Source organism: Sphingomonas sp. SRI_018 (genome assembly GCF_057586275.1).
In genome coordinates this window covers 109,683-165,369 of record NZ_JBYCZO010000003.1, presented here as the reverse complement: position 1 = coordinate 165,369, position 55,687 = coordinate 109,683, and the positions used below count along the sequence as shown (strand labels likewise).

Below are 55,687 nucleotides of genomic sequence, written 5' to 3'. Positions count from 1 at the left end.
CCGCGCCGCCGTCGCCTCGGGGAACCTCCTTGCCGCGCGCGAGGACATCGACAAGGCGCTGACGAGCGCCGCCGACGATCCGCTCGCCTGGCTGCTCTCGGCGACGCTGGCGCGGCGCATGGGCGACCTCGACCGGGCGCGGAAGGACATCGGCGAGGCGCTCAAGCGATCCTCGGACGACGCCCAGGTCCAGCTCGAGGCCGGCAACATTGCCGCCGCCGCGGGCGACGAGACCGGCGCGAGGGCGGGCTGGCAGAAGGCGGCCGAGCTGGCGCCGGACAGCCCCGCCGCTGCGGCGGCGCGCAAGGCGCTTGAGCAGTTCGGCGCCAAGTAATTCTGTCATCCCGGCGGAAGCCGGGATCCAGGGTTCCGAGCGACGACTTATCTGGCTCTGGATCCCGGCTTTCGCCGGGATGACGGCGACATTATCTGACCTCTCGAGGTCACAGGAGGCACGCAGCGATGAAGTATCTCCACACCATGATCCGCGTCGCCGATCCCGACGCGACGATCCGCTTCTTCGAGCTGCTGGGACTCAAGGAGGTCCGGCGCATGGAGAACGACAAGGGCCGTTTCACCCTCATCTTCCTCGCCGCGCCCGAGGACCTGAACGGCCCCGGCGAGCGCGCCCGCGCCGAGGTGGAGCTCACCTACAACTGGCCGCCTGAGAACGGCGAGCCCGAGCGCTATGCCGGCGGCCGCAACTTCGGCCATCTCGCCTATCGCGTCGATAATATCTACGAGACCTGCCAGCGGCTGATGGACGCCGGCGTCACCATCAACCGCCCACCGCGCGATGGCCATATGGCGTTCGTGCGCACCCCCGACGGCATCTCGATCGAGCTGCTCCAGGACGGTGTGCTGGAGCCGGCCGAGCCCTGGGTGTCGATGCCGAACACGGGCGAGTGGTGATGGCGCGCTGGCCCGACCGGCGCTTCCTCGACCTGACCGGCGCCGAGGTGCCGATCGTGCAGGCGCCGATGGCGAACTCCGGCGGCGTGGCTCTGGCGGCGGCGGCGCTGCGGGGCGGTGCGCTCGGGTCGCTGCCCTGTGCGATGCTGACGCCGCAGCAGCTGGTGGTGCAGGCGGCGGAGCTGCGCGACCAGGCCGAGGGGCCGATCAACCTCAACTTCTTCTGCCATGACCTGGTGGACGCCGACGACGGCGCCTGGCGCGAGGTGCTGGCGCCCTTCTATGCGGAGGAAGGCGTGGAGCCGGGCCCGCCGCCGCCGCTCCGCCGGCCGTTCGACGCGGCGATGGCCGAAGCGGTCGAAGCGGTGCGGCCGGAGGTGGTGAGCTTTCACTTCGGCCTGCCTGCGCCAGGTCTCCTCGAGCGGGTGCGGCGGGCCGATGCGGTCGTGCTCGGCAGCGCGACGACGGTGGACGAGGCCCGCTGGCTCGCCGATCGCGGCGTCGACGCGGTGATCGCGCAAGGGGCCGAGGCCGGCGGGCATGCGGGCTGGTTCCTCGACGGCCACCGCCCGACGCCGCTTGCCGAACTCCTGCGCGGCATTCTCCAAACGGTTTCCCTGCCGGTGATCGCCGCCGGCGGGATCGTCGACGCGCAGAGCGCGGCCGAGGCGCTGACCGCCGGAGCGAGCGCGGTGCAGATCGGCACCGCTTATCTCGCCACGCCCGAAAGCAGCGTCAGCGCGCCGCACCGGGCGCTGCTCGGCACGCCGGTCGAGACGGTCTTCACAACGCTCTTCTCCGGCCGCCAGGCACGGGGCATCCGCAACCGGCTGATCGAGGTGCTCGGACCGACGCACCCGGCTGTGCCCCCGTTCCCGCACGCCTCCGCGGCGCTGGCACCCCTTCGTGCCGCCGCCGAAGCCGGCGGGCGGGGCGACTATTCGCCGATGTGGGCTGGCGCCGGCGTCGCCCGGGTCCGTGCCGAACCGGCCCAGGCCCTCACCGAACGGCTCGCCGCCGAAATCCTCGCGCTTCTGGAGACCGCATCATGACCGACCTCGAGATCGTCCGCGTCCCCGCCTTCGACGACAACTATATCTGGCTGGTTCATGACCCCGTGTCGAACGAGACGCTGGTGATCGACCCGGGCGACGCCGCCCCCGCGCTGGCCGCGGCGAAGGAGCGGGGCTGGACGATCACCCAGATTTGGAACACCCACTGGCACCCCGATCACGTCGGCGGCAACCAGGCGGTCAAGGATGCGACCGGCGCGCTGGTTACCGGCCCGGCAGCGGAGGCGGCGAAGATCCCGACGCTCGACCGCACCGTCGCCGAGGGCGATACGGTGAAGCTCGGTGCCCATATCGCGAGGGTGCTCGACACGCCCGCCCACACCGCCGGGCACATCAGCTACGTGTTCGACCAGGACGGCCTGCTCTTTCCCGGCGACACCATCTTCGCGATGGGCTGCGGCCGGCTGTTCGAGGGAACGGCGGCGGACATGTACGCCGCCATGCGCAAATATGCCGCGCTGCCGCCCGAGACCCAGGTGTTCGCGGCACACGAATATACCCAGTCGAACGGCCGCTACGCCCTCGTCGCCGAGCCCGACAACGACGCGATCAAGGCGCGCATGGTCGAGGTCGATCGCCTGCGCGCTGCGGGCAAGGCGACGTTGCCTACCACTATCGGCGAGGAGCTTGCCACCAACCCCTTCCTGCGCGCATCATCGCCGGAGGAACTGGGCGAGCGCCGCGGAGCGAAAGATGTTTTCCGCGGTTGACTCCGTCATGGTTCACATGGGGACCATGGAGGTTGTGATGAAACCGATTGCCCTGTGTTGCTTACTTCTGGTTGCCGGCTGCACCGCCACGGCCGAGGACGTCGCCCGTGCCGATGCGGCCCAGGCGCGCGAGCAGGCGCGGCTCGACAAGGCGCTGACGGGCTATCAGCCCGGCAAGCCGCAGAGCTGCATCAACCCGTTCGGCAATTCCAACGTCTCGATCTACGGCGAGACTTTGCTGTACCGCGACGGGAGTCGTTACTGGCTCAACAAGCCGACCGGCGGCTGCTTCGGCCTGAAGCGCGACGACATCATCGTGACGAAGAGCTACGGCGGCCAACTCTGCCGCGGCGACATCGTCCGCACCGTCGATCGCAGCAGCGGCTTCCCGAGCGGCGCTTGCTCGTTCGGGGATTTCGTACCCTACACCAAGCCGCGGAGCTAGGACGATGCGCGCCGGGTTGCTGATCGCACTCGCCCTCGCCGGCTGCGCGGGCGACCAGGAGCGCGTGGCGAAGGCCGAACGGCGCGAGGCGAGCGAGCTTGCCTCGCGCCTGGAGGGCCGCGTGGCGGGCAAGCCGGAGCGCTGCGTCGACGTGCAGCGGCTCCAGGGGCCGCAGCCCTACGGCGGCAGGACGCTGATCTACAACGACGGCTCGCGGCTGTGGCGCAACGACGTCATCGGCCAGTGTCCGGGCCTGTGGGGTGATCCGGTGATCATCGCCGACGTCTACGGCAGCCAGCTGTGCCGCAACGACCGTTTCCGCACCGTCCAGCGCGGTGGCGGCAATATCCCGTCGGCATACTGCCGCCTTGGCGACTTCACGCCCTACACCAAGCCTTAGAGGACATAGCGGCTGAGGTCTGTGTTGCGGGCGATACCGGCGAGCTGGCGGTCGACATAGGCCGCGTCGATCGTCAGCGTGGCGCCGGCGCGGTCCTCGGCGTCGAAGCTCACTTCCTCGAGCAGCTTCTCCATCACCGTCTGCAGGCGGCGGGCGCCGATGTTCTCGACCTCGGCGTTGACCTCCGCGGCGATGCGGGCGACGGCGCGGATGCCGTCCGGGGTGAAATCGATCGTCACGCCTTCCGTCCCGATCAGCGCCTTGTACTGCTCGGGCAGCGAGGCTTTGGTGTCGGAGAGGATCGCGATGAAATCCTCCTCCGTCAGCCCCTTCAGCTCGACGCGGATCGGGAGGCGGCCCTGGAGCTCGGGGAGCAGGTCGCTCGGCTTGGCGACGTGGAAGGCGCCCGAGGCGATGAAGAGGATGTGGTCGGTCTTCATCGGCCCGTATTTGGTGGCGACGGTCGTGCCCTCGATCAGCGGCAGCAGGTCGCGCTGCACGCCCTCGCGGCTGACCGAGCCGCCGCGGACGTCCGACACCGCGATCTTGTCGATCTCATCGAGGAAGACGATGCCGTTCGCTTCGGCGTCGGCAAGCGCGGTACGGCTGACCTCGTCCTGGTCGAGGCGCTTGTCGGCCTCCTCCTCGACCAGCTTGGCCCAGGCGGCGGGGACGGGGAGCTTGCGGCGCTTGAGGTTGCCCTGGCCGAACGCCTTGCCCATCATCTCGCCCAGGTTGATCATACCGACCTGGCCACCGCCCGGGATCTCGAACGGCATCTGCGGTGCGGCCTCCAGCTCGACCTCGATCTCGGTGGCGTCGAGATGGCCCTCCTCGAAGCGCTGGCGGAAGGCGGTGCGGGTCGCCTCGCTCGCGCCCTTGCCGGTGAGCGCGTCGAGCAGGCGCGCCATCGCCGCCTCCTCGGCCTTGTCCTTGACCGCGGCGCGGCGGCGCTCCTTCTCGAGCCGCACCGCCTCCTCGACGAGGTCGCGGGCGATCTGCTCGACGTCGCGGCCGACATAACCGACCTCGGTGAACTTGGTCGCCTCGACCTTCACGAACGGCGCGTCGGCGAGCTTCGCCAGGCGGCGGCTGATCTCGGTCTTGCCGCAGCCGGTCGGGCCGATCATCAGGATGTTCTTGGGGCTGACCTCGTCGCGCAGGTCCGGCGACAGCTGCTGCCGCCGCCAGCGGTTGCGCAGCGCCACCGCGACGGCGCGCTTCGCCTCGGCCTGGCCGATGATATGCTCGTCCAATGCGCGGACGATGGCTTTGGGGGTGAGGTTGTCGTTCATTCTCTTTCCGTCGCCCCGGCGGAGGCCGGAGCCGCTATGCGATTGGGTATTCCGCGAGCAACGTGGTGCTCAGGTCTCGCTGTCGAGCGTCTCCATGGTCAACCGGTCATTGGTATAGACGCAGACGTCGGCGGCGATCGCCATCGCCTTGCGGCAGATCGTCTCCGCGTCCTGCTCGTAATCGACCAGCGCCCGCGCGGCGGCGAGGGCGAAGTTGCCGCCCGATCCGATCGCCGCGACCCCGCCCTCCGGCTCCAGCACGTCGCCGTTGCCGGTGATCACCAGCGTGACAGCCTTGTCGGCGACGATCATCATCGCCTCCAGGTTGCGTAGGTACTTGTCGGTCCGCCAGTCCTTGGCGAGCTCGACTGCGGCGCGCAGCAGCTGGCCCTGGTGCCGCTCGAGCTTGGCCTCGAGCCGCTCGAACAGGGTGAAGGCGTCGGCGGTCGCGCCGGCGAAGCCGCCGATGACGCTGCCGTCACCGAGACGCCGTACCTTCTTGGCGTTGGGCTTCATGACCGTCTGGCCCTGGGAGACCTGGCCATCGCCGATCACGACGACGCGGCCGTTCTTGCGCACGGAGAGGATGGTGGTGCCGTGCCACACCGGTGTAGTCCCGCTCATGGCGCCGGATATGGAGCGGCCCCGATTGCAATCAAGGCTTCCCACGAACGGCGTAGCGGCGCATCGTTGCTCCAGCGACTCGAACAGCAAGGGGACTTCGAGATGGCTACGACACCTCCACCTGCTCCGACACCTGCGACCGGCGGCATCATCGACCGGATCAAGAACATCCTGCTCTCGCCCAAGCCCGAATGGGACCGGATCGATGCCGAGCCTATGACCGAGAAGGGCATCTTCACCGGCTGGGTGCTGCCGCTCGCGGCGATCGGGCCTGTCGCCGGGCTCATCGGCAGCCAGCTGTTCGGCTACGGCTACGGCGTCGTGTTCAAGCCGTCGCTGCTGGGCAGCCTGAGCTTCGCGATCGTCTGCTACGTGCTGGCGGTGATCGGCGTCTGGGTGCTGGCGAAGATCGTCGATTGGCTGGCGCCCAATTTCGGCGGGACCCGTAATCCGGTCTCGGCGCTGAAGGTGGTCGCCTTCTCCTATACCGCCAGCTTCGTCGGGGGCATCTTCGGCCTGGTGCCGATGCTCGGCATCCTCGGCGTCCTGTTCGGCCTCTACAGCCTCTATCTCCTCTATCTCGGCCTGCCGCGGCTGATGAAGGCGCCGCAGGACAAGGCGCTCGGCTACACCGTGGTGACGATCCTGTGCGCGATCGTGCTCTATATCGTGATCGGCGCGATCGCGACGACGGCCACCGCCAGCTTCATGGGCCCGGCGATGCTCGGAGGCGCCACCACCGCCGGATCGGTCGAGCTGCCCGGCGGCGGATCGGTCGACTTCGGCAAGCTGGAAACCGCCGCCAAGCAGATGGAAGCGAATGCCAATGCCGCGCAGGCAGCGGCGGCCGCCGGTGCGGCGGGCGCGGCCACGGTCAAGCCGATCGATCCCAACGCGCTTCAGGCGCTGCTGCCCACCGCGGCGGCGGGCTGGAACCGCACGGCGATCGAAAGCGCCAGCGCAGGCGCGGCCGGCGTCGCCGGATCGAACGCCAAGGGTGATTACAGCCGCGGCGACGACACTGCCCAGCTGTCGGTCACCGACATGGGAGCGATGGGCGGGCTCGCCGCACTCGGCAGCGCGTTCAACGTCCAGGCCAACCGTACCACCGAGACCGGCTTCGAGAAGACCGGACAGGTCGACGGTCGCATGACCACCGAGAAATGGGACAGCGGGTCGCGACATGGCGAATATTCGACGGTGGTGGCGAACCGGTTCGTCGTGTCGGTGGAAGGGGAAGCGGATAGCCTCGATACGCTGAAGGCGTTGGCGGCGACGGTGAATTTGAGCACGTTGGAGGGAATGGCGAAGTAGGTTCAGAAGCTCCTCCCCGGCATGGGGAGGGGGACCGCCGGCCGCAGGCCGGTGGTGGAGGGGGCCAGCCGCGAACGACAACCGATGTGGCTGGCCCCCTCCACCATTCGTCTGCGACGAATGGTCCCCCTCCCCGTGCCGGGGAGGAGCTTTTTTTACTTCTCCACTCCCTTCATCTTCCCCCATTGCCGGGCCACGGTGTAGCCGAGGTAGCCCGTCGCGAAGAGCGTGTAGAGCGGCTCGGGAATGCCGCTGAGGTAGCCGTTCATGCCCTTGGCGATCGCCTCCGCCGTCGCCGGTCGTATCGCGGCGATCAGCCCCATCGGGATGCTCCACAAGAGCAGCGCGTACATGACGTAGAGGAAGCTCGGCCGCGCCCGGCTGGTCCAGGGGTCGGCCGACTGCGCCTCGGCGAGCACCGCCGCCATCTGCGCCTTGACCAGCTCCATCTCCTGGCTGCCTTGGAGCTTCAGCAGCTCCAGCTTGGCGGCGTCGCGCGCCTTGGGGTCGGGGATGATCTTGTCGATGAGGCCGGCGACCGGCCCGATGAGTCCTTCGAGAATGCCCATTGTCCGCTCCGAATGCTGACCGCGGTTGATCCGAAAATGTTGACTAAATTGACTCGAGTGACGGTTGTCGGCGGCACCGCGGAAAGCCGCCGAAAGTCACGAAAGTCGCGCCTGCTTCGCGTACGCGCGCGCGAGTCACGATGAACCGATCCGGTTCGCGAGCCAGCCGTAGAGGAACGCCTCATTGGCTGGCCGGCGTTCGGCGAGGCTGATGTAATATTCGCCTTGCAGCGCCTCGATCGCCTTGAGCAGCACCGCTTCCCCCGCCGCGCCGCGCGTATCGATGAAGCCGGCGAGCGCGGTCAGCGTGCGCGGGCCGATCTGTCCGTCGACGGTGATGTCGGGATAATCGCTCTCGTTGCGGTTGAGCGCGTTGAGCGCGCGCTGGAGAAAGCGGGTTGCAATCGCCGGCCCCATGTTGACGCCGGTGTCGAACAGCTCCGCCGCCACGCGCTCGGCATGATCCGCGACGCGATCGTAGCCCGGCTGGGTCCAGTAGGTGCGGCGGTAGATCGCCGCGGCCTGCTCGCGCGGGAAGCTCCGCATGTCGCCGGTGTAGCCGTGCTGCCGTGCGGTCGCCTGGGTAATGCCCCAGCGAGTCGGGCCGCCGCGGTCGGCGGGGTGGTCGGAATAACCGCCCTCCCGGGCGATGACGTCGTCGATCAGTTGGTCGATATCCATATGCGCCTCCTTCGAGTCGCGGATAATAACCAAATAGGTTCAATGTAGGAAAGCTGTTTTGACATGCGGGCTCGCGGGCTGAGCGGTGCTAGCCCGTATACGCATGGAGAGGGGGAAGGTTCGGAAGGAGGAGCTTGTTCACGCAAAGGCGCGAAGGGAAGAAGAAGTGAATTGGTTCACGCGGAGACGCGGAGGACGCGGAGATACGTCGCTGGCCGCACGCTCAGCCGCGCCAGCGGCCTTCAGGCTTGGTGCTTGCCGCAGGCTGAAAGGTCTCGCTGACGCGAGACGGGGACTACAGGCGAGACATCTCTGCGTCCTCCGCGTCTCCGCGTGAACAAACTTCTTCTCTTCGCGCCTTTGCGTGAACCAATTCCTACGCCTTGACCGGCGGCGCATCCTCCCAGCCGCCGCCGAGCGCCTTGAACAGCGTGATCTGCGCGTCGGCGATCTGGGCATCGATCAGGGCGAGCTCGGCCTCGGCCTCGGCGAAGGTGCGCTCGGAGTCGAGCAGGGCAAGGCTGTCGATCTGACCCTCGCGCTGCTGGGCGCGGGTGATGCGGACCGCGATCTCGGCCTCGTTGCGCGCCGCCTGGAGGGCGGTGCGGCGGTCGAGCATGTGCGCATAGCCGGTGAGCGCGGTCTCGGTCTCCTCGAGCGAGCGCAGCACGGTGCCGTCGAAGGTCGCGAGCGCGGCCTGGGTGTCGGCCTCCGCTCCGGCGATGCGGGCGCGGGCGCGGGCCTGGTCGGTGAACGACCAGCTGATCAGCGGGCCGAGAAGCCAGCGAAGGGGGCCGGCGCCGAAGATGTCGCCGATATCGGTGCCGGTCGAGCCGATCGAGGCGCCGAGGCTGATGCGGGGATAGAGGTCGGCGGTGGCGACCCCGATGCGTGCGGTGGCGGCGGCGAGGCGGCGCTCGGCGGCGCGCACGTCCGGGCGCCGGGCGAGGAGGGCGGCGCCGTCGCCGACCGGGATCGGCTTGTCGAGGCGGAGCGTCGCGGTCCGCGCCTTGGCCACGTCGGGGAGGTCCGCCGGCGCGCGGCCGGTGAGCGTCGCCAGGCGGAACAGCGCGGCGTCGCGCTCGGCGGCGATCGAGGGCACCTCGGCCTGGCGCTGGTTGCGCAGCGCCGCGATGCGCGCGGTGTCGAGCCGGGTGGTGAGGCCGACCTGGGCGCGGCGGTCGGTGAGCTTCAGCGAACGGTCGAGCAGGCTGACGATGCGCTCGGCGACCGCGAGCCGCTCGGCGGCGCTGGCGGCGTCGGCATAGGCGCGCGCGGTCTCGGCGACGACCGAGACGCGCACCGCATCGGCATCGGCCTGGGCGGCGGCGACGTCGCCCCGCGCCGCCTCGACGTCGCGGGTGATGCGGCCGAACAGGTCGACTTCGTAGGAGACGTCGAGCCCGCCGTCGAGCAGCCAGTCCTCGCGCTTCACTCCCGGCCCGGTCTGGATCTCGGGCAGGCGGCGGTAGGTGGGATTGGCGCTGACGCCGACCTCGGGCAGCCGATCGGTGCGCACCTCGCGCAGCGACGCGCGGGCGCGGGCGAGGCGGGCGACCGCGACGCGCAGGTCGGTGTTGGCGGCGAGCGCGTCGGCGACCAGGCCGTCGAGGACGGGATCGTCGTAGAGGCGCCACCACTTGCCCTCGACGGGCGCGGTGGTGACCGCGGGCGTGTTCGTCGAGACGAACTTGCCCGAGGCGGTCTGCGGCGGGGTGGGGGCCTTGTAGTTCGGGCCGACGGCGCAGGCGGCGAGCGCGAGTGCCGAGGCTGTTGCGAGGAAGATACGCATGGTTTGCATCCTGCTTTCTCGATCACCCTCACCCTTCCCACCGCCTACGGCGGCGGGCCCCTTCCCTCTCCCAGCGGGAGAGGGAGGGAGGCGCCGAAGGCGCCGGAAGGGTGAGGGCGACTGCTGGTTCATTCCGCCGGCTGGAGTTCCGCACCGGCCGTGTCGCCGCCGCGCTTGCGAGCACGCGCGATACGGTCGCCGATCGTGCGGCAGACGACGTAGAAGGTGGGGGTGTAGATCAGGCCGAACACGGTGACGCCGACCATGCCGTAGAACACCGCGGTGCCGAGCGCCTGGCGCAGCTCGTAGCCGGGGCCCGAGGCCCAGACCAGCGGCACGACGCCCAGGATGAACGCGAAGCTGGTCATCAGGATCGGGCGCAGGCGCGTGCGGGCCGCCTCCACCGCCGCTTCGACCACGGTCGCGCCGCGCTCCTCGGCCTGCTTGGCGAACTCGACGATCAGGATCGCGTTCTTGGCGGCGAGCGCGATCAGCACGATCAGGCCGATCTGGGTCAGGATGTTGTTGTCCATGCCCCTCAGGTTCACGCCCGCCATCGCGGCGAGCAGCGTCATCGGCACGATCAGGATGATCGCGAGCGGCAGCATCAGGCTCTCGAACTGCGCAGCGAGCACCAGGAAGACGAACACCACCGACAGCGCGAAGATCAGCGCGGCGATGTTGCCGGCCGCCTTCTGCTGGAAGGCGATGTCGGTCCACTCGGTGGTGAAGCCGCTCGGGAGCCCGGTCGCGAGCCGCTCCATCACCGCGATCGCCTGGCCGGTCGAATAGCCGGGGGCGGTCTCGCCGTCGACCTCGACCGCCGGGAAGAGGTTGTAGCGGGTGACGCGATAGGGGCCGGTCTTGTCGACGAAGGTCGCGACCGCGCCGACCGGCACCATCTCGCCGGTGTTGGAGCGGGTCTTGAGCTGGGCGATGTCCGACGGGTCGTCGCGCGCGGCGGCCTCCGCCTGCGCGGTCACGCGGAAGGTGCGGCCGAGCAGGTTGAAGTCGTTGATGTACGCGGAGCCCAGGTAGACCTGGAGCGCCTCGAACACGCGGCTCGGCGGCACGCCCAGCATGTCGGCCTTGGCACGGTCGATGTCGGCATAGACGCGCGGCGTGGCGGTGTTGAACAGCGTGAACACGTTGGCGAGCTCGCGCTGCTGGTGCGCCTGGCCGATGAGCTGGCCGGCGGCCTGCTCCAGCGCCTGGTAGCCGGCGTCGCTGCGGTCCTGCACGATCATGCGATAGCCGCCGCCGTTGCCGATGCCCTGGATGACGGGCGGCGGGATCACGAACACGAACGCGTCGTTCACGTCGGCGAGCGCCGCGCGCATGTCGTTCTCGATGTTGCGCTCGGTCCGGTCGGTGCCGGCGCGTTCCGAGAACGGCTTGAAGGTGATATAGGCCGCGCCCGCGTTCGACGCCTGCGTCTGCGAGGCGCCGTCGAAGCCGGCGAACATCACCGCCGCCTCGGTGCCGGGCACCTTGAGCAGCTTGCTCACCACCTTCTTCAGCACCGCGTCGGTCTGCTGGATCGAGCTGCCGGGCGGCAGCTGGATCGCGGCGAGGGCATAGCCCTGGTCCTGCGCGGGGACGAAGCCGGCAGGGGTCGCCCAGAAGATCGCGCCGGTGGCGAGGATCAGCGCGGCATAGGTGGCGAGCGCCGACTTGGGCGCGCTGGTGATGCGGTGGGTGAGGCGCGAGTACCAGTTGCTCAGGCGATCGAAGCCCTGGTTGAAGCGGTCGCCCGCCAGCCAGGCATAGCGCCGCCAGCCGGACGCCGGCGCCTCGGTCGCGCGCGGGCGCAGCAGCAGGGCGGCGAGCGCGGGCGACAGAGTGAGCGACAGGATCAGCGAGATCACGGTGGCGGTGGCGATCGTCACCGCGAACTGGCGGTAGAACTCGCCGGTGATGCCGGTGAGGAAGGTGGTCGGCACGAACACGGCGCAGAGCACCAGCACGATCGCGACCAGCGCCGCCGACACCTCGTCCATCGACTTGTGTGCGGCTTCGCGCGGGGAGAGGCCGTGTTCCAGATTACGCTCGACGTTCTCGACGACGACGATGGCGTCGTCGACGACGATGCCGATCGCCAGCACCAGGCCGAACATCGACAGCGTGTTGAGCGAATAGCCGAGCCCGGCCAGCATCGCGAAGGTGCCGATCAGCGACACGGGGATGGCGACGATCGGGATGACCGCGGCGCGCCAGCTCTGGAGGAAGACGATGATGACGATGACGACGAGGATCATCGCCTCCAGCAGCGTCTCCTGCACCGCGTGCATCGATTCGCTGATGAACTCGGTCGGGTTCCAGATGATGCGGTATTCGAGGCCCTTCGGGAAGCTCTTGGCGGCTTCCTTGAGCTGGGCCTTCACCCCCTCGGCGGCGGCGAGCGCGTTGGTGCCCGGCCGCTGGGTGACGCCCATGATGATCGAGTCCTGGCCCGAGAGATAGGCGTTGACGCCGTAATCCTCGGCGCCGAGCTCGACACGCGCGACGTCGCGCAGGCGGGTGATCGCGCCGGTGGGATCGGTGCGGATGATGATGTTGGCGAACTCGTCCGCGGTCTTGAAGCGGCCCTGCGTCTCGACGTTGAGCTGCTGCGCGGCGCCGGTGTCGAACGGCGGCTGGCCGACCACGCCGGCGGCGACCTGCACGTTCTGTGCCCTGAGCGCCGAGACGATGTCGCCGCCGGTGAGGTTCAGCTCGGCCGCGCGGCCGGGATCGATCCACACGCGCATCGCGAAGTCGCGCGCGCCGAACACCTGGACGTCGCCGATGCCGTCGACGCGGGTCAGCCGGTCCTTGAGCTGGGTCAGCGCGTAGTTGGAGACGTAGCTGCGGTCGAGCGAGCCGTCGGGCGACAGCACGTTGATCGCCATCAGCCACGACGGCGAGGTCTTGCGGACCACGACGCCCTGGCGGCGCACCTCCTCCGGCAGGCTCGGCTCGGCGAGCGCGACGCGGTTCTGCACCAGCACCTGCGCGGTATCGAGGTTGGTGCCGAGCTTGAAGGTGACGGTGATCGTCAGCCGCCCGTCGCCGGTCGACTGCGACGACTGGTAGAGCATGTTGTCGACGCCGTTGATCTGCTGCTCGATCGGCGCAGCGACGGTGTCGGCGACGGTCTCGGCCGAGGCGCCGGGATAGTTGGTGGTGACCGTCACCGTCGGGGGGACGACGTTGGGGAACTGCGAGATCGGCAGGCCGAAATAGGCGAAGGCGCCGATGATCGTGATGATGATCGCGATCACGCCTGCGAAGATCGGCCGGCGGATGAAGAAATGACTGAGACGCATGTCGGGTCTCCTCGGCCCGTCGCGGGCCGGAAAGGGGCGTAATTGGGCGCGGGCGGGACGGCGTTCCGAGCGCAGTCGAGGCGGACGTAGGGCGCCGTCCCGACTGCGCTCGCCGCGGACGGCCTGGTGGGTGGGCCCGGCCGTCCGCTATCCCGTGCCGCTACCCCGCGAGCGTCGCCTGCGAGGCGGCGGGCTGCTCGACCGCGGCGTCGGCGCCGGCGGGCGCCGGCTGCGGCTTGATCGTGGTCGGCTTCACCGTGACCTTCGCGCCGGGCTGGGCGAACTGGATGCCCTGCAGGATCACCTGGTCATTGGGGGTGAGGCCGGAGCGGATCACGCGCAGCCCGGCGACGACAGGGCCGGGCTCGACCGGCTTGGCGGCGACGGTGCCGTCCTTGCCGACGACGAACACGACCTTGCGCGCCTGATCGGTGCGCACCGCCGAATCCGGGATCAGCAGCGCGCGCGTCGTCCCGCCCTGCGCCAGGCGCATGTTGCCGAACATGCCGGGCGTCAGGAAATAGTCGGGATTGTCGATCACCGCGCGCACGCGGACCGTGCCGGAGTGCGAATTGATCGCATTGTCGGTGAAGTCGACACGGCCGTTCCAGCGATAGGTCGGCTCGTCCTGCAGCCGGACCTGCACTTCCTGCGCGGCCTTGCGGTCGGCCTGCCGGTCGCGCTGCGCCTTGAGGTACAGGGCTTCCGAGCTGTCGAAGGCGAAGTAGATCGGGTCGAGCGCGTTGATCGTGGTCAGCATCGTGCCGCCGCCGTCGCTCGCCGAGACGAGGTTGCCCGGATCGATGCGGCGGTCGGAGATGCGGCCGGTGATCGGCGCGCGGACCTGGGTGAACTCCAGGTCGAGCGCGCGGCTGCGCACCCGGGCCTGCGCCCCGGCCAGCGCGGCGCGGGCGGCGCGGACGCGGGCATTGAGGCGGTCGATGTCGCTCTTCGACACCGCGTCGTCGGCGAGCAGCCGGTTGGCGCGGGCGAGGTCGGCCTCGGCGAGCGCGAGGTCGCTCGACGCGCTGGCGACGCCGGCGCGCGCCTCGGCGAGCGCCGCCGCGAACGGGCGCGGGTCGATGGTGAAGAGCAGCTGCCCCTGGCGGACGATCGCGCCGTCGGTGAAGTGCACCGCGGTGACCTGGCCGGAGACGCGCGGACGCACCTCGACGCTGCGGCTCGCCTCGAAGCGGCCGACATAGTCGTCCCACTCGTTGACGTCGCGCGCCAGCGGCGTGGCGACGGTAACGGTGGGCGGGGGCGGCGCCGCCGCGGCGGGCGGGCTCTGTTCGAAATAGGCCACGCCGGCGCCGACCACGGCGACGGGGAGCGCGATGATCGCGAGCCGCTGCCACAGCGGCCGGTCGGCGATGCGGCGCGCCGGCAGCGGCTCGCCCTCGGTGGTGTTGATCGGGGAAACCATGTTCATCGGTGAGCCCTTCGGTTGCGCGCGGCGCGCGCGACGCTGATGCTGTCGACCAGCAGTTCGTAGTGATCGAGGGTGAAGCCGGCGGCGACGAAGTCCCGGACGTCCTCGCCGGGCACGGTGTAGCCATAATGCCAGCTCAGCACCGCCATGCGGCGCAGCGCCTCGAGGCGGGGATCGGCGAGCTGCGGGTTGGGCCGCTCGCCGAATAAAGTGCCGAGCGCCGCCGCGACGCGCCCTGGGGTGCGCAGCGTCGACAGACTGTCACGCTCGGCTAACGCCACCACCGACCATTCGAGCGCGGAAAAGCCCGCGCTGCGGTCGACCGGCTTGGGGGAGGTCCGGTCACGGACGGTGGTGACGAAATCGGTGCCGCCGGTTTCGGCGAAAGCGACATAGGCCATGCTCATGTCTCCCTTGTCCTTGTTCGAGGCGCGCAAACGCCTCCCCATCGCCGCGGCGAGGCCGGCGGCGTCAGTTGCCCATGCGAATCTGTGCGGCGAGAGGCGCAGCTTCCCCCTGCGCAGACAGGCTCGAAGCCTGCCGGTCAGCCGACTAAATCAATACCTGACGAGCGATTGCGTCGGGTCCGTCAGGGTCCGGCGCGAACCGCGAGAATATGGCAGTAGCGCATCGCTTGTCCCTTTGTCGGGGCGTTCCCCTATCAGGAGGGGCCGGCCCGAAGGGACAGCTCCACCTTCTATACTGTGCAGTATAGAAATCCCGCTGCGCTGCGTCAACCGCTTTTTATACCGGTCGATAAATTTTGTCGAGGGGTGGGGTGAAGGTGAGGTTTTTTCCCCTCCGTCACCCCGGCCTTGGGCCGGGGTCCACTCATCCGCGAACACTGAAGAAGAGGAGCTTGCTGCACCGTTGAAGCAGGAGCGGCTACAACGTCAGCGCACTGTGGACCCCGGCCCAAGGCCGAGGTGACGGAGGGAGGGAATGGTGGGCTGGAGATATTACGTCGCTGTCGGCGGAGGATCGTTGCACGGCCACATCGCCATGCTGGTCTCGACGAGCTTCTCGAGTTCGGCGCGGGTGGCGCCGGCGCCGGCTTGCACCGCCATGCCCTGCATGATCGCATAGAGATGGCTGGTGATGCCGGCCGGGTCGATGTGGGCGGGAAGGTCGCCTTCCTCCCGGGCGCGTTTCATGCGCTCGACCAGCGCCAGCTTGGCGATGTTGCCGCGCTCCAGCACCTCGTGGCGGATCGATTCGGCTTCGGCGCCGCAGGCCACCGAGCTGATCACGCCCAGGCAGCCGCGCGGCTCACAGCTGCTGGTCTGGTTCTCCAGGCTTCCGCGCAGCATCGATTCGGCGACCTCGCGCGCGGTCGGCTTCTCAAGCGACTGGCCGACATAGGCCATCTTCTCGCACTCGTAGAGATCGAGGGCCTTGCGGAACAGCGATTCCTTGTTACCAAAGGCGGCGTAGAGGCTGGGGCGGGTGATGCCCATCGCCTCGGTCAGATCGGTGAGCGAAGCACCCTCATAGCCCTTGCTCCAGAACACGCGGAGCGCGGCGGCCAGGGCCTCATCGACGCAGAATTCGCGAGGACGGCCTTTGTGCGGCGTGCTCTGCGGCGTCGCGGGCCGGTCAGCGGTGATGGTTTCCATAACGAGCGGTATATAATGGAAACCATAAAGAAAGTCCAGCGCTTACCCGGATTCGGGACGAACCGGGAACGATAGCTTCCTAATGAACTGTCGGACGCTACGGCACCGCAGCCCCCGTAAGGGAGCTGCGCGCCGTAAGGGCTTATATAATCAGAAGCTGAAACCTGCCGAGACCTTGATGGTGCGCGGCGGACCATCGGTGCTGTAATCGTTGGCATCGAACGCGCGACCGGGCAGATTCTGCAGGCGCGTGCCGGTAAGCGCGTCGAATCGGTTGTAGTTGCGGTCGTTCAGCAGGTTGATGACGTCGACGCGGAACCGCAGCCGGGTCTGGTCGGTGATGAAGCCCAGCGGAACGTATTTGGTCAGCGACACGTCCAGCTGACGATAGCCCCAGCGGTCGCCGTTGCCGTCGACCTCGGTAGCGACGACGTCGCGCTGCGGCGGCGTGCCGACGGTATCGACGAAGGTCTTGAGGACCATCGGCGAGGCGATCTGGAACTTGGCCGCGAAGGTCATATCGAACGGCAGGTCCGCAGTACCCGCGACGACGATGCGATGCTTGCGCACGCCCGACGAGGCGGTGAACGGATAGTCGTCCATGCTCGGGTAATCGAGGCTGAACAGCTGGCCGAACTCGCGGTTCTCCTCCGCCTTGGTATAGGTGTAGGTCGCGTCCAGGCTCCACGGCGACTCGCGCGTGTAGCGCTTGGTCAGCTTGAGATAGGCGCTGTCGGCGCGCGTCTCGAGGCCGTTGGTGCCGATGATGATCGAGCCGTAGCCCGGCGGCGCGAAGCCGAACGGCGATTCGGGCGATCCGCTTGCCGGGAAGAAGGTGCCGTCCGGCCGCCGGTTGCCGAGCAGATAGACGAAGCCGTCCTTGCTCGAGACATGGCTGTAGCCGGTCTCGAGGTCGAGCAGGTTGAAGCGGCCGCGGATGCCCAGGCTGAACTGGTCCGAATAGGGCATCTTGAGGTCGTTGTTGATGAAGCGCAGCTCGCGGGCGCCGCCGCCGGGAACGCCGGCGAGCAGCTGCGCGCGGCCCTCCGCGGTCAGGTAGACGGGGTTCCATGGCAGGCAGGTCGGGCTGGGGCTCGGCGAGCAGGTGTTGTCGGGATCGCCCGTGTTGAAGTTGAAGGTGCGGGTGGCGTACAGGCCCTGCGCCAGCTCCTGCTGGATGAAGTCGAACTGGGTGCGGTCGTAGGACCGGCCGTAGCCGCCGAAGATGGCGAAGCGGCCGGCATCGTCGAGCTCATAGGTGAAGCCGAGGCGCGGCTGCCACGCCCCCTTGAACGCCTTCCGCTCGCTGCCGGTCGAGATATAGTCGCGGATGTCGTAGTTGGTGTTCAACAGGTTCGGATAGAGCGGCTGGCCGTCCGCACCGGTGGTGACGCCGGTGACCAGCGCGGCGATCGCCGGGTCGGTGACGTAATTGAGGTAGGCGGGCGTGCGCTCGTAATCCCAGCGCAGGCCGAGGTTGAGCGTCAGCCGGTCGGTGACGTCCCAGTCGTCCTGGATGTAGAGGCCGAGCTGGAAGTTCTTCGACCGGATATGCGGATCGCCGTCGCCGACCGGCGCGGAGAACTGCAGGCGGTAGGGGACCTGGTCATTGAAGGCGGTGCCGCCGTTCGGGTCGTAGGTGACGTTGTAGTAATAGAGCGGGTTGAGCCCGCTCTGCTCGAAGGTGTTGAGCGTCACCCACTTCGCCTTGACGCCGACCTTGAACGTATGCCCCTGAAGGCCGGTGTAGGTGAAGTCGTCGGAGACCTGCCAGCCCTTCTGACCCTTGTCCTGGAAGTTGTTGCCGCCGCCGAAGCGCAGGATCTCGCCGGTTCGTACGATCGAGCCGTTCGCCGGGTCCGGAACGCGCGCGTTGAAGAGCGTGACGATGCCGTCCTGAGCGGGTCGCGGATTCCACGTCACGTTCTCATAGGCGACCTTGAAATCGTTGATCCAGGTGTCCGCCGTGTGCTGCCAGCGGGCGAGGCCGCGCCATTCCTTGACCTTGGTGATGCTGCGCGTGTCATAGGCGTTGAGGCCGCTGTTGAACTGCTCGTCGTCCTCGTTGCGGTATTTGAGCGAGAATTCGAGCAGGTCGTTGCTCGTCGGCTCGACGTCGATCTTGCCGAAATAGAGATCCTCGTTGAACTCCTTGTTGTAGGAGCCGAAATAGCCGCGATACTCCTCCGGGAAGAAGGACACCGGCAGCGACATGCCGGGCGACACGTCGCGCGGCTCTACGCGGCGCTTGCCTTCATAGGTCACGAAGAAATGCGCGACGTCCTTGACGATCGGACCGCCCAGCGCACCGCCGAACTGCATGTCCTTGCTCTTCACCTTGGCGGGATTGGCGCCGAACAGCTCGATCGGGCGGTAATCGCGCAGATCCTGGTTGGTGAAGTCGATGAAGCCTTCGCCGTGGAACTCGTTGGTGCCCGATTTGGTGGCGGCGGTGATCGCGACCGAACTGACCTGGTCGAACTCGGCCTTGTAGTTGGAGCTGATCACCCGGTACTCGCCGATGGCGAGCTGGGGGAAGGGATTGCCCGAGCTGGTGTCCTGGCCGGTGACGCCGTTCTTGAGGACATAGTCCTTCTGCCCGACGCCGTCGATGAACACGTTGACCGAGTTGCTGCCCTGCGCGCCGCCCTGGACGCGCGAGTTGCCGCCGGCGTCGGTGATGAACTGCACGCCCGGCGCGAGATCGGCGAAGGCGAGGAAGTTGCGGTTGATCTGGGGCAGCTGGTCGATGAGGCGCTGGGTGATGGTCACGCCGACTTCGCCGCCCTCCATGCTGCGGATACGGTTGCCGGTGACGATGATGTCGTTCGCGCCGGCCGGGGTTTCGGGCCGTTCGGTCGTCTCTGGGGCCGGGGCAGGCGCCAGGTCGAAGTCGAAGCTGGCACTCTGCCCGACCGCGAGCGTGAACTCGTCGGTGGAGCGGTTGCCGCTCGGCGTCACCACCTCCAGCCGATAGCGGCCGGGGCGGAGCGACGGGAAGTTGTAGCCGCCGTCGGGCGTCACCACCGCGGTGCGGCGGAAGCCTGTGGCGACTTCGATCGCGACGACCTGGGTCGGGGCGGCGCCCTCGGCGGCGCCGGTGATGCGGCCGCGCAGCGAAGCGTTGTTGACCTGGGCGTGCACGGGAACGGCTGAGACCGCCGAAAGCGCGCTGCCGACCAGCAGCGCCGCCGCGAACCGCGTCAGTCCCCCGCGCGCCGCGCCGCCGTTGCACCGAAATCCGATCATGGTCTCTCCCCTTTGATGTCCGGCCTTGAAACCGGTTACATATCGTGGCTGTCATCTGCTTGGTCGGCGTTCGCGTCAAGACGCAATTTGGCAACAGGCCGCTGCGCCGCCACGCTCTGTGCCGCGTGCTGGCGCGGCCGGTCCGGCAGGATCGCGAGGAACTTGCCGAGGCGGCCGCGGCGATAGGTCAGCGCCTGGTAAAGGGCGAGGCTCGCCTTGGCCCAGAGCCGATAGCCCGCGAACCAGCCCGTGCGCCTGGACAGGGCGAACAGGCGACGGCTCCAGCGGCTGATCGCGGCGCGCATCCGATAGACGAGCCTGCGGCGGAGCGGGAGGCGGCTCTTGGACGGTGCGACACGTTTGCGCGGGACGAGGCCGGTGCGGTGCCAGGTCAGGCGATAGGCAAGGCCCTCGCGCCGGTGCCTGAGGCCGGCATCCTGGGTCGCGATCACGAAGGCGGCGTCGACCGGTTCGAGCCGCAGCCGGCCGGCGGCGCGGCCCTGCTCGATCATCCTGCGCAGCTTTGGCGTGCGGACCACTACGACGTTGGTACCGCGCCCGTCAGATGAATAGGGCTCGACCCAGGCGTCGCCGAAGGCAATGTCGGCGGTCTCCGCCGTCACGTCGTCGCAGAAATTACAGGCGGAGTTCTGGAAGAAGCCGGCGCCCCAGTCGCCTTCGGCCAGGTGCCACCAGTCGCGGTTGACGGTGCGGCCGTCGCGGAGCGTCAGCTCGGCGTTGTACCAGTTCGCCGGGCGCTCAGGCCATTTGCGGCGATAATCGATGCCGGCGACCTCCGCCGGATCGACGCCCATCTGCCGGGCGAAGCTCTCGACCATGTGCGCGCTCTTCATGTGGCCGCAGAACAGGCCGAGTGTCGTGGTGATGCGATCGGCGAAGACGGGATCTGCGGCGCGCTGGAGGTGGACCGCCTTGATGAAGCACGGGATGCCGACGACGGCATAGCGGCCTGGCACCTCGCGGATCTCGCGCAGCACGTCGGAGAGCTCGATCGGATAATAGCGCGACTTGGCGCCCTCGCGGACTGCCTGCTCGGTGCGTGATATGCGGTAGCGGAACAGGCGGCCGTCGGCTTCGGGATCGGTCGCAACGACATGGGCGACGCCGTCGACCTCGCCCCGCCGCAGCAGTTCGGCGGCGACCCAGCTCACCATACCTCCCGAGCTGCCGTTCCTGCGGAAGTCGCCCTCGTCGGCGTGGCCGACATAGGCCGCCTCGAACCGGCCGATCGCCGGGTCGTGGATGGGAGCTGTGGGGAAACGGTTGGTGGCGATCGCGTCCTCGTTGCGGGCGGTGGGGGAGAAGGGGCAGGTTTGCGCCAGTCGTTCGCTCGGCGATCGCATCACCGCTGACGGAGCGCGGGGCTCGAGTTGGCCATAGCGGTCCCATCCCATCTCCGCTTTGTCCGACGCGCAACTTCCGCAGCCGATGCACAGCCCCGACGCGACGACGTCGCGGCGGCTGATGGCGGCGGTCACACCTCCCCCAGCGCAAGGTCGAGGAAGTGGTTGGAACGCTGCCGTGCCTCGCGGATACGATCGGCTGTGTTCGCGGCGAGCGGCGTGGCGAGGAGATCGCCGACGACGGCGGGAGCGGTGCCGGTGTCGATCAGACGGTGCTCGGCGCCGACGCGACGGGTCAGATCGCCGAGTTTGATCGAGCGATAGTCGGAGGCGACGCAGGCGAAGGGCTTGGCGTTGACCAGCGCGAACACGCAGCCGTGGAAGAAATTGGTCACCACCGCCGCCGACGCGGCGATCAGGCGGCGGAAATCGTCGGGATCGGCCTCGATCCGCTGCTCGTCAGCCCAGTCGTTGCGGTAGCCGATGCTGATAAGGCGGTGCCCGGCCTTCTCCGCCCAGACGCGGACGGTGCCCGCGAACCAGGCGGGGAAACTGTGGCCATAGACGGCGACCTCACGCCGCGGCGGCTCGTCGGCGGAAGGCGGGGGAAATTGGAGGCACGGGTCGAGCACCACCTCCGGCGCCTCGCCGAGTGCGCCGGCCAGCAGTGCGCGGCTGTTGTCGTCGCGCACCGAGATCGCGTCGAAGGCGCCAAGACGCTCGGTCCAGCTCGCGTCGATGCCGTCGTTCGCATCATGGTTGCCGAAGCTGGCGGCATAGGCGGCGAGGCGGCCGGCGCGCAGGCCCTCGCCGAAGAAGATCGGCTTGGCCGAATACCAGGGGTGGCGGAAGTTCCACACCTCGTCGCTGCCGACCAGCACCAGATCATAGTCGCCGGCCAGCGCGGGCATCTCGAGCGGGAAGCAGTGCGAGCGCGGCAGCCGCTCGAAGGCGCGGAGGAAGCGGCGGGCCTTCTCGCCGTAGCGGCCGAGGTCGCGGCGCTCGGTGCGGCGCGGGAGCTGCGGCTGGAAGGCGCAGCGCCATTCGGCCTGGCGGACGCTGCGGCTGTCGTGGTCGAGCAGCACCGCGTCGTGCCCGCGCGTGCGGAGGCCATCGACCAAGCAGCGCGCCTGCCAATAGGAGCCGTAGTTGATGCAGCGGTGGAAGGTCAGCACGCCGATCCTCATGCCGCCCGCGCTTCCTCGATCAGGCCCGCGGTGTAGATGCGGTCGAGCACCTCGGCTGAGGCGATGAACCGCTCGGCGGCGGGGTCGAAGCGGGGCGAGGCCGCAAGTTGGATCGCCCAGGCGGCGGCGGAACGGGCACCCCAGTCGTCGGGCGGGTCGGCGAGGCGTTCGGTGTCGGTCCCGGCGAAGCGATCGGCGATGAAGTCGTAGAAGGAGCCGCCGACGTTGCACAGCGCCGCGCCGCCCCCGGTGCCGTAGAAGGCCGCCTCGATCACCGCATCGCGGCCGGCATGGAGGCGCCAGGAGCAGGCGAGCCGCACCGACACCTCGCCGGCCAGGAAGCTGGCGACGGCGAAATCCTCCACCTCGTCCGCGCCGGCCGGTGCTCCGCCCTTGCGCAGGTCCGCCTCGACCGCGGTGACGGGCGGGAAGCCGAGCGTCCACAGCGCGAGGTCGACGAGGTGGACGCCGAGGTCGATCACGCACCCGCCGCCCGAGAGCGCGCGGTCGTAGAACCATGGTTTGTCCGGGCCGTAGGCGTTGTGGAAGGTGAGGTCGATCGCGAACAGCCGGCCGAGCTCGCCGCGCTGCACCAGCGGCGCGATCGCCTGCATCGCGGCGGTGTGGCGGTAGGAGAGGTCGACGCCGAGCAGCCGGTCGGCGGCGCGCGCGGCCTCGACGACGCGCTGCGCCTCGGCGGCGGTGCGGCCGAGCGGCTTCTGGCAGAACACCGCCGCGCCCGCGTCCAGCGCCGCCACCGCCTGCTCGGCATGGAGCGCGCTCGGCGTTGCGATCACTACGCCGTCGAGGCCCAGCGCCAGCATCTCGCCCAGCGAGCCGGCCTGCCGCGCACCCGGCGCAAGCTTCAGCGCCTCGGCGGTGCATTCGGGCGACGGGTCGCACACCGCCGCCGCCTCGACCGCGCCGGTGGCGAGCATCGCCGCCATCCGGTGCCGACCGATCCAGCCGGTGCCGAGGAATCCGATGCGCGGCGTCATGCGATCATCACCAGCGCCTTGACGAAGCCCTCGGGTTTGTCGCGGGTCGCGTCGAGTGCCTCGCCGAGCCGTTCGAGCGGATAGCGATGGGTGTAGAGCGGCGCGGGATCGAGCCGGCGGCTCGCCACCGCCTCGACCGCCTCGCGCATGCCCTGCATCTGCACGTCGGGATCGCGCTCATGGGCGTTGATCACGTCGATGCCCTTCCAGTTCCACATCTGCATGTTCACCTGGCGCGGTCCGTCCTGGTGATAGCCGGCGACGATCAGCTTTCCGCCGAACGCGACCAGCTCGCCGGCGAGGTCGAGAGGCCATTGCTTGCCGACCGCCTCGATCACGCGGTCGCACAGACGATCGCCGGTCAGCGCCTTCACCGCGTCGATGATCCTCCAATGATCGTCCATCGCGATGGTTTCCGCGGCGCCGTATCGGCGGGCGAGTTCGAGCGATTCCGGGCGGCGCGAGATCGTGATCACGCGCGCGCCGGCCGCGCTGGCGAGGCGGGTGAGGATCGCGCCGAGGAAGCCGATTCCGACGATCGCCACGCTCTGCCCCGCACGGATGTCGCTGCGGCGGAAGACGTTGAACGCACAGGCGATCGGCTCGCCGGGGAATGGCTTGCCGGCGAGGCCGGGCGGGAGCTTCACGACCATGCCGGCGTCGGCGAGGTCATAGTCGGCGAAGCTTCGGAAGGAGACGGCGGCGACGCGGTCGCCGGGCGCCAATCCTTCCACGCCTGGCCCAACCGCGTCGACCGTGCCCCAGCCTTCGTGGCCGAGACCGCCCGGATCGCCGGGATAGGTCATCCACGGCAGGCCCGCCCAGGGCTCGAGGTTGGAGGCACAGACGCCGCAGCCCTCCAGCCGGATGCGGACCTCGCCCGGGCCGGGCTCGGGAACGGCGGCCTCCTCGATGCGGATTTCGCCGGGAGCGGCGAGCACGGCGGCGCGCATCAGGCGGCGCTCCACTGCAACCAAAGCGCTTTCCGGCGATTGGCCTCCCGGAGATAATCGCAATGCCCGATCCGGCCATGCCCGAGATGACCGCGACGCTGCGCGACAACATCGCTCGCCTGACCGAGCGACAGCGTGCCGAGGCGAGCTCGGCCCCATTCAGCCAGCAGCTGGCCGACCGGATCACGCGGTTTACCGGATCGATGACGTTCGTGGCGATTCATCTGATCCTCTACGGGGCTTGGATCGCGATCAATCTCGGCTGGATTCCGGGGGTGCCGCGCTTCGACCCCAGCTTCGTCGTGCTGGCGATGGAAGCGTCGGTCGAAGCGATCTTCCTTTCGACCTTCGTGCTGATCAGCCAGAATCGCATGGCCACGGAGGCAGACCGCCGCGCGAACCTCGATCTCCACATCAACCTGCTGGCGGAGCACGAGCTGACACGGCTCGCGGGGCTGATCGAGCGCATCGCCGAGCGGGTCGGCATTCCCGTCGACGACGCCGAGCTCGAGGAGATCAAGCGCGACGTGGAGCCGGTCGAGGTGCTCGACGCGCTGGACACGCGCAAGCGCGCCGAGGGGCTCGAGCCGTAGCATCGCCGCTCAATCCGCGATGAAGGCTTCGAGCGCGGCGAAGGCCTCGTCGTCGGGCATCTGCCGGGGCGGGTGCTTGCAGAAGAAGGCGGCGGCCGGCTCGATCGGGCCGGCGAGGCCACGGTCGCGGGCGAGCTTGGCGCAGCGGATCATGTCGATCGCGACGCCGGCGCTGTTGGGGCTGTCCTCGACCGACAGGCGCAGCTCCAGGTTCATCGGCACGCCGCCGAACAGCTGGCCCTCCATCCTCAGGAAGCAGACCTTGTTGTCGTTCTGCCAGGCGACATAGTCGCTGGGGCCGATGTGGATGTTCTCGTCGGCGATGCGCTCGGCGGCGACCGACTGCACCGCCTCGGTCTTCGAGGTCTTCTTGGAGGCGAGGCGCTTCCTCTCCAGCATGTTGAGGAAGTCGGTGTTGCCGCCCGTGTTGAGCTGGTAGGTGCGGTCTAGCTTGACCCCGCGCTTGCGGAACAGGTCGGTCAGCACGCGGTGGACGATGGTCGCGCCGAGCTGCGCCTTGATGTCGTCGCCGATCACCGGCACGCCCGCGCGGCGGAAACGCTCGCCCCAGGCGGGATCGCTGCCGATGAACACCGGCATGTTGTTGACGAAGGCGACCCCGGCTTCCAGCGCGCATTCGGCATAGAACTCGCTCGCCTGCTGCGAACCCACCGGCAGATAGTTGACCAGCACGTCGGTGTCGGTCTCGCGCAGCGCCGCGACCACCTCCTCGCGCGTCGCCTCGGGCTCGTCGGCGGGCAGGAAAGTGCGGTCGTCGGGGAACTCCGCCATATGCTCGGCCACTCCGTCGAGGATGCGGCCCATCCGCACCTTCGTACCCGTCGGCGTGACGCGGTCGGCGAAGACGGCGGTGCAGTTGGGCTTGGCAAAGATCGCCTTGGCGACGTCGCGGCCGACCTTGCGTCGGTCGACGTCCCAGGCCGCGACGACGCGGATGTCGCCGGGGCGGTAGCCGCCGATCTCCCAATGCATCAGGCCGACGGTGTCGTTGGCGCCGGTGCGGTAGTGTTCGAGGCCCTGCACCAGCGAGCTCGCGCAATTGCCGACGCCGACGATCGCGAGGTTGATGCCGCGCGGATGGGGGGAGAGCATGCGGTCCTCCTTTCAGGCGTTGGCGACGGCCGGCCGGTCGGCGACCGCCGGGGCGTAGCGGTCGATCATCCAGGCGCAGAAATCGGCGAACTGCTGAGGGTCGTGCGGCGGGCTGGTGTGATGCTGCCCGGCGCCGAGATGCTCGGGGGTGAAGCAGAAGGTGAGCGTCACCTCGAAATCGGCGAGCGCCTCCATCTGCCGGTCGAACCAGTCGAGCGCATCGGGGCGGAAGCTGTCGGCCCAGCTGAGGCCGGTGCGCAGCTTGCGCGTGCCGAGCCGCTTCATCCACCGGACCGCCTCGTCGAGCCGCGGGTCGTGGAAGTGGAACCATTGCATCAGGCCCATCTCTCCCGCGACCTTGGCATAGTCGTCGAGCGCGGGCTTGGGCGTGCCGTCCTCGCGGATCAGGCCCATGTAGAAATGGCGGTAGTAGCTCGACCCCTCCGCCTCGCGGTGGCGCGTCTCGGCGCCCCAGGCCATCGGCAGGTCGAACAGCGAATACCAATAGATGTTGGGCACGCGGCCGATCAGCAGCTCGGCGGTGCGCTTGAGGCCGAACACCTGCACCTCCTCGGCGCCGAACGAGCCGACGCCGACCTCGGTCACCCACACCGGCTTCTCGGGCGCTGCCGCCTCGATCTCGGCGATCCGATCGGGCCAGGCGTGGATCGGCCACAGGTTCCAGTCGAGCGGGAAGCCATGGACCGCGACCACGTCGACCGCGTCGAGCGCGCCGTGCCCGCGCATCCGGTCCAGCCAGTGCGGATCGATCGGCGACATGCCACCCAGCACCCGCGTCACCGCCGGGTTGATCTCGCGGATCGCGGCGCCGGTGCGGATCACGGTGTCGGCGTAAATCGCCCAGTCGGGATCGAGCTCCGGGTCCCAGTGCGACTTGTTGTTGGGCTCGTTCCAGATCATCGCGGCTTCGATCATTCCGCCGCTCCCTGTGCTGGATAGACCGCAGCCGGGCCGTATCGGGCGTAGGGCACCGGCGCCACGCGGCAGAGATAGACCTCGGGCTCGGGATTGGCCTCGATCGCGAAGCCGGCGGCGCGCAGCATCGCCTGGCTGCATGCGGCGTTGGGCGCCCACCAGTTGGTCCAGTCGTGCGCGAAGGCGCGCTCGATGAAGTGCATCCTGGGATAGGCGGGGTTGTCGAAGAAGCTCGGCGGCTGGGTCGTGCCGGGGACGTGGAAGGGATGGTCCTCCGGCACCTGCAGCACGTCGGGCGAGCCCTGTTGCATCGTCTGGAACAGCATGAGGTCGCCCGCGACATGCTCGCGGATCAGGTCGAGGGCGAGCAGCGGGTGCCTCAGGTGATAGAGCACCCCCATGAAGATCACGAGGTCGAAGCGCTCGCCGAGCGCGGCAACATCGTAGACCGAGAGGTTGCGCAGCTCGATATCGTCATAACCGAGCGTCTCCGCCACCAGCCGCGCCTGGGCGAGATAGCGCTCGTCGGTGTCGATGCCGAGCACGCGCTCGGCGCCGCGCCGCTTCATCTCGACCGCGTAGAAGCCGGCGTTGCAGCCGATGTCGAGCACCGACTTGCCGCTGAGATCCGCCGGCAGCGCGTCGGCGAAGCGCTGGAACTTGAACGCCGGATAGTCGCCCAGGAAATGATCGGGCGCGGTCGGGATGCCGTCCAGGTCGATGTTCTGGAACCAAGGCGCGAGCGCCTCGATCCGCTCGCGCAGGGCCTCCTTCGCGGAATCGATGCGGGCGATGTTGCTTCTCCTCATGCGTGTCCTCGATTGAGCGTGTGGAGCCGTCCGCCCCAGGGGCCGACGATGAGCGTGCTGACCGAGCCGGGGTCGACGTCGAAGCGCAGCAGGTTGTCGAGCCCGAGCCCGAGGTAATGGGCGACGACGCCGCGGATGATGTCGCAGTGGCTGACGCACAGCACCGCGGCCTTGGGGTTGCCGGAAGCGACCGCCTCGACATGCTTGACCGCACGCCCGACCGCGGTGGCCATGGTCTCGCCGCCGGGCGGGCAGGCGGTGGAGCGGGTCGCGTTCCAGGACTGCCACGCCTGGTCCGCCTCCAGCTCGGCGAAGCTGCGGCCGGTCCATTTGCCGAAGTCGATCTCGTCGAGCGCGGCGACGACGCGTACGGTCAGGCCGAGCCGGTCGGCGACTTCCTTCGCGGTCTCGCGGGCGCGCTGCTGCGGGCTGGAATGGATCGCGGCGATCGGCTCCCCGCGCGCGATCTCGCCCGCCAGCCAATGCGCCTGGGCGCGTCCCTCGGCAGTGAGCGCACCACCTGCCTGCCGGCCGCTCAGCACTCGCCCGACATCGGCGTGCGCGCAATGGCGGACGAGATGGATGCGCGCGCTCATGCGCTGGGAAGGGGGCGGGGAAGGATCAACATAGATGCTTCCCAACCGGATCGCGCCGGAAAAGTTCCGAATTAATCCATGTTATATCAAGAGTTTAACATAGGTTATCGAAAGCCGGAATCGGGAACAAGATGAAGAAGAAGGTGTTCCGGAAACCACCTGATCGACACCATCCACCGCTGCCGAGCGCGGCGATTCAGCGAGAGGAACGGCGTGACCGAACATGTTCTGATCACCGGAGGCGCGGGCTTCATCGGCCGGCAGGTGGCTTCCGAATTGCTCCGCCGCGGCTATCGCGTGCGTATTCTCGATTCCCTGCTCGAACAGGTTCACGGCGATGCCGGGCGACCCGAAGAACTCGATCCCGAGGCTGAACTCATCCGCGCCGACGTGCGCGACGGCGATGCGGTCGCGCGTGCGCTGGATGGGATCGACAGCATCGTCCACCTCGCCGCCGAGGTCGGCGTCGGCCAGTCGATGTACGAGGTGGAGCGCTATACCTCGGCCAACGACGTCGGCACCGCGGTGCTGTTCGAGCGACTGATCGACCATCCGGTGCGGCGGGTCGTCACCGCCTCGTCGATGAGCATCTATGGCGAGGGGCTGTACCGCGACATGGCCGGCAACCTGATCGAGGATGCCGAGCGCGGACTGGTGCGCGACGGGCAGAAGATCTGGAACCCGGTCGACATCGCCGGCCATCCGCTCACCCCGCTGCCGACGCCCGAGTGGAAGCGGCCGAGCCTCGCCTCGATCTATGCCTTGGGCAAATATGTGCAGGAGCGCACCACCCACATCATGGGCGCGCCCTACGGCATCGAAAGCGTGTGCCTGCGGCTGTTCAACGTCTACGGCCCCGGCCAGGCGCTCTCCAATCCCTATACCGGCGTGCTCGCGATCTTCGCCTCCCGGCTGCTCCACGGCCAGCGGCCGCTGGTGTTCGAGGACGGCGAGCAGCGGCGCGACTTCGTCCATGTCGAGGACGTGGCGCGCGCCTTCGCCGATGCGCTGGAGAAACCGGGGATCAGCGGCCAGACCTTCAACATCGGCTCAGGCAAGGATCGGTCGGTGACCGAGGTCGCCATGGCGCTCGCCCACGCGATGCACCGCAACGACGTGGCGCCGGAGATCGTCGGCAAGGCGCGGGTCGGCGACATCCGCCACTGCTTCTGCGACGGCGCGCTGGCGGCGGAGAAGCTGGGTTTCACCGCGCGCAAGGACTTCGACGAGGGGCTGGCCGAGCTCGCCGAATGGGTCGGGCGGCAGACCGCGGTCGACCGCGTCGGTCAAGCGCGCGCGGAGCTCGAGGCACGGGGGCTGGTGGCATGAGCGGCGCGCCGATCCTCGTCACCGGCGGCGCCGGCTTCATCGGCTCGAACATCGCCGACCGGCTCGCCGCCGAGGGACACCAGGTGATCGTCTACGACGCGCTGTCGCGGCCCGGCGTCGAGACCAATCTCGCCTGGCTCAAGCAGAACCATCCCGGCCGCATCGTCGAGGTGATCGCCGACATCCGCGACCAGGGCGAACTCGCCCGGGCGGTGCGCGAGACGGAGGCGGTGTTCCACATGGCCGCGCAGGTCGCGGTCACCACCAGCCTCGCCGATCCGCGCGAGGATTTCGAGGTGAACGTGCTCGGCACGCTCAACCTGCTGGAGGCCGTGCGCGAGAGCGGGCAGCGCATCCCGGTCGTCTTCGCCTCGACCAACAAGGTCTACGGCGATCTCGGCGACCTCGCCTTCACCCGCACCGCGCGCGGCTATGTGCCGGCGGACCCGGCGATCCGCGCCAACGGCATCGGCGAGGACCGGCCGCTGGACTTCCACACGCCCTATGGCTGCTCGAAGGGCGCGGCCGACCAATATGTGCTCGATCATGCCCGCAGCTTCGGTCTGCCGACCGCGGTGCTGCGGATGAGCTGCATCTACGGCCAGCGCCAGATGGGCACCGAGGACCAGGGCTGGGTCGCGCATTTCCTGATCCGCGCGCTGGAGGGCCAGCCGGTCACCATCTACGGCGACGGCTATCAGGTGCGCGACATCCTCGACGTCTCCAACGCGGTCGAGGCCTATCTCGGCGCCTGGCGCCGGATCGACCGCGTCGCGGGTCGCGCCTTCAACCTGGGCGGCGGGCCCGGCAATGCGGTGAGCCTGGTGACGCTGCTCGACCATATCGCGAGCCTGATCGAGCGCGACGTCGCCTGTGACAACGCCGAGTGGCGCGCGGGCGACCAGCGCTACTTCGTCGCCGACACCGGCGCCGCGCAGCAGGAGCTGGCGCTCGGCCCCAAGGTGCCCTGGCGCCGCGGCGTCGCCCGGCTCGCGCAGTGGCTGGCGGAGCAGCGCGGCATCGCACTTCCACACGAGGAGCCGCGCGTCGTCCCGCTCCGCACGGCGGCGGCGCTGTGAGCGGGCGGATGCGCATCCTGCTCACCGCCGACGCGGTCGGCGGCGTGTGGCAATATGCCACCGACCTCGCCCGCGCCCTCGGCGGCCGCGAGGTCGAGACGGTGATCGCACTGCTGGGGCCTCCGCCGTCCGCGGCGCAGCGTGCCGAGGCGGCCGCCATTCCCGGCGCGCGGCTGGTCGAGACCGGCCTGCCGCTCGACTGGCTGAGCGACGGCCCCGCGCCGATCCTCGCCGCCGGCGCGGCGATCGCCGAGCTGGCCGGTGACGAGCATGTCGACCTCGTCCAGCTCAACATGCCGTCGCTCGGCGCCGCCGCACCGCCGCCGGTGCCGGTGCTCGCCGTCGCGCACGGCTGCGTCTCGACCTGGTGGCAGGGGACCCGCCCCGGCAAGCCGCTGCCGCGCGAATTCCACTGGCATCGCTCGCTGACGGGGGAGGGGCTGCGCGCTGCCGATGCGGTGGCGGCGCCGAGCGCCGGCTATGCCCGCACGGTCGCACGCCTCTACGGCCTGCCGCGCACGCCCGCGGTGATCCACAACGGCCGCGCCTTCGCGCCGATAGCCAATGGCGCGATGCAGGACTGCGCCTTCACCGCCGGCCGCCTCTGGGATCGCGCCAAGAACGCCGCGCTGCTGGATCGGGTCGCGGCGCGGCTGGCGGTGCCGTTCCACGCGGCAGGCCCGATTGCCGGTCCGCATGGCGAAGCCGCCGACCTCCGGCACCTCCACCTGCTCGGCTCGCTCGATGCCACCGGCATGGCACGGCAGTTCGCCTGCCGGCCGGTGTTCGTCTCCGCCGCGCGGTTCGAGCCGTTCGGGCTTGCCGTGCTGGAGGCGGCCGCCGCGGGATCGGCGCTGGTGCTGTCCGACATGCCCGTGTTTCGCGAGCTGTGGGACGGGGCCGCGCTGTTCGTCGCCGGAGAGGACGAGGCCGGCTGGACCCGCGCCATCGAAAGCGTGATCGGCGACGCCGACCGCCGTCATCGCCTCGGCGCCGCCGCCCGCGAGCGCGCCGCACGCTACACCGCTGATGCGATGGCGGAAGCGATGCTGCGGCTCTACGCGCGCCTGGTCGCGCACCATCCGGCCGGAAGGAGGGTGGCGGCATGAGGATCGTCTATTTCACCCATTCGCTCGCGTCCTGCTGGAACCACGGCAACGCCCATTTCCTGCGCGGCGTGCTGAGCGAGCTGATCGCGCGCGGCCATGACGTGCGGGTGTTCGAGCCCGAGGACGCCTGGAGCCTCGCCAATCTCCTCGCCGACCATGGCGAGCAGGGGCTGGAGCCCTATCGCCGCGCCTATCCCGAGTTGAGCTCGACCGTGCTGGGCAAGGATGCCGACCTCGCCGAACAGGTCGACGGCGCCGATCTCGTCATCGTCCACGAATGGAACGAGTCGGCGCTGGTCGCCGGACTCGGCCGGCTGCGCGCGGTAGGCGGGCGCTTCATCCTGCTGTTCCACGACACCCATCATCGCGCCGTCAGCGCACCCAAGGAGATGCGCGCCTACGACCTCTCCGCCTATGACGGCGTGCTCGCCTTCGGCGAGGCGCTGGCGGAGGTCTATCGCCGCTGGGGCTGGGGCGAGCGGGTATGGGTCTGGCACGAAGCCGCGGACCTCCGCCGTTTCCATCCGCCGGCGGAGGAGGGGTGCCGCAAGGGGCTGGTGTGGGTCGGCAACTGGGGCGACGGCGAGCGCAGCGACGAGATCGCCGCCTTCCTGCTCCGTCCCGCCGAGGCGGCCGGCCTGCCGCTCGACATCTACGGCGTGCGCTATCCTGCCGAGGCGCTGGCGGCGCTTGCCCGCCACGGCGCACGCTATCGCGGCTGGGCGCCCAACGCCCGCGCGCCGGAGATCTTCGCGCGCCACCTCGCCACCGTCCATGTGCCGCGCCGCTATTATGCGACGATCCTGCCCGGCATCCCGACGATCCGCGTGTTCGAGGCGCTTGCCTGCGGCATCCCGCTGGTCTCGGCGCCATGGGAGGATGCCGAGGGGCTGTTCCGCCCCGGCACCGACTATCTCGTCGCCCGCGACGGCGCCGAGATGACCCGCCATCTCGCCGCTCTCCGCGACGATCCGGACCTGCGCTCATCGCTGATTGCGCACGGCCTGGAGACGATCCGCGCCCGCCACAGCTGCGCGCACCGGGTCGACGAGCTGCTCGCCATCGCCGCCCGCCTCGCCGCTCCAGCAAGGAATGCCGCATGAAGATCGCCTTCTACGGATCGAGCCTGTTGTCCTCCTACTGGAACGGCGCCGCCACCTATTACCGCGGCATCCTGAGAGCGCTGGCGGGACGTGGCTACGACATCAGCTTCTACGAGCCCGACGCCTTCGACCGTCAGCGGCACCGCGACATCGACCCGCCGATGTGGGCGCGCGTCGTCGTCTATCCTGCCACCGCCGAGGGGCTGGAGTCGGTGCTCGCCGAGGCGGGCGCGGCGGACATCGTCGTCAAGGCGAGCGGCGTCGGCGTGTTCGACCGCGAACTGCTGGAGGGCATCCTGGCCCGCAGCCGCCCGGACGCGATCCGCCTGTTCTGGGACGTCGACGCCGCCGCCACGCTCGACGAGATGCGCGCCGACGCCTCGCATCCGGTGCGCCGGGCGCTGCCGGAGCTGGACATGGTGCTGACCTACGGCGGCGGCCCGCCGGTGGTGGAGGCCTACCGTGGCTTCGGCGCCGCGCACTGCGTGCCGATCTACAACGCGCTCGATCCCGACACCCATTATCCGGTGCCGCGCGACGGGCGCTTCGCCTCGGACCTTGCCTTCCTCGCCAACCGGCTGCCTGACCGCGAGGCGCGGGTGGAGGAGTTCTTCCTCAGGCCGGCCGCCTTGCTGCCCGGTCGCAGCTTCCTGCTCGGCGGCAACGGCTGGGACGACAAGCCCATGCCCGGCAACGTCCGCCGGCTGGGCCATGTCGGCACCGCCGACCATAATGCGCTCAACAGCACGCCGCTCGCCGTGCTCAACGTCGCGCGCGATTCGATGGCGCACATCGGCTTCTCGCCGGCGACGCGGGTGTTCGAGGCGGCCGGCGCCGCTGCCTGCCTGATCACCGACGCCTGGGAAGGCATCGAGCTGTTCCTCAAGCCCGACGCCGAGGTGCTGGTCGCCCGCGACGGACAGGATGTCGCCGACCTGCTCGCCGCGCTCACCCCCGAGCGCGCCCGCGCGATCGGCAGGGCGGCGCTCGCCCGCGTCCTGTCCGAGCACAGCTATGCGCTGCGCGGGGCGGAGGTCGACGCGATCCTCCGCAGCCACGCCGCGCGTGCGAGGGAGGCGGCATGAAGCTCGTCGTCCTCGGCCTCAGCCTCGGCTCCTCCTGGGGCAACGGCCACGCCACCACCTTCCGCGCGCTGCTCAAGGCGTTCGCCGCGTGCGGCCACGACATATTGTTCCTGGAGCGCGAGGTGCCCTGGTACGCGGGCGATCACCGCGACCTCGTCGATCCGGACTATTGCTGGCTGCAATATTATCCCGACCTCCAGGCGCTGGAGACCTGGGCGGCGACCATCGCCGAGGCGGATGCGGTGATCGTTGGCTCCTATGTGCCCGACGGCGTCGAGGTCGCCCGTTTCGTGCGGCAGCACGCACGTGGCGTCACCGCCTTCTACGACATCGACACCCCGGTCACCCTCGCCAAGCTGGCGCGCGGCGACTTCGAATATCTCTCGCCGGAGGTGATCCCCGGCTACGACCTCTATCTCTCCTTCACCGGCGGCCCGACGCTCGGCCGGATCGAGCGCGAGTTCGGGTCGCCGGCGGCGCGCGCGCTCTACTGCTCGGTCGATGCGGAGGCCTATCGCCCGCTCGACGTGCCGAAGCGGTGGGACCTCAGCTATCTCGGCACCTACAGCGACGATCGCCAGCCGGCGCTCGAGCGGCTGCTGATCGAGACCGCGCGGCGCTGCCCCGACAGGCGCTTCGCCGTCGCCGGCCCGCAATATCCGGCCGGCATCGCCTGGCCGGCCAATGTCGAGCGCATCGAGCACCTCCCGCCCGCGCGCCATGGCGAATTCTACGGCGCCTCGCGCCTGACGCTGAACGTCACCCGCGCCGACATGATCGCGGCCGGCTGGTCGCCGTCGGTGCGGCTGTTCGAGGCTGCCGCCTGCGGAACCCCGATCCTGTCGGACCGCTGGAACGGGCTCGACAGCCTGTTCGCGCCGGGCCGCGAGATCCTGCTCGCCGACACGACCGAGGATGCGGTCGCCGCGCTCGGCCGCGATGTCGCCGCGCTCGGCGCCGCCGCCCGTGCGCGGGTGCTCGCGGAGCACACCGCCGTCCACCGGGCCCAGGAGCTCGAACACCATCTCACCCAGGCAAAAGCGAGGAAAGCGATCATGAGAGTCGAGACTGCACCGCTCACCCTCGTCGCCGGCGGCGCCGGCTTCATCGGCTCGCATCTCTGTGCCGAGCTGCTCGCGCGCGGCGACCATGTCGTGTGCCTGGACAATCTCCAGACCGCGCGCCCGTCCAACCTCGGCGATCTCGAAGGCCATCCCCGCTTCGAGTTCGTCGAGGCCGACGTCACCCATCCGCTGCCGCCCTCGATCACCGCGCGCGCGCGGCGGTTCACGCGCATCTACAACCTCGCCTGCGCCGCCTCGCCGCCGCAGTATCAGGTCGATCCCGAGCACACGATGCTGACCTGCGTCGTCGGCACCGACCAGCTCCTGCGCCTGGCCGAGCTGTCCGGCGCGCGGTTCCTGCTCACCTCGACCAGCGAGGTCTACGGCGATCCCGAGGAGCATCCCCAGCGCGAGGATTATCGCGGCCTCGTCAACTGCACGGGCCCGCGCGCCTGCTACGACGAGGGCAAGCGCGCGGCCGAGGCGATGACCTTCGACTTCGGCCGCATGGACCGGGCGGAGGTGCGCGTCGCGCGGCTGTTCAACACCTATGGCCCGCACATGCACCTCGACGACGGCCGGGTGGTGTCGAACCTCATCTGCCAGGCGCTGTCGGGGCGGGAGATCACCATCTACGGCGATGGCAGCCAGACACGCAGCTTCTGCTACGTCGCCGATACCGTCGAGGCATTGATCCGGCTGATGGAATGCTATGATTTCGACGGGATGGAGCCGATCAACATTGGCAATCCCGACGAGATGACCGTCAACGAGCTGCTCGAGCAGGTCACCGCGATCACGCGGGTCAATCCGCGTGTCGAATATCATCCGCTCCCGGTCGACGACCCGCGCCGCCGGCGGCCGGACATCACCCGCGCGCGCAGCCTGCTCGGCTGGGAGCCGCGCGTCGATCTGCGGACGGGCCTCGTCAGCACCTGTGCCTGGTTCGCCGAGGAGCTGGCGCAGGGCACGCCGCCCGAGGAGCTGGAACTAACCTGCGCGGCGGAGTGAAAAACAAACTCCTCCCCGGAACGCGGAGGGGGACCGCCAGCCGCAGGCCGGTGGTGGAGGGGGCTCTCATCCCGGAACGCCCTTTGCGGCGGGCCCCCTCCACCAAGCCGCTGCGCGACTTGGTCCCCCTCCCCGTCCCGGGGAGGAGCTTGAAGAAACCGTCACCATCGTGAAACTGGTCGGGGCGACAGGATTCGAACCTGCGACCCCCACACCCCCAGTGTGATGCGCTACCAGGCTGCGCTACGCCCCGACCATGGGTCTCGGGGCGGGCCCCGAGGCCGCGCCACTTAGGCCGCGTCTCGCCGCGATGCAAGCGTCGCCGTTGCGCGCGCGGCGATCCGGTGTTAGCTGGCGCCGGATAAGTCCGGGCGATCCGCCCGGCGGGGCCCCTATCCACGCGAGAGCCATGTTCATTCCCCCAGCTTATGCCCAGGCCGCAGGCGGCGCTTCCGCTGACGGCGGACTCGCCACCATCATCTCGATGGCGCCGCTCGTCCTCATCTTCATCGCCTTCTACTTCCTGATGATCCGTCCGCAGCAGCGCCGGATGAAGGAGCTGCAGAACGCGATTCAGGCGGTCAAGAAGGGCGATCAGGTCGTCACCGCGGGCGGCGTCGTCGGCAAGGTGACCAAGGTCGAGGACCGCTTCGTCGAGGTCGAGATCGCCCCCACCGTCAAGGTGCGCGTCGTCAAGGCGACCATCGCCGAGATCACGCCGCTGGGCGGCGCCAAGCCCGCGAACGACTGATGCTCGACTTTCCCCGCTGGAAGATCACCGGGATCGTCGGCGTCCTGCTGATCGCGGTATTGCTCGCGATCCCGAGCCTGCTGCCGGAGCGTATCGTCAGCCAGTCGCCGGTAAACCTGCCGCGCATCAACCTGGGGCTCGACCTCGCGGGCGGCAGCTATCTGCTGCTCGAGGCTGACACCAACGACGTCGCCGCCGCGAAGATCGAAACCATGCGCGACCAGATCGCGACCGAGATGCGGCGGGGCAATCCGACCATCGCGATCGGCGACATCTCCGGCCGCGACGGCAAGCTGAGCTTCATGGTACGGGACCCGAGCCAGGTCGATGCCGCGCGCGAGCGGCTGCTCGGCATCGTCGGCAGCGGCGTCGGCATGACCGGCCAGCGCGAATGGGACGTCGAGGTGGTCGATTCGACCCGCTTCGTGCTGACGCCGACCAAGGCGGGGCTCGCCCAGGAAGTCGACCGCGCAATGAGCGTCGCCACCGAAGTGGTCCGCCGCCGCATCGACGAGCTGGGCACGCGCGAGCCGACCATCATCCGCCAGGGCACCGATCGCATCGTCGTGCAGGTGCCGGGCCTCCAGGACCCGCAGGCGCTGAAGGACCTGCTCGGCAAGACCGCCAAGCTCGAGTTCAAGCTGGTCGACGTCAACGCCGATCCGCAGCAGGTGGCGCAGGGCATCGCGCCGATCGGCGACGTGATCCTGCCCTTCGCCGACGATCCCAGCGGCCAGCGCAAGATCGCGCTCAAGCGCTCGACGGTGATCTCGGGCGACCAGCTCGCCGACGCGCGGCAGGAGTTCGATCAGCAGAACGGCCAGCCGGTGGTCGCGATCACCTTCAACGGCGAGGGCGGCCGCCGCTTCGCCCGGGTGACGCAGGAGAATGTGAACAAGCCATTCGCGATCATCGTCGACAACCAGGTGATCTCCGCCCCCAACATCGACGAGGCGATCATGGGCGGCCGCGCGCAGATCCGCGGCGGCTTCAGCGTCCAGTCGGCCAACGAGCTCGCGATCGCGCTGCGATCGGGCAAGCTGCCGGTGGACCTCAAGGTGGTCGACGAGAGTACCGTCGGACCGGACCTCGGCCAGGATTCGATCCGCGCCGGCATCCTCGCTTCCGCGGTGGCGGCGGCGGCGGTGGTCGCCTTCATGCTGGTGACCTACGGGCGGTTCGGCGTCTATGCGAACCTCGCCGTCATCATCAACGTGTTCGTGATCCTGGCGGCGATGGCGATCATCAGCGCGACGCTGACGCTGCCCGGCATCGCCGGCTTCGTGCTGACGATCGGCACCGCGGTCGACGCCAACGTGCTGATCAACGAGCGCATCCGCGAAGAGCGACGGCGTGGGCGCAGCGTCGTCCAGGCCGTCGAGCTCGGTTACAAGGAAGCGAGCCGCACCATCTTCGAGGCGAACATGACCCACGCCATCTCGGGCCTGGTGATGCTGCTGATGGGCTCCGGGCCGGTCAAGGGCTTCGCCGTCGTGCTGCTGATCGGCATCGCCACCTCGGTGTTCACCGCCGTCACCTTCACCCGCATGCTGGTCGCGCTGTGGATTCGCAAGAATCGCCCGACCGACATCAATATCTGAGGCCGAGACGTCATGCGCCTCCTGAAGATCGTTCCCGACAACACCAACATCGGCTTCGTCCGGCTGCGCTACTGGGCGTTCGGGCTCACGCTGCTGCTGTCGATCGCGTCGGTGGCGCTGGTCGGGGTCAAACACCTCAACTTCGGCGTCGACTTCGTCGGCGGCCTGATGATCGAGGAACGCTTCCCGTCGCCGCCCGAGATCGACAAGGTGCGCTCGACGATCGACCGGCTCGGCGTCGGCACCTCGACGCTGCAGCAGTTCAGCGACCCAAGGCTGGTGACGATCCGCCTGCCGGTGCAGGACGGGGCCGACGAAGGCGCGACCAACCGCGTCGTGCGCACGGTGGAGCAGGCGCTGGCGAAGGAATTCCCCGGCGCGACCTTCAGCCGCTACTCGACCGTGTCGGGCAAGGTCTCGAGCGAGCTGGTGCGCAACGGTATCCTCGCGGTGGTGCTGGCGATGATCGGCATCTCGCTGTTCGCGATCTTTCGTTTCGAATGGCAGTTCGGCGTGTCGACCTTCGTCGCCATCCTGCACGACCTGTTGATGACGCTCGGCTTCTTCGCGCTGACCCAGCTCGAGTTCGACCTGACCATCGTCGCTGCGGTGCTGACGATCATAGGCTATTCGATCAACGACAAGATCGTGATCGACGACCGCATCCGCGAGAACATGCGCAAATACCGCAGCATGAGCATGAGCGATCTCGTCGACCTCTCGGTCAACGAGACCCTGCCGCGGACGGTGATGACCTCGGTCACCATCCTGCTCGCGCTGGGGGCGATGCTGTTCCTCGGCGGGCATGTGCTGCGCGGCTTCACCGCGGCGATGATCCTGGGCGTGATCGTCGGCACCTATTCGTCGATCTACGTCTCCTCGTCGCTGCTGATCACGCTGGGCCTGCGCGCGCAGCCGCCGGCGCCGGGCAGCGGCGGCAAGGCGGAGCGGATCGCCGAACAGCCATGAGGATGGACCGGAATGCTGTTGCGTCGGGGCCGGTGATCGCCGGCTTCTCGCACGGCGGCTTCCGTATCGACGACAATGTCTACCGTGCCCTGCTGATCACGCCCGAGCGCGCCGACGGCTGGGAACCGCCAGCGCTGGAGGCGCTGGGCGAAGCGGACGTGGCATCGGTGCTCGCGCTCGATCCCGTGCCCGAGTTCCTCCTGCTCGGGACCGGCGCCACGCTGGTGCGGCCGTCGCCGGCTTTCACCGCAGCCTTGGAGGCGCGGGGGATCGGCGTCGAGGCGATGGACAGCCGCGCCGCCGCGCGTGCCTGGGGCGTGCTCCGTGCCGAGGGACGCTGGATCGTCGGCGCGCTCTATTCTCTAGATCAGGAATCGAAATAGCGCCTGTGCTCCTGCGGAAGCAGGAGCGCTGGATCATGGGCGTGTCGCTTGCCGCCTGGGCTCCTGCTTTCGCAGGGGCACGAGGGGTCAACCCGCCCTATCGCCGAGCCTCCACCAGCTGCGCGAGATGATCGCGCAACTGCATCGCATTCGTCTCCCAGCTGAACCGCTCGGCGGCTGCGGCGACCGCGCCCGGATCGGGCGGGTCGAGCAGCACCTCCGCGATCGCGCTGGCGAAGTCCTCCGGCGTGCGCTCGGCGATGCGGCCGGCGGCGGGACGGTCGACCGTCTCACGTGCCCCGCCCGCCGGGGTGATCACGATCGGCGTGCCGCTGGCCAGTGCCTCGACCCAGACGTTGGCGAGCCCTTCGGACGCCGAGGCGAGCGCCATCACGTCGGCAGCGGCGAACAGCGCCGGCAGCTCGCTGTGCGGCACTGCGCCGAGCAGCTGCACCCGCTCGCCCAGACCCACCTCGGCGATCCGCTCCTCGAGCGCCGGCCGCTCGGGGCCTTCGCCCGCGATCAGCAGAGTGGTGCCGGGCAGCCGCGCTACTGCATCGATCACCACGTCGTGACCTTTGCGCGGGATCAATGCCCCGACCGAAAGGATCAGCGGTCCGGTGACGCCGAGCCGTGCCTTCTCGGCGCAGCGGTCGCGCGGATGGAAGCGGCTGCGGTCGATGCCGGTGCGGTGGACGGCGACCCTGTCCGCGCGGATGCCGAGCGAGGCCATGTCGTCGCGCATCGCATCCGATACCGCGAGCAGCCCGTCGGCGTCGCGGCCCGCCTGTATCACCTGCGCGGCAGTGGCGGGGGCATGGCCCCAATGATGGATGTCGGCCCCGCGCGCCTTGATCGACACCGGCACGCCGAATCGCCGTCCCAGCGCGACCGCCGCGGGCCCGTCGGGAAAGAAGAATTCCGTATCGATGATGTCGAAAGGGAAGGCGGTGCGCATGTCGCTCAACAGCGGCGTGAGCGCCCGGATCAGCGCACCGGCATGGAAGCGCCCGCCGGTGCCCGGCAGCACCGTGAAGCGCGGTCGCCGCACGTCGAGCCCCCGCCATTGTTCGCGTCGCGGCAGACTGGCGAGGGCACGATAATGTCCAAGCCGGTCGAGTGGGAAAGGCGGCAGCCCGATCGGCGCGACCACGCGCAGCTCGACGTCTGGGAGCGCTGCCAGGCCCCGCGTCTGGCGCTCCACGAAGATGCCGAAATTGGGCCGGCTCGCGTCGGGGAAAAGCGTCGACAGGGTCAGTACGCGCAGCATCGCGAGCGGTCTTACGCGTCGCCGGTTAATTGGTCACTGCACTGGTACGATGATTAGAGCGATTTCGGCTGGATCGAGGAGCGGCATGGCCGCCCCTCGACCATATTCAGGCGAACTTCCTCAGCGGCAGCGGCGACGGCTGCCGGCGCGGTCGATCTCACGGCCGGCGAGCGCACCGGCGCCAGCGCCGAGCACCGTGCCGAGCGTGCGGTCGCCGCGATTGTCGATCGAGCGGCCGACTAGCGCGCCCGCGACGCCGCCGACGATCAGGCCGGTGGTGCCGTTCGGCTTGCGGCAATAATAACGGCCGTCGCGGCCACGCCATTCGCGATACTTGTAGCGCTTCTGCGCATCGGCCTTGCCATAGGAGGTGCCGGCAGAGATCGGCACCACCGCCGCCGTCGGAATGACCAACGTCGCCGCGCCGATAGCGAGCAACAGGTTACGCATGACTGGACTCCCTCATCCTTGATTGGATCGTTTCCGTAACGCCACCACCTTGTACGAGGTTGCATGAACCTCCGACAACAAGGCGAATAGAGCAATAGCCGTTGGCGAATCGTCTCCGTCCGGCTATCGGGGCGGCGTGCGTGGGCCATTCGATTCGCCGGCACAACGATCCCCAATATCCACATTATCCACAGGCGCGCGCGCGGTGATCCTGCTTGGCGCGACTCGCCGTCCATGACAGCATCATCCCTGCAAGACGACGAGAGATTGTCGAGAAATCGACAAAGGATCAAAGGCTTGCTCGCCACGATCGAGGTGCTGGTGCCGCAAGGAAACCGCACGGGCGATCGGTGCGATGGGCTCGCCGCCCGATCGACTTCGAGCCGCTTGCGGCGCGGAGCCGGACGAACGGAGAGACCATGGCAGGACGATTGCCCCCGGCGATCGTCGGGCGATGATCGACGAAAGCGAAGCGGCGCTCCTCGGAGCGGCTGGCGGAGCGATCGGCGATCGAACGACGGCGGGGCGACCCGGCGTCGGGTCGATGGGAAACGAGCCGATATCCTTCGGGATGGCGGTGACGAACCGGAGACGAACGGCGACGGAGCGATCCGGCGCCGAGGTCGACGGAGTGATGCGGCATCTTTCGAGATGCGGTGATCGCCGGAGACCGAACGGCATCGGAGATCCCCTTCGACGCCGCTGGCCGCCGAGGCCGGTGGACACGCGCTTCCCGCGAAGCGCCGCTGCCGGCCCCGGTGACCGAAACAGGTGAAGCCTGCAGCCCTTGCCGGCGCGGGTGGATCCAGCCGCCGAAACCAGGTCGCGACACCCCGTGACCGAAGTCCGGCGACCGGGGGCTGGCAGCGATGCCGGCCCCCTTTTCGTTGGCTGGCCGCTCGCCGCCTGGGGACCTGCTGCAAACGTCTCATCGTATTTCCTCCGCTTGTCGCGAAGCCGACGCGGCGGAGTCGCAAAGCTGCGCTCGACTGGACCGGCGCCCGAATCACCGGCGCACCCATGGAGGACGTGATGCAGGACGAGCAGCAGCCGATCGTCGAGCAGGAGACGGATGAGGCCGAGACCGCCGAGGAGCAGGACGAGGACGTAGAGGATGCGTTCGACGAGGAGGAGGATGAGGGCGAAACCGAGGACGAGGCCTGATCCCCATCGCGTCCGCGCCGATGACGTCGGCGCGGGCGCGTGGTCGTCACCGGCGCTCCGGGGAACGGGAGCAAGCGGACAGGGGTTCTCTCCAGCAAGCACAGGAGAGCTTCGATGAACGACCGCATGGGAACCCGCACCCAGCCGCGCCCCAATATCTCGACCGAGAATCCGGAGGTCGGGAGTGATACCGATCCAAAGGATACCCTCGACCGTGACCGTCCGGCGCCGAAGGAACATGTCGAGCGCAAGAGCTCGCTGACCAAGGCTGATTGACGCCGCGCCTCACCTCACGATGAAGCGCGCCAAGCGCCTCGCCCGCAGTTCGCGCAGGCTGCTCCGGCAGCCGCTGGTGAGCGATTTCGTCGCCAACCTGCTCGCCGCCGGAGTGATCGCGGCGGGGAGCAGGCTGTTGCGCAGCCGCCGCCGTTTCAGGCGAGGTGATGGTTGAGCGTGATCTCCGCCTTGAGCAGCTTTGAAACGGGGCAGTTGGCCTCGGCCTCGGCGGCGAGGCGGGCGAACTCCTCCGGATCGATACCGGGCACATGCGCGGTGAGCTCGAGGTCCGAGCGGGTGATGGTGAAACCGCCGCCGTCCTGCTCGAGCTTGACCGATGCCTTGGTCTCCAGGCTGCCCTCGCTGTAGCCGCCCCGCGCCAGCGCGAAGCTCAGCGCCATGGTGAAGCAGCCGGCGTGGGCGGCGGCGATCAGCTCCTCGGGATTGGTGCCCTTCTCGTCGCCGAAGCGGGTGTTGAAGCTGTAGGGCGTCCCGTCGAGCACGCCCGATGCGGACGTGAGCTGTCCTTTGCCGTCCTTGCCGAAGCCCTCGTAGCGGGCGGTGGCGGTGCGCGTCGTCATCGTGCGTCTCCTCTTGCTGCTGAGATCCGCTAGATAGGGAGCGCTGACGACAGCGCCATGACCAGGATGCCGGTCGCAGCCGATCAACCCGGCGCCGGACGAGGCGGGGTATCGGCGAGCTGCCTGTCCGGCCGGGCGAGCGCGGGCCGGAGCGCGTCGCGTTCCTCCGGCGGCACGGGAGCGTCCCCGTCCGGCCGGAACGCGTCGGGGGCACGATCGCGCGGTCCGGGACGGGGACGATCAAGGTCAAGATCGGGCGCCGGGTGCCCGTCGCGCACGGCGAGGTCGAGCTCGGTCCCGTCCGGCTCCGGCGTGCCGAAGATGCCGCCAGTGGCGTTCCTGCGCCACCATGCGAAGGCGAGCGCGCCGGCGCCGATCAGCCCCGCGCCGATCGCCGCGGTGGTGAGCCGGGATGAACGGGTGCGGTCGCTGCGGCGGGCCATGCGCGCGCTCCCTTCGTCAGCTCAGCGGCAACGGACGTTGTCGCGGTCGATCTCGCGTCCTGCCAGGGCACCTCCGGCGGCGCCGAGCAGCACGCCCAGCGTCTCCGAGCGGCCCGAGGTGAGCGCGGCGCCGAGCGCCCCGCCGGCGATGCCGCCGACGATCAGACCGGTAGTGCCGTCCGAACGTCGGCAATAATAACGGCCATCCTCGCCGACGTAGATACGGTCGTTGCGGCCGAGGCGGCGCTCGCGGTAGCGGCGGTCGTCGCGATAGTAGCGGTTGGCATAATAGCCGCCGTAGCTGGGATCGGGCCGGTTCCAGTCATAGTAGCGATAGCTTCGATCGCTGGCATAGCCAGGGCCCCCGCCATAGCCGTCGTAATCGCTGCAGCCGGCGACGAGCGTCGCCGCCGCGATCATTCCGAACGCGTACGCACGCATGGCATCTCTCCCATGTTGTTACGGGTTTGTATCGAACGCGCGAGGAGAGGTTCGGTTGCATGACGCAGGTCCGGGCGGATCGGGGATGCGGCAGGCCAAGCGGGTCAGAGCAGGCTGCCCTGCGCGCCCGGCTGATGGCTGGTGCGCATCTCGACCCGTGCGGCCTTTCTCATGGGGCTGATCAGCGGCGGCAGCCGGGGCTGGATACCGTCGAAAAGTTCGGGCAGCGTTACGAACTGGAGCGCCGGGAAACGGCCGAACTCGGTCTCGATCATCGGCTGCGACGCTGCCTCGTCGCGCATCCCGCGGGTCGGTCGTGACTTCAGCACGAACAGCCCGAACCGATGCCTGTCGCGTTCCATGACGCGACCGAAGTCGCGGACCATCGTGGGGCCGATGTTGTCGCCTGCCTTGACGCTGATCACCCCGGTTCCGATCCGGCCCCCTTCGGCGAGATAGTTGAACCAGCCGTCGACACCCTTGTCGCCGCCCTTCTTGTCGCGCGGATACCCGCCGACATGCCAGCACACCCATTGCTGGAACTGGTGCGGATCGTCGGTGGCCAGTTTTTCGGCGCTGGCGAGATCGCGCGGGACGCCGACCGTCTCGAAGGAGATACCAGGATAGGCGCTGCGCATCCGGTCCTCGATCATGCCGATGGCGATATGAGTGACGTCGATCCCGATCCATCGCCGGCCGAGCTTCTGCGCGGCATCGACCGCGGTCCCGCAACCGCAGAAGGGATCGAGCACGACATCACCGGGATTGGACGAGGCCGAGATGATACGTTCCAGAAGCGCGCGGGGCTTCTGCGTGGGATAGCCGAGCTTCTCCGCCGACCATCCCCGGATCATGCTGATGTCGGACCAGTTCGTCGTGACCGACGTCCCCTTGGATTCGTCGAGATAGCGCTTGTACATCGGGACGTTGCCCGGCTTCGTCTGAATGACACGGCCGGCGGCGATCAACTCTTCCATCCGCTCGCGCGAATATCGCCAGAACCGCTTGACCCCCATCACTTCATATTCGGGATTGCCTTTGGCTGCGCCGCCGGGGCCGAGCATATTGTCCAGCTTCCAGCGGCGGCCGTCCGGGTCGGCATAGCGATAGAATTGGCGATATAGGTTTCGTCCAGTGCCGTGAACTGGGGATTCCAGATCCTTCTGTCGGATTTCTGATAAAAGAGGATCGTATCGTTCACGCGTCCGAAGTGCCGGGCGCCCTGACCGACGTCGTTCTTGGAATCACTGCGCTTCCAGATGATCTCGTTGACGAAATTCTCGCCGCCGAACACGGCGTCGAGCACCAGCTTCAGATAGTGGCTCGCGGTCGGATCGCAGTGGAGGTAAAGGCTTCCGGTCGGCTTGAGCACGCGGTGGAGCTCGACCAGCCGCACCGCCATCATCGCCAGATAGGCCATCAGCGGATTCTCGCCGATCGCCGCGTGCATCGCTTCCATCATCACCTGCAGCGCCCGGTTGGTCCCGGCGGCGATGTCCAGCAAAGCTTCCTTGGAACCGTCCCCCCATGTCCAGGTATCGTCGAACGCCTGGATGCTGGCATCGGCGCCGGCGCCGTTCGCGGCCTTGAACAGCACGTTGTAGCCGGCGTTCGAATTGAACGGCGGGTCGAGATAGATCAGATCGACGCTCTCGTCCGGTATGTGCTCGCGCAGCACATCGAGATTGTCACCGTAGAAGAGATGATTGGCGATCTCCACGTCCCGCCTCCCGCGCCCGTAGCCGCGGCGGAACATTGCGTGATCCAAACCAGTCCAAAAGGCATCCTTCATCCGTTTCGGAGCCTCCCCGCCTGAGGGAAGGCTATCGCGCGCCGCAAGGGGCGGAAGGGCGGACCTGCTTCACATCGGAGCGTTCACCGGTGCGTGGGAAGACGCTCCTCCGAAACGGAGTCAGTTCCGCCGTCGCTTCGCCTCAGATTTGCCGGATCGCAGCCGCTGCGCTCAACACAACCAGGCGTGGCGTGCGAGCGACGCCAACTCGTCCTTGTCGAGATGATCCGCCGCGGCCGCGCGCAGATTGGCGTCGACGTGCGCAGGACTCCGCATCCCGACAGCTGCCGTCGAGACGGCGGGGTGGGACAGGCAGAAACGGAGCGCCAGATCGGAGATCGACCGATCGGGTGACCCGACGTCCCCCACCAGACGGCTGACGCGCTGGTCCGTTTCCCTGCGGTGCTCATCGAAGAAATAATCCTGTCGCCAGTCGCCCGGCGGGAACTCGCTCAACCGCGATGGCGATGAGATAAGCGCGCCATAATAGAGCGCAGAGCGTGCGATCACGCCGACATCCTGGCGCAGACACAGCGGAAGGAGATCGGACGCTGCACCCTGGTCGAACACATTGTACATCACCTGCACCGTGTCGACCGCACCGCTGGCGACCGCTTCCAGCGCGGCGTCGAGATCGTGGTCGAACAGCGAGATACCGAAGCCGGCGACCTTGCCCTCGTCCCTGAGGCGCTGAAGGGTTTCGAGCCAGTCGCCTTCGTGCAGCCATTCCGGGCACCAGGCGTGGAGCTGTTGAACCCCGAGGCGCTCGACGCCGAGGGTCCGGAGCAGCGCTTCCGTCTCGGCCCGGATGTGATGGCCGGGATAGGCCTGCTGGACCGGGACATGGGGTGAGGGGAGGTCGAACCGGATCAGTGAGCTCACGCGCGCCAGGATATGGACGCCGTCTCCGCGGCACCGGTTTCGCAGGAGCCCGCCCACCAGCCCGGCGGTGTCCTCGCAGCCGGACTCCATCTCGACGGCGTTGATGCCGCGGTCCAGCGCGAGCGCGATCGCGGCGTGGGCTTGCTTCGGGTCGCGGCCGGCCTGCGCCAACCCGGCCGTGCCGATCGTCAGCTCCGATATATCGAGGCCGGTGCGCCCGAGGCGGCGGAAACGCATCACGGCTGGTCGGACGCCGCGGTGATCACGATCTGCAGCCCGGGGCTTCGGCGATTGCCCCACGACGAGCAGTGATAGGTGCCCGGCTGCGCAGGCGTCTCGACGCGATGGATGCTGGCGGCGCCGGGCGTCACTTGCCGTTCGCGTGCAGGATCGATCACGAACGGGAAGCGGCCGGAGATCATCGCGTCGAGCTGGGCCGGGCGGTGTGCCCACAGCGCCTCGACCGGGGCGCCGGTCTTCAGGACGCGTGTGTCGAGACGGCACAGCAGCGGATATTCGCGGCGCATGAAGGCGCGGTAAGTCGCCGCATCGATGTTGTCCGCCGGCGTCACGCGCATTCCCGCCGGGCGACCGAGCGGCCACAGCAGGCGGAAGGCCGTGCGCTCGTTGACGCGGTCGACATGCCAGACGAGATCGCCCGGCGCGAAATAGGTGCGGATCGCGATCGATGCGCGACAGCCTGCAAGGTCTTCGGCGAACTTCGCCAGGGCGGTGATGTCTTCCGCCAGCAGTTCCCGCTCCCGGCGAAAGACACCGGGCCCGAAGAGGCGGTCGCACAGCATCGCGAGTGCCGCGTCCGGCTGGAGCCGGTTGAAGTCGAGCTTCAGCCCCGGGGCGCGGAGCAGCATCCGCACAAGCTCGCGATAGGGCAGATCGTCGAGCGGCGGACAGGGGATTTCGGCCGCGCCGATCGAGGTTCGGTCGAGCAGCCGGCGCGCCGTCCCTGGCCCCTCTGCGAGCGAAACGCTCGGCAGCTCGATCGTCATCGTACCTTCAGCCTCCGCTTCGTCCTGAACAGACTAGCGGAGTCACACGAGATATGCCCACGACGCTCATCGTTCCGGTGTCTGGCCCCGCGCCGCCGCGGCTTCTTCGGGCGTGAGCTTGCGGACCTGGCGCACCAGGCACGACCGCAATCCGCTCCCGCTGGCTTCGGGGACGAGCAACTCGGCAGGCCGGCCGGGGCAGATCCGCTCGCCCGTGCGCGATCGGATGCCGATCCGCATGGCCCAGTCGACGTCGGGGCAGCCGGGGGACAGCGTGAGCTCCCATGTTTCGCGTGTGCCGACGCGGACGAGCGCTCGGTCGGGGCCGGCGTCGCCGAAGCCGGTGACCTGCGATGCCCAGAAACAGTCCTGCCGCCCCTGCCGCGCACCATCCGCGCCCGCGCAGCCTGTCACGGCGAGCGCCGGCACGAGCAGGGAACAAATCCTTCGTCGCATCACGGCACCTCCTGATCGGGGACGGAGAGGAAGACCCGATTTGGCCATGAGCGGGCGCTCACCAGGAACGCCCGCTTTCCGATCAATTGCCGAACTGAATCTTCACGCCGCCCATGATCCGCCGGCCACCATACGACATCCGCATCACCCTGGACGTTCCATCGGCGAAGCGCACATAGTCGCCCGTCGAGATCGTCTGCGCCTCGCGCGTCATGTTGCGTCCTTCGAGGTAGACCTGGAAGTTGCGCGTGATGTTATACGACGCCTTGACGTCGATATAGGTGGTGCCGTCGATGAAGCGCGGCACGCCCGGGTTGTAGCCCGGTGCGACCAGCCGCACGTTGCCCCACTGTTCGCCCGGATAGTTGATGTCGACCGAATTGCCGTTGGGGCACGGCGTGATGCAGGAGAAGCGCTCGCTGCGTTTCTGATAGGCGGCGCGCAGGTTGAGCTTGCCGTCATCGTACCAGAGCGAGGCGTTGATGTAATATTTCGATTCGTCCGGCGGCAGCATGATGTCGCCGGTCAGCGGATCCTGCTGCCCGGTGGTGGCGGCCGAGGTCAGGATCGAGACGTTGGCATCCGCGCCGGTATATTTCAGGAACCACGGCAGGAAGGTGAACGCCGTCTTGCCGGAGAACTCCCAGATGTCGCGCTTGTAGCCCGGTCCGTTCTCCCAGGTCGGAACGCTGAACTCGATATCGGCGAGCGGCTCGCCGCTGATCGGATCGACCTCGTCGCTTCCTGCGAACGGACGAGTCGTCTTGGTGACCTGGATCGGGTTGCCGATCTTCACGTCGAGCTTGCCATAGGCGACCGAGAACATCGTATCCTTGTTCGGATACCATTCGAGGCTGGCGTTGTAGCTCCATGCGGTGAACGGCTTCAGCGCCGGGTTTCCGACGCGGCCCGAGCAGCCGAAGATGTCGTCGCCGCCCGAGGTGTCGAGCGTCATCCGCTCGTCGACGGTGCAGGTGCCGCCGGGGACCATCACGTCGAGCCGGGGCGGCGCGACCGTTTTGGCGCCGTAGAGACGCAGCACCAGCTTCTCGTCGAAGCCCCATAGGTTGAAGTTGAAGCTGGGCAGCCAGTCGCGGCTGCGCGCCTTGACGTTGACGTTCTGGCTGAACGACTGGCTGGTGAAGCCGATCGGTGCTTCCGGATTGGATGGATCATAGTTCGACGTCACGCGGATCGCCGTGATCGTCTGCAGGCCGGTGGCGCGCACGTCCCGGAACACGCCGCGGATGCCCACGTTGCCGTTGAACAACAGGCCCCAGGGCAGGCGCTGCTCGAAATCGGCCATCGCGTAGACGTTCTTGGTCGTCTCATATGCCCGGGTGACCGGCTGGGCATACATGTTGCCGTCGCTGCCCATGCATTCCTTGAGGCAGTCGAAGTTCATGAAATCCGAGGCGCCGAGCGCGGCGAACAACTCGTCGGTGCGGATGCCCTGCCACGCAGGCGGCAGATTGCCGCGGTTGGGCAGGTCGCCGAAGAATTTGGAATCGCTGTTCTCGAGCGTCCGGGTGAAGAGATCGCGCAGCTCCTGCGGCGTGAGCGTGTCGACGCCGGAACGGACGTTCGACGGATTGGTGCTGGGCACGAACCCGTAGTTGCAGGAAAGACCGCCCGGCGCCGACGATCCGGCCGTCGGCTCGCAGGCGCGCAGCGTGCCGCGGACATTCGCGGTCGGCACGATGACGGCGGGGATGTAGCCGGCTTGTCCGAAAGTGCCGATGGCGGAGCTCACCGTATAACCGCCGCCGCCCCAGCGCTGGATCTTGTTGTCCCGGTACATCCCGCCCACCTTGAAGCGGGTGATGAACGGCAGCATGTCGTCGGTCTTGTAGGCGACGTCGAGCTTGGCGATCTTCTCGGTCGATTCGCCGAGCCGCGGCGAATAGGACACGCCGAAGCTGGGCGTGGTCAGCGGCATCTGGGAGACCAGATATTGCGGGGTCGCCGGTCCGTTGGGGCCTGCGGCCACGGCATTCTGTCCGATGCAGGTAGCCGGGTTCGTTCCCCCGGCGACGCATGCCGCCGGGCGGAGCTGGACGAAGTTGGCGGGATTGGTCTCGTCGTAATTGTCCGGCAGCGCGATGTCCCACAGGCCATTGGGCTGGAGCGTCAGCGTCGCGTCGCCATAGCCATAGGACCGCGACGTGCGCATGTCGCCGCGGCTGGTCGATGCCTTGGTAAGGCCCGCCATCGCGTCGATCTCGAGCCGCTCGCCGCGATATTCGGTGCCGACCTGGGCATATTTGGTCTTGGTGTCGATGATGTTCTCGATCTGGTCGATGCTCACCGTATTGTTGGTAAGCGTCATCTGGGTGACGTTGTGCGCGTCGTCGACGACGATGCTGCCCGGAACGACGTTCAGCACGTTGCCGAGGACGGCGTTGTCGCCGACGTTGTTGAGCCCGTACTGCGGATCGTAGAAATAATAGCCCGCCGGCGCATTGGGGGACACGCTGCGCACCAGCGGATATCCGGTGGCGGCGGTGCTGGTGTTGAAGGTGCCGGCCACATTCTGGTTGAACATCGACACCGGATTGCGGCTGCGATTCTGGTCGTGGACCTTGCGGTTGGCGATGGTGCCCTTGGCGTAGACGGTCCAGTTGTGTGTAAGCTGATAGTCGAGCCGCCCGTCGAACGCGTAGCGCTCGTCGGTCTGCGTGTTCATGAAGTTGCGGATCAGCGACGGCGTATAGTCGTTCCACTGGTTGAGGCAGCTCTGCTGCTCCAGAATCCGCTGCCGCCGTTGCACGGCGCTGGCCGACTGATTGTTCGGGAAGAGCGTGAAACAGTCCGCCTTGGTCTGCGCCGATGCGGCCTTGGTGATCAGCGTGCGCGGGGTCTCGGCGCTGTTCGGGAACAGCACGTCCGCCGCGTCGGTGCCGATAGTGTCGGGATTGTAGGTGAAGGTCTTCTCCGGCGACTGGTCGAAGTCGAACAGGCGCGCGTAGCCGCGGTTGTTGCTGGTGGTCGTCTCGAAGCCATGGCCGTTGTTCTGGAGCTTCGAATAGCTGCCGCTGACGATCACGCCGAGGCGGTCGTTGAAGAACTTGCGCGAGGCGACGCCGTTGAAGTCCGGCGTCCAGTCGCGGCCGAGCGAGTTCTGACCGGCGCCCGCGCGCAGCGAGAAATAGGGCTTCTTGAAGTCGAGGCCGCTGCGCGTCTTGATCTGGACGCCGCCGCCCAGTGAGCCTTCGGTCATGTCGGCGGTGGAGCCCTTGACGATGTCGATGCTCTTCACGAGGTCCGCGGGAATCTCGCGCAGGTCCCCGCCGCGGCTGCTGCCGCCGTCGATAGCGAGCGAATTGGTGGCCTGCACGCCGATCCCGTCCAGCTCCACGCGGGTAAGGTCGGGGCCGTTGCCGCGGATCGCGACGCTTTCGCCTTCGCCGAATTCGTTGCGGCCCAGCGCGACGCCGGGAACGCGCGAGATCGCCTCGTTGATGTTGCGGTCGGGGAAGGAGCCGATGTCGTCGGCGACGATCGAATCGGTCGGCGTGCGCGCGTTCCTCTTGCGATCGATCGCCGACTGCTGGCTGGCGCGGGAACCGACGACGAGGATGTCGTCGGTCTGGGAGGTCGTGACCTCTCCACCCATGTCGGGCGCTTCCGCCTGACCGCTCTGCGCCGCCGTCTGCGCCACTGCCTCGCCGCCGCAGGTCAGCAGCAGACCCAATACCGCCCAGGACGCACTCGCGCCGATACGGCTACGGGTCTTCAGTTGATTCGCCATTCTTCCCCCTCTCCTGTTCGGGCCCGTTGCGAGCGGGACGTTGTTCGTCCCTCGCCCGCCGGGCAGGTCTTTTTCTGGAGATCGCCCCCAACCTCTGATGTCTCACCATATGGTGGCAACGATCAATTTATAGAATTATCATATTTTAGACCGGTTGCAACCCTAGCGATTGCACGGGGCGCAACAAGGTTCATGCATATTGTGGAATAGAATTTCAAATAGTACGAATGATCGATAGCTAGACAGCAGTGGGAGGGGACTCCGTGACATCAGCCTCGATCGACCGGCGTGACTTCATCGGGGCAGCGCTGGCCGCGGGAGTCGCGCCTTCGGCCCTGCTGCACGGCGCGTCGGTGACGGCGGCTCCGCGAACCGGGCCCATCGAGGCGGCGGTCGCGTGGCTGGACGGCGGGCCGCCTGCGGATGGGTGCGAGGGGCAGACCTGGGGTGTCGCCTGGCCGCAGGGGCGGGTGCGCGAGAAGACCCGGTTCGCTCTTGCCGGTGCCGATGGTGCCGCGGTGCCTGTACAGAGCTGGACCACCGCTGTCTGGCCCGACGGTTCCTTGAAATGGACCGCGCACGCGATGCCGGGGGGCGCGCAGCTGCAACCTGGCTATCGGCTCACCGCCGGCCGTCCGGCGTCGTCCGCCAAGCCGATCAGCGTCCGCGAGCTTGCCGATTCGATCGAGATCGTCAACGGCAGCCTGCGCTGGGAGATCGGACGGAGCGGGATCGCGCTGATCCGATCGGCGCGGAACGGTGAACGCGTACTGCTTGAATCCGCCGGGCTCGTCGGCGAGGTCCGCGTGGGTCAGCCGGAGGGTGAACGGGTTCCGCTCGAAGGCGTCATCGACCGCGCCATCGTCGAGCAGCGCGGCCCCGTCCGCGCGGTGATCCGGATCGAGGGCACGCACCGCGGTGGCGGCCGGACCATCCTTCCGTTCACGATACGCCTCTACGCCTATGCCGGCTCGCGGGCGCTGCGCGTCGTGCACAGCTTCGTCTACGACATCGAGCCGTCAGAGGTCTTTCTCTCGGGCCTCGGGATCAGCGTCGGCGTGCCGATGCGCGGCGCCCTGCACGATCGGCATGTCCGACTGGCGACCGGCCAGGACATGATGTTTGCGGAGGCGGTGCGGCCGCTCACGGGCCTGCGCCGCGATCCTGGCAAGGCGTTTCGCGACGCACAGGTGGCGGGGCGGGCGGTGCCGCCGATCGCAGACATGCGCGATCCCGTGGGCTCTCTGCTCGAACGGATTCCGGCCTGGGGCGATTTCACGCTGGCGCAGCTCTCCGCGAACGGCTTCACGCTCACCAAGCGGACCGGCGAAGGCCATGGGTGGATCGATGCCGGCGAGGGACGGCGCGCCCCCGGCTTCGCCTATGTCGGTTCGCCGCAGGGCGGCGGCGCGATCGCAGCGCGCTATTTCTGGCAGCGCCATCCCACCCAGCTCGACATCCGCGACGCGGCGTCGGACCGCGCGCGCCTCACCGCCTGGCTCTGGTCGCCCGAGGCGCGGCCGATGGACCTGCGCCCCTATCACGGCACGATGGGCATGGAGGGATACGACGCGCAGAACCAGGGCCTCGACATCACCTATGAGGATTATGAGCCCGGCTGGGACCAGGCGCGGGGGATCGCGCGGACGAGCGAGCTGACGCTCTGGGCATTCGACGCGACGCCCGAGACGCCACACCTTCAGGCGCTCGCACGGAGCGCCGCCACGCCGCCGCAGCTGATGGTCGACCCGGCGCATGTCCATGCCGCGGGCGTGTTCGGCGATTGGGGATTGCCCGATCGGTCGACGCCGAGGCGTGCGGCGATCGAGGATCAGCTCGCCAACCTCATCGACTTCTATGCCGGCGAGGTCGACCGGCGGAGCTGGTACGGCTTCTGGAACCACGGCGACGTGATGCACACCTACGACGCCGACCGGCATCAGTGGCGCTATGACATCGGCGGCTTCGCCTGGGCGAACAGCGAGCTCTCGCCCGACCTGTGGCTATGGTACGCCGCGCTGCGCAGCCGCGATCCCAAGGCGTTCCGCCTCGCCGAGGCGATGACGCGGCACACCGGGGAGGTCGACGTCTATCACCTCGGGCGCTTCGCCGGCCTCGGCACCCGCCACGGCGTGCAGCATTGGAGCGACAGCTCGAAGCAGCCGCGCATCAGCAACGCGGCCTATCGCCGCATCTTCTACTATCTCACCGCCGACGAGCGCGCGGGCGACCTGATGCGCGCGCTGGTGACCTCGCACGAGGCGCTGCGCACGGTCGAGATCGGGCGGAAGGTGCCGGGCGCCGAACGGGCGCCGCTGCCGACGGGCACGATCGAGATGACCTTCGGCACCACCTGGGCGGTGCTCGCCGGCGCATGGCTCACCGAATGGGAGCGCACCGGCGACCGGCACTGGCGCGACCGCATCGTCGCGGGGATGGACAGCATCGGCCGGATGCCGCGCGGTTGGCTCACCGGCAGCGCGCCCTATGATCTCAAGACCGGCCGGTTCCTCGATCCCGGAGCGAAGATCCGGCTGTCGCACCTGAATGCCGTGTTCGGGGCGGTCGAGATCAATTCGGAGCTGCTGCGGCTGATCGACCTGCCGCACTACCGAGCAGCGTGGCTCGACTATTGCCGCTGGTACAATGCGCCCCGCGAGGAGTTCGTCGCCAAATGGGGCGAGCCCTTCGGCCCCCGCAACCTGCGCGAGAGCCATTCGCGCCTCACCGCCTATGCCGCGAAGGCGAGCGGCGACGCCGCGCTCGCGCGCAGGGCCGCCGAGGAGTTCTACTCCGGCGACGCCGGGCTGGGGATGAGCCAGGGCGATCCGCGTCGCATGCTGCCGGGCGGCATCGTCGAATGGCCGGGCGTCTCGACCAATGCGGCGGCGCAATGGGGCCTGGCGGCCATCCAGAACCTGGCGCTGGTGCCCGAGGCGCTCGACGCGGCCGAGCCTCGTCCGCGGCGCCGGCGCGACTAGCTTCCCGCCGGGCGCACCGAGCTGCTGGCGATGCTCGGCGCGATGGCGATCGTGTCGAGCGCCGGCGGGTGGGCCGGATCGAAGCGCCGCGCCTCCGGCCGCAGGTGCTCGGCAAGGTCCGGCACCGTCTCGGCGATACCCGCCACGACCGCGCGGGCGAGCAGCCATGCGCCCTTGTTGTCGTGGTGCGTCTTGTCCTTGCCGCCGTCGTTGAACAGCAGCGGCGCCTGGTCCGGTCCGAGCGCCTCGTAGAGCGCGATCGTCGCCGGCTGGAGGTCGATCAGCGGCACCTGCTCCTCGCGCGCGACCCGGCGCATCGCCTCGGCATAATCGGCGAGGGTCGGGCGGATGCGGCCCTGCTCGAAATTGCGGCGCTCGGGCGAGGTCACCAGCACCGGATGCGCGCCGCGCCGCCGCGCCTCGGCGATATAGGTGCGGAGCCAAGCGGGATAGGTGATCCGCGGATCGACATAGGTCTGCGGCCACTCCGCCTTCTGGTCGTTGTGGCCGAACTGGATCAGCAGCCAGTCGCCCGGCTTCATCTGCGACAACAGTTTGTCGAACCTGAGCTCGGTGACGAAGGACTTCAGCGTCTCGCCCGATTCCGCGTGATTCGCGACGGCGATGTCTGGGCCGAACAGCGCCGGCAGCATCTGCCCCCAGCTGGCCGCGGGCTCGGCGCGCTGGTCGGTGACGGTGGAATCACCGGCGAGGAACACCGTGGGCGCAGTCACCGGCTC

At 68.6% G+C, this 55,687-nt stretch carries 52 protein-coding genes and 1 tRNA gene (2 of these 53 only partly in view); 22 read left to right on the top strand and 31 right to left on the bottom strand.

Translation table 11 applies throughout. From position 1 onward, the window contains the following. The 6 genes from AC2YHA_RS16250 to AC2YHA_RS16225 form a co-directional block, all read left to right on the top strand. Positions 1-334, top strand: the end of a protein-coding gene (locus AC2YHA_RS16250) for a tetratricopeptide repeat protein (protein WP_487402437.1). It extends 401 nt beyond the left edge of the window; 334 of the gene's 735 nt are visible here — the last part of the coding sequence; its start codon lies beyond the left edge, outside the window; its stop codon occupies positions 332-334. Positions 335-462: 128 nt separating this feature from the next. After that, positions 463-912, top strand: coding sequence for a VOC family protein (locus AC2YHA_RS16245; RefSeq protein WP_487402436.1), 450 nt, complete (start codon positions 463-465; stop codon positions 910-912). Beyond that, positions 912-1,964 carry an NAD(P)H-dependent flavin oxidoreductase gene (locus AC2YHA_RS16240; protein WP_487402435.1) on the top strand — a complete coding sequence of 351 codons (1,053 nt, stop codon included), beginning with the start codon at positions 912-914 and terminating at the stop codon, positions 1,962-1,964. Before AC2YHA_RS16245 ends, AC2YHA_RS16240 begins: the two co-directional genes overlap by 1 nt. Then, a complete protein-coding gene (gloB, locus tag AC2YHA_RS16235; protein WP_487402434.1) occupies positions 1,961-2,695 on the top strand; it encodes a hydroxyacylglutathione hydrolase in 735 nt (244 codons plus the stop codon). The genes AC2YHA_RS16240 and gloB overlap by 4 nt, the downstream gene beginning before the upstream one ends. Before the next feature lie 37 nt (positions 2,696-2,732). Next, complete coding sequence (locus AC2YHA_RS16230) at positions 2,733-3,140, top strand: hypothetical protein (protein ID WP_487402433.1); 408 nt, start codon at positions 2,733-2,735, stop codon at positions 3,138-3,140. Between the two features lie 4 nt (positions 3,141-3,144). Further along, positions 3,145-3,540, top strand: a complete 396-nt coding sequence (locus AC2YHA_RS16225) for a hypothetical protein (RefSeq protein ID WP_487402432.1) — start codon at positions 3,145-3,147, stop codon at positions 3,538-3,540. Here AC2YHA_RS16225 and hslU read toward each other — a convergent pair. Continuing rightward, positions 3,537-4,835 (bottom strand): ATP-dependent protease ATPase subunit HslU, encoded by a 1,299-nt coding sequence (hslU, locus tag AC2YHA_RS16220; protein WP_487402431.1) that lies wholly within the window; start codon positions 4,833-4,835, stop codon positions 3,537-3,539. The genes AC2YHA_RS16225 and hslU overlap by 4 nt on opposite strands. 69 nt (positions 4,836-4,904) lie before the next feature. Then, positions 4,905-5,459 (bottom strand): ATP-dependent protease subunit HslV, encoded by a 555-nt coding sequence (gene hslV / locus AC2YHA_RS16215; protein WP_233784035.1) that lies wholly within the window; start codon positions 5,457-5,459, stop codon positions 4,905-4,907. Positions 5,460-5,561: 102 nt separating this feature from the next. Here hslV and AC2YHA_RS16210 point away from each other — a divergent pair, with 102 nt between their 5' ends. Then, on the top strand, positions 5,562-6,773 hold the full coding sequence (locus AC2YHA_RS16210) for a Yip1 family protein (RefSeq protein WP_487402430.1): 1,212 nt from the start codon (positions 5,562-5,564) through the stop codon (positions 6,771-6,773). A 155-nt stretch (positions 6,774-6,928) separates the two neighbouring features. Here the strand turns inward: AC2YHA_RS16210 and AC2YHA_RS16205 are convergent, their stop codons facing one another. The 12 genes from AC2YHA_RS16205 to AC2YHA_RS16150 form a co-directional block, all read right to left on the bottom strand. Continuing rightward, positions 6,929-7,342: a holin family protein gene (locus AC2YHA_RS16205; protein WP_233784033.1), complete on the bottom strand. Its 414-nt coding sequence runs from the start codon at positions 7,340-7,342 to the stop codon at positions 6,929-6,931. A gap of 135 nt (positions 7,343-7,477) precedes the next feature. Further along, positions 7,478-8,023: a glycoside hydrolase family 108 protein gene (locus tag AC2YHA_RS16200; protein ID WP_487402429.1), complete on the bottom strand. Its 546-nt coding sequence runs from the start codon at positions 8,021-8,023 to the stop codon at positions 7,478-7,480. A gap of 376 nt (positions 8,024-8,399) precedes the next feature. After that, a complete protein-coding gene (locus AC2YHA_RS16195; RefSeq protein WP_487402428.1) occupies positions 8,400-9,824 on the bottom strand; it encodes an efflux transporter outer membrane subunit in 1,425 nt (474 codons plus the stop codon). Positions 9,825-9,943: 119 nt separating this feature from the next. Next, positions 9,944-13,123: an efflux RND transporter permease subunit gene (locus AC2YHA_RS16190; RefSeq protein WP_487402427.1), complete on the bottom strand. Its 3,180-nt coding sequence runs from the start codon at positions 13,121-13,123 to the stop codon at positions 9,944-9,946. Between the two features lie 160 nt (positions 13,124-13,283). Continuing rightward, positions 13,284-14,555, bottom strand: coding sequence for an efflux RND transporter periplasmic adaptor subunit (locus tag AC2YHA_RS16185; RefSeq protein ID WP_487402426.1), 1,272 nt, complete (start codon positions 14,553-14,555; stop codon positions 13,284-13,286). Further along, positions 14,552-14,956, bottom strand: a complete 405-nt coding sequence (locus tag AC2YHA_RS16180) for a hypothetical protein (protein WP_233784028.1) — start codon at positions 14,954-14,956, stop codon at positions 14,552-14,554. The genes AC2YHA_RS16185 and AC2YHA_RS16180 overlap by 4 nt, the downstream gene beginning before the upstream one ends. Positions 14,957-15,514: 558 nt before the next feature. Next, the gene (locus AC2YHA_RS16175) at positions 15,515-16,171 is read right to left on the bottom strand and encodes a TetR/AcrR family transcriptional regulator (RefSeq protein WP_233784027.1); all 657 of its coding nucleotides are present in this window, start codon (positions 16,169-16,171) and stop codon (positions 15,515-15,517) included. Between the two features lie 150 nt (positions 16,172-16,321). After that, entirely contained in the window at positions 16,322-19,420 is a 3,099-nt protein-coding gene (locus AC2YHA_RS16170) for a TonB-dependent receptor (protein ID WP_487402425.1), read from the bottom strand. 35 nt (positions 19,421-19,455) lie between these two features. Further along, positions 19,456-20,919, bottom strand: a complete 1,464-nt coding sequence (locus AC2YHA_RS16165; RefSeq protein WP_487402424.1) for a Coenzyme F420 hydrogenase/dehydrogenase, beta subunit C-terminal domain — start codon at positions 20,917-20,919, stop codon at positions 19,456-19,458. Continuing rightward, on the bottom strand, positions 20,916-21,971 hold the full coding sequence (locus tag AC2YHA_RS16160) for a polysaccharide pyruvyl transferase family protein (RefSeq protein WP_487402423.1): 1,056 nt from the start codon (positions 21,969-21,971) through the stop codon (positions 20,916-20,918). The genes AC2YHA_RS16165 and AC2YHA_RS16160 overlap by 4 nt, the downstream gene beginning before the upstream one ends. Continuing rightward, positions 21,968-22,969 carry a Gfo/Idh/MocA family protein gene (locus AC2YHA_RS16155; RefSeq protein ID WP_487402422.1) on the bottom strand — a complete coding sequence of 334 codons (1,002 nt, stop codon included), beginning with the start codon at positions 22,967-22,969 and terminating at the stop codon, positions 21,968-21,970. The genes AC2YHA_RS16160 and AC2YHA_RS16155 overlap by 4 nt, the downstream gene beginning before the upstream one ends. Continuing rightward, positions 22,966-23,922, bottom strand: a complete 957-nt coding sequence (locus AC2YHA_RS16150; protein ID WP_487402421.1) for an MDR/zinc-dependent alcohol dehydrogenase-like family protein — start codon at positions 23,920-23,922, stop codon at positions 22,966-22,968. Before AC2YHA_RS16150 ends, AC2YHA_RS16155 begins: the two co-directional genes overlap by 4 nt. A gap of 62 nt (positions 23,923-23,984) precedes the next feature. Here AC2YHA_RS16150 and AC2YHA_RS16145 point away from each other — a divergent pair, with 62 nt between their 5' ends. After that, entirely contained in the window at positions 23,985-24,515 is a 531-nt protein-coding gene (locus AC2YHA_RS16145) for a DUF1003 domain-containing protein (RefSeq protein WP_233784021.1), read from the top strand. Positions 24,516-24,524: 9 nt separating this feature from the next. Here AC2YHA_RS16145 and AC2YHA_RS16140 read toward each other — a convergent pair whose 3' ends face one another. Genes AC2YHA_RS16140 through AC2YHA_RS16125 form a run of 4 tightly spaced genes read right to left on the bottom strand, consistent with a single transcriptional unit; the run spans position 24,525 to position 27,969 of the window. After that, a complete protein-coding gene (locus tag AC2YHA_RS16140) occupies positions 24,525-25,628 on the bottom strand; it encodes an inositol-3-phosphate synthase (RefSeq protein ID WP_487402420.1) in 1,104 nt (367 codons plus the stop codon). Positions 25,629-25,640: 12 nt separating this feature from the next. After that, the gene (locus AC2YHA_RS16135) at positions 25,641-26,564 is read right to left on the bottom strand and encodes a glycosyl hydrolase (protein ID WP_487402419.1); all 924 of its coding nucleotides are present in this window, start codon (positions 26,562-26,564) and stop codon (positions 25,641-25,643) included. Continuing rightward, on the bottom strand, positions 26,561-27,373 hold the full coding sequence (locus AC2YHA_RS16130; RefSeq protein WP_487402418.1) for a TIGR04290 family methyltransferase: 813 nt from the start codon (positions 27,371-27,373) through the stop codon (positions 26,561-26,563). The genes AC2YHA_RS16135 and AC2YHA_RS16130 overlap by 4 nt, the downstream gene beginning before the upstream one ends. After that, positions 27,370-27,969, bottom strand: coding sequence for a histidine phosphatase family protein (locus tag AC2YHA_RS16125; RefSeq protein ID WP_487402417.1), 600 nt, complete (start codon positions 27,967-27,969; stop codon positions 27,370-27,372). The genes AC2YHA_RS16130 and AC2YHA_RS16125 overlap by 4 nt, the downstream gene beginning before the upstream one ends. A gap of 213 nt (positions 27,970-28,182) precedes the next feature. Between AC2YHA_RS16125 and AC2YHA_RS16120 the strand changes: the two genes are divergently transcribed. From AC2YHA_RS16120 to AC2YHA_RS16095, 6 genes are read left to right on the top strand one after another with little or no spacing between them, the layout of a single operon-like run. Then, positions 28,183-29,298, top strand: a complete 1,116-nt coding sequence (locus tag AC2YHA_RS16120) for an SDR family NAD(P)-dependent oxidoreductase (RefSeq protein WP_487402416.1) — start codon at positions 28,183-28,185, stop codon at positions 29,296-29,298. Next, a complete protein-coding gene (locus tag AC2YHA_RS16115) occupies positions 29,295-30,377 on the top strand; it encodes an SDR family NAD(P)-dependent oxidoreductase (RefSeq protein WP_487402415.1) in 1,083 nt (360 codons plus the stop codon). The genes AC2YHA_RS16120 and AC2YHA_RS16115 overlap by 4 nt, the downstream gene beginning before the upstream one ends. An 8-nt stretch (positions 30,378-30,385) precedes the next feature. Then, complete coding sequence (locus tag AC2YHA_RS16110; protein ID WP_487402414.1) at positions 30,386-31,486, top strand: glycosyltransferase family 4 protein; 1,101 nt, start codon at positions 30,386-30,388, stop codon at positions 31,484-31,486. Further along, a complete protein-coding gene (locus AC2YHA_RS16105) occupies positions 31,483-32,589 on the top strand; it encodes a CgeB family protein (protein ID WP_487402413.1) in 1,107 nt (368 codons plus the stop codon). The genes AC2YHA_RS16110 and AC2YHA_RS16105 overlap by 4 nt, the downstream gene beginning before the upstream one ends. After that, positions 32,586-33,674 (top strand): CgeB family protein, encoded by a 1,089-nt coding sequence (locus tag AC2YHA_RS16100; RefSeq protein WP_487402412.1) that lies wholly within the window; start codon positions 32,586-32,588, stop codon positions 33,672-33,674. Before AC2YHA_RS16105 ends, AC2YHA_RS16100 begins: the two co-directional genes overlap by 4 nt. Then, positions 33,671-35,749 carry an NAD-dependent epimerase/dehydratase family protein gene (locus AC2YHA_RS16095; RefSeq protein WP_487402411.1) on the top strand — a complete coding sequence of 693 codons (2,079 nt, stop codon included), beginning with the start codon at positions 33,671-33,673 and terminating at the stop codon, positions 35,747-35,749. Before AC2YHA_RS16100 ends, AC2YHA_RS16095 begins: the two co-directional genes overlap by 4 nt. A 176-nt stretch (positions 35,750-35,925) precedes the next feature. Here AC2YHA_RS16095 and AC2YHA_RS16090 read toward each other — a convergent pair. Further along, positions 35,926-36,002 (bottom strand) — tRNA-Pro (locus tag AC2YHA_RS16090). 156 nt (positions 36,003-36,158) lie between these two features. Between AC2YHA_RS16090 and yajC the strand changes: the two genes are divergently transcribed. From yajC to AC2YHA_RS16070, 4 genes are read left to right on the top strand one after another with little or no spacing between them, the layout of a single operon-like run. Next, positions 36,159-36,500 carry a preprotein translocase subunit YajC gene (yajC, locus tag AC2YHA_RS16085; protein ID WP_233784011.1) on the top strand — a complete coding sequence of 114 codons (342 nt, stop codon included), beginning with the start codon at positions 36,159-36,161 and terminating at the stop codon, positions 36,498-36,500. Continuing rightward, positions 36,500-38,101 (top strand): protein translocase subunit SecD, encoded by a 1,602-nt coding sequence (gene secD / locus AC2YHA_RS16080; RefSeq protein WP_233784010.1) that lies wholly within the window; start codon positions 36,500-36,502, stop codon positions 38,099-38,101. The genes yajC and secD overlap by 1 nt, the downstream gene beginning before the upstream one ends. 12 nt (positions 38,102-38,113) lie before the next feature. Further along, complete coding sequence (gene secF / locus AC2YHA_RS16075; RefSeq protein ID WP_233784009.1) at positions 38,114-39,070, top strand: protein translocase subunit SecF; 957 nt, start codon at positions 38,114-38,116, stop codon at positions 39,068-39,070. Continuing rightward, the gene (locus AC2YHA_RS16070) at positions 39,067-39,453 is read left to right on the top strand and encodes an Mth938-like domain-containing protein (protein WP_233784008.1); all 387 of its coding nucleotides are present in this window, start codon (positions 39,067-39,069) and stop codon (positions 39,451-39,453) included. Before secF ends, AC2YHA_RS16070 begins: the two co-directional genes overlap by 4 nt. Before the next feature lie 97 nt (positions 39,454-39,550). Here the strand turns inward: AC2YHA_RS16070 and AC2YHA_RS16065 are convergent, their stop codons facing one another. Both AC2YHA_RS16065 and AC2YHA_RS16060 read right to left on the bottom strand, forming a co-directional pair. Beyond that, complete coding sequence (locus tag AC2YHA_RS16065; protein ID WP_487402410.1) at positions 39,551-40,723, bottom strand: glycosyltransferase; 1,173 nt, start codon at positions 40,721-40,723, stop codon at positions 39,551-39,553. A 120-nt stretch (positions 40,724-40,843) separates the two neighbouring features. Continuing rightward, entirely contained in the window at positions 40,844-41,173 is a 330-nt protein-coding gene (locus AC2YHA_RS16060; RefSeq protein ID WP_233784006.1) for a glycine zipper 2TM domain-containing protein, read from the bottom strand. Between the two features lie 1,032 nt (positions 41,174-42,205). Between AC2YHA_RS16060 and AC2YHA_RS16055 the strand changes: the two genes are divergently transcribed. The 3 genes from AC2YHA_RS16055 to AC2YHA_RS16045 all read left to right on the top strand — a co-directional run bounded on the left by AC2YHA_RS16055 (position 42,206) and on the right by AC2YHA_RS16045 (position 42,788). Then, positions 42,206-42,337 (top strand): hypothetical protein, encoded by a 132-nt coding sequence (locus AC2YHA_RS16055; protein ID WP_487402409.1) that lies wholly within the window; start codon positions 42,206-42,208, stop codon positions 42,335-42,337. A 114-nt stretch (positions 42,338-42,451) separates the two neighbouring features. Continuing rightward, a complete protein-coding gene (locus tag AC2YHA_RS16050) occupies positions 42,452-42,613 on the top strand; it encodes a hypothetical protein (RefSeq protein WP_233784005.1) in 162 nt (53 codons plus the stop codon). Positions 42,614-42,632: 19 nt separating this feature from the next. Next, positions 42,633-42,788, top strand: coding sequence for a hypothetical protein (locus AC2YHA_RS16045; RefSeq protein WP_487402408.1), 156 nt, complete (start codon positions 42,633-42,635; stop codon positions 42,786-42,788). Here the strand turns inward: AC2YHA_RS16045 and AC2YHA_RS16040 are convergent. From AC2YHA_RS16040 to AC2YHA_RS16000, 9 genes are all read right to left on the bottom strand, one after another. Continuing rightward, a complete protein-coding gene (locus AC2YHA_RS16040) occupies positions 42,769-43,194 on the bottom strand; it encodes an OsmC family protein (RefSeq protein WP_487402407.1) in 426 nt (141 codons plus the stop codon). The two genes, AC2YHA_RS16045 and AC2YHA_RS16040, sit on opposite strands and share 20 nt — an antisense overlap. Positions 43,195-43,277: 83 nt before the next feature. Next, positions 43,278-43,637, bottom strand: a complete 360-nt coding sequence (locus AC2YHA_RS16035; protein WP_487402406.1) for a hypothetical protein — start codon at positions 43,635-43,637, stop codon at positions 43,278-43,280. Positions 43,638-43,658: 21 nt separating this feature from the next. After that, entirely contained in the window at positions 43,659-44,078 is a 420-nt protein-coding gene (locus AC2YHA_RS16030; protein WP_233784002.1) for a glycine zipper 2TM domain-containing protein, read from the bottom strand. A gap of 104 nt (positions 44,079-44,182) precedes the next feature. Then, positions 44,183-45,142 (bottom strand): DNA methyltransferase, encoded by a 960-nt coding sequence (locus tag AC2YHA_RS16025; RefSeq protein WP_487402405.1) that lies wholly within the window; start codon positions 45,140-45,142, stop codon positions 44,183-44,185. Beyond that, positions 45,094-45,798, bottom strand: coding sequence for a DNA methyltransferase (locus AC2YHA_RS16020; RefSeq protein ID WP_487402404.1), 705 nt, complete (start codon positions 45,796-45,798; stop codon positions 45,094-45,096). Before AC2YHA_RS16020 ends, AC2YHA_RS16025 begins: the two co-directional genes overlap by 49 nt. 243 nt (positions 45,799-46,041) lie before the next feature. Continuing rightward, the gene (locus tag AC2YHA_RS16015; RefSeq protein ID WP_487402403.1) at positions 46,042-46,989 is read right to left on the bottom strand and encodes an aldo/keto reductase; all 948 of its coding nucleotides are present in this window, start codon (positions 46,987-46,989) and stop codon (positions 46,042-46,044) included. After that, on the bottom strand, positions 46,989-47,759 hold the full coding sequence (locus AC2YHA_RS16010) for a hypothetical protein (RefSeq protein WP_487402402.1): 771 nt from the start codon (positions 47,757-47,759) through the stop codon (positions 46,989-46,991). The genes AC2YHA_RS16015 and AC2YHA_RS16010 overlap by 1 nt, the downstream gene beginning before the upstream one ends. Positions 47,760-47,825: 66 nt before the next feature. Next, positions 47,826-48,215: a DUF6491 family protein gene (locus AC2YHA_RS16005; protein WP_487402401.1), complete on the bottom strand. Its 390-nt coding sequence runs from the start codon at positions 48,213-48,215 to the stop codon at positions 47,826-47,828. 82 nt (positions 48,216-48,297) lie between these two features. Next, the gene (locus AC2YHA_RS16000; RefSeq protein ID WP_487402400.1) at positions 48,298-51,966 is read right to left on the bottom strand and encodes a TonB-dependent receptor; all 3,669 of its coding nucleotides are present in this window, start codon (positions 51,964-51,966) and stop codon (positions 48,298-48,300) included. Between the two features lie 263 nt (positions 51,967-52,229). Between AC2YHA_RS16000 and AC2YHA_RS15995 the strand changes: the two genes are divergently transcribed. Next, the gene (locus AC2YHA_RS15995; RefSeq protein ID WP_487402399.1) at positions 52,230-54,947 is read left to right on the top strand and encodes an exo-rhamnogalacturonan lyase family protein; all 2,718 of its coding nucleotides are present in this window, start codon (positions 52,230-52,232) and stop codon (positions 54,945-54,947) included. Here AC2YHA_RS15995 and AC2YHA_RS15990 read toward each other — a convergent pair. Then, positions 54,944-55,687: the 3' portion of a rhamnogalacturonan acetylesterase gene (locus AC2YHA_RS15990; protein ID WP_487402398.1), read on the bottom strand. 477 nt of this gene lie beyond the right edge of the window; the window shows 744 of its 1,221 coding nt (coding positions 478-1,221); its start codon lies off the right edge, out of view — the gene reads right to left on this strand; the stop codon is at positions 54,944-54,946. The genes AC2YHA_RS15995 and AC2YHA_RS15990 overlap by 4 nt on opposite strands.

Bases quoted from the DNA above. Each gene is read 5' to 3' on its own strand.
- AC2YHA_RS16245 (WP_487402436.1), top strand. From the start codon at position 463: ATGAAGTATCTCCACACCATGATCCGCGTCGCCGATCCCGACGCGACG.
- AC2YHA_RS16240 (WP_487402435.1), top strand. From the start codon at position 912: ATGGCGCGCTGGCCCGACCGGCGCTTCCTCGACCTGACCGGCGCCGAG.
- gloB (WP_487402434.1), top strand. From the start codon at position 1,961: ATGACCGACCTCGAGATCGTCCGCGTCCCCGCCTTCGACGACAACTAT.
- AC2YHA_RS16230 (WP_487402433.1), top strand. From the start codon at position 2,733: ATGAAACCGATTGCCCTGTGTTGCTTACTTCTGGTTGCCGGCTGCACC.
- AC2YHA_RS16225 (WP_487402432.1), top strand. From the start codon at position 3,145: ATGCGCGCCGGGTTGCTGATCGCACTCGCCCTCGCCGGCTGCGCGGGC.
- hslU (WP_487402431.1), bottom strand. From the start codon at position 4,835: ATGAACGACAACCTCACCCCCAAAGCCATCGTCCGCGCATTGGACGAG.
- hslV (WP_233784035.1), bottom strand. From the start codon at position 5,459: ATGAGCGGGACTACACCGGTGTGGCACGGCACCACCATCCTCTCCGTG.
- AC2YHA_RS16210 (WP_487402430.1), top strand. From the start codon at position 5,562: ATGGCTACGACACCTCCACCTGCTCCGACACCTGCGACCGGCGGCATC.
- AC2YHA_RS16205 (WP_233784033.1), bottom strand. From the start codon at position 7,342: ATGGGCATTCTCGAAGGACTCATCGGGCCGGTCGCCGGCCTCATCGAC.
- AC2YHA_RS16200 (WP_487402429.1), bottom strand. From the start codon at position 8,023: ATGGATATCGACCAACTGATCGACGACGTCATCGCCCGGGAGGGCGGT.
- AC2YHA_RS16195 (WP_487402428.1), bottom strand. From the start codon at position 9,824: ATGCAAACCATGCGTATCTTCCTCGCAACAGCCTCGGCACTCGCGCTC.
- AC2YHA_RS16190 (WP_487402427.1), bottom strand. From the start codon at position 13,123: ATGCGTCTCAGTCATTTCTTCATCCGCCGGCCGATCTTCGCAGGCGTG.
- AC2YHA_RS16185 (WP_487402426.1), bottom strand. From the start codon at position 14,555: ATGAACATGGTTTCCCCGATCAACACCACCGAGGGCGAGCCGCTGCCG.
- AC2YHA_RS16180 (WP_233784028.1), bottom strand. From the start codon at position 14,956: ATGGCCTATGTCGCTTTCGCCGAAACCGGCGGCACCGATTTCGTCACC.
- AC2YHA_RS16175 (WP_233784027.1), bottom strand. From the start codon at position 16,171: ATGGAAACCATCACCGCTGACCGGCCCGCGACGCCGCAGAGCACGCCG.
- AC2YHA_RS16170 (WP_487402425.1), bottom strand. From the start codon at position 19,420: ATGATCGGATTTCGGTGCAACGGCGGCGCGGCGCGCGGGGGACTGACG.
- AC2YHA_RS16160 (WP_487402423.1), bottom strand. From the start codon at position 21,971: ATGAGGATCGGCGTGCTGACCTTCCACCGCTGCATCAACTACGGCTCC.
- AC2YHA_RS16155 (WP_487402422.1), bottom strand. From the start codon at position 22,969: ATGACGCCGCGCATCGGATTCCTCGGCACCGGCTGGATCGGTCGGCAC.
- AC2YHA_RS16150 (WP_487402421.1), bottom strand. From the start codon at position 23,922: ATGCGCGCCGCCGTGCTCGCCGCTCCCGGCGAAATCCGCATCGAGGAG.
- AC2YHA_RS16145 (WP_233784021.1), top strand. From the start codon at position 23,985: ATGCCCGATCCGGCCATGCCCGAGATGACCGCGACGCTGCGCGACAAC.
- AC2YHA_RS16140 (WP_487402420.1), bottom strand. From the start codon at position 25,628: ATGCTCTCCCCCCATCCGCGCGGCATCAACCTCGCGATCGTCGGCGTC.
- AC2YHA_RS16135 (WP_487402419.1), bottom strand. From the start codon at position 26,564: ATGATCGAAGCCGCGATGATCTGGAACGAGCCCAACAACAAGTCGCAC.
- AC2YHA_RS16130 (WP_487402418.1), bottom strand. From the start codon at position 27,373: ATGAGGAGAAGCAACATCGCCCGCATCGATTCCGCGAAGGAGGCCCTG.
- AC2YHA_RS16125 (WP_487402417.1), bottom strand. From the start codon at position 27,969: ATGAGCGCGCGCATCCATCTCGTCCGCCATTGCGCGCACGCCGATGTC.
- AC2YHA_RS16115 (WP_487402415.1), top strand. From the start codon at position 29,295: ATGAGCGGCGCGCCGATCCTCGTCACCGGCGGCGCCGGCTTCATCGGC.
- AC2YHA_RS16110 (WP_487402414.1), top strand. From the start codon at position 30,386: ATGCGCATCCTGCTCACCGCCGACGCGGTCGGCGGCGTGTGGCAATAT.
- AC2YHA_RS16105 (WP_487402413.1), top strand. From the start codon at position 31,483: ATGAGGATCGTCTATTTCACCCATTCGCTCGCGTCCTGCTGGAACCAC.
- AC2YHA_RS16100 (WP_487402412.1), top strand. From the start codon at position 32,586: ATGAAGATCGCCTTCTACGGATCGAGCCTGTTGTCCTCCTACTGGAAC.
- AC2YHA_RS16095 (WP_487402411.1), top strand. From the start codon at position 33,671: ATGAAGCTCGTCGTCCTCGGCCTCAGCCTCGGCTCCTCCTGGGGCAAC.
- yajC (WP_233784011.1), top strand. From the start codon at position 36,159: ATGTTCATTCCCCCAGCTTATGCCCAGGCCGCAGGCGGCGCTTCCGCT.
- secD (WP_233784010.1), top strand. From the start codon at position 36,500: ATGCTCGACTTTCCCCGCTGGAAGATCACCGGGATCGTCGGCGTCCTG.
- secF (WP_233784009.1), top strand. From the start codon at position 38,114: ATGCGCCTCCTGAAGATCGTTCCCGACAACACCAACATCGGCTTCGTC.
- AC2YHA_RS16070 (WP_233784008.1), top strand. From the start codon at position 39,067: ATGAGGATGGACCGGAATGCTGTTGCGTCGGGGCCGGTGATCGCCGGC.
- AC2YHA_RS16065 (WP_487402410.1), bottom strand. From the start codon at position 40,723: ATGCTGCGCGTACTGACCCTGTCGACGCTTTTCCCCGACGCGAGCCGG.
- AC2YHA_RS16060 (WP_233784006.1), bottom strand. From the start codon at position 41,173: ATGCGTAACCTGTTGCTCGCTATCGGCGCGGCGACGTTGGTCATTCCG.
- AC2YHA_RS16055 (WP_487402409.1), top strand. From the start codon at position 42,206: ATGCAGGACGAGCAGCAGCCGATCGTCGAGCAGGAGACGGATGAGGCC.
- AC2YHA_RS16050 (WP_233784005.1), top strand. From the start codon at position 42,452: ATGAACGACCGCATGGGAACCCGCACCCAGCCGCGCCCCAATATCTCG.
- AC2YHA_RS16045 (WP_487402408.1), top strand. From the start codon at position 42,633: ATGAAGCGCGCCAAGCGCCTCGCCCGCAGTTCGCGCAGGCTGCTCCGG.
- AC2YHA_RS16040 (WP_487402407.1), bottom strand. From the start codon at position 43,194: ATGACGACGCGCACCGCCACCGCCCGCTACGAGGGCTTCGGCAAGGAC.
- AC2YHA_RS16035 (WP_487402406.1), bottom strand. From the start codon at position 43,637: ATGGCCCGCCGCAGCGACCGCACCCGTTCATCCCGGCTCACCACCGCG.
- AC2YHA_RS16030 (WP_233784002.1), bottom strand. From the start codon at position 44,078: ATGCGTGCGTACGCGTTCGGAATGATCGCGGCGGCGACGCTCGTCGCC.
- AC2YHA_RS16025 (WP_487402405.1), bottom strand. From the start codon at position 45,142: ATGCTCGGCCCCGGCGGCGCAGCCAAAGGCAATCCCGAATATGAAGTG.
- AC2YHA_RS16015 (WP_487402403.1), bottom strand. From the start codon at position 46,989: ATGCGTTTCCGCCGCCTCGGGCGCACCGGCCTCGATATATCGGAGCTG.
- AC2YHA_RS16010 (WP_487402402.1), bottom strand. From the start codon at position 47,759: ATGACGATCGAGCTGCCGAGCGTTTCGCTCGCAGAGGGGCCAGGGACG.
- AC2YHA_RS16005 (WP_487402401.1), bottom strand. From the start codon at position 48,215: ATGCGACGAAGGATTTGTTCCCTGCTCGTGCCGGCGCTCGCCGTGACA.
- AC2YHA_RS16000 (WP_487402400.1), bottom strand. From the start codon at position 51,966: ATGGCGAATCAACTGAAGACCCGTAGCCGTATCGGCGCGAGTGCGTCC.